40 protein-coding genes (2 of these 40 only partly in view) are annotated in these 57,671 nt (G+C 70.2%); 11 read left to right on the top strand and 29 right to left on the bottom strand.

Annotated elements, in window-relative coordinates; translation table 11 throughout:
* Nucleotides 1-940 carry the 3' portion of an NAD(P)/FAD-dependent oxidoreductase gene (locus ACK3BB_RS22405; RefSeq protein WP_428928867.1) on the top strand. Its footprint begins 209 nt before the window's first position, so the window shows 940 of its 1,149 coding nt (coding positions 210-1,149); its start codon lies off the left edge, out of view; the stop codon is at nucleotides 938-940.
* A gap of 3 nt (nucleotides 941-943) precedes the next feature.
* A complete protein-coding gene (locus ACK3BB_RS22400) occupies nucleotides 944-1,726 on the top strand; it encodes an AraC family transcriptional regulator (protein WP_428928866.1) in 783 nt (260 codons plus the stop codon).
* A gap of 70 nt (nucleotides 1,727-1,796) precedes the next feature.
* Here the strand turns inward: ACK3BB_RS22400 and ACK3BB_RS22395 are convergent, their stop codons facing one another.
* The 6 genes from ACK3BB_RS22395 to ACK3BB_RS22370 form a co-directional block, all read right to left on the bottom strand.
* Nucleotides 1,797-2,678 carry an alpha/beta fold hydrolase gene (locus ACK3BB_RS22395; RefSeq protein ID WP_428928865.1) on the bottom strand — a complete coding sequence of 294 codons (882 nt, stop codon included), beginning with the start codon at nucleotides 2,676-2,678 and terminating at the stop codon, nucleotides 1,797-1,799.
* A 59-nt stretch (nucleotides 2,679-2,737) separates the two neighbouring features.
* A complete protein-coding gene (locus tag ACK3BB_RS22390; protein WP_428928864.1) occupies nucleotides 2,738-4,087 on the bottom strand; it encodes an NAD(P)/FAD-dependent oxidoreductase in 1,350 nt (449 codons plus the stop codon).
* Between the two features lie 12 nt (nucleotides 4,088-4,099).
* On the bottom strand, nucleotides 4,100-6,013 hold the full coding sequence (locus ACK3BB_RS22385; RefSeq protein ID WP_428928863.1) for a pyridoxamine 5'-phosphate oxidase family protein: 1,914 nt from the start codon (nucleotides 6,011-6,013) through the stop codon (nucleotides 4,100-4,102).
* A 126-nt stretch (nucleotides 6,014-6,139) separates the two neighbouring features.
* Complete coding sequence (locus ACK3BB_RS22380; protein WP_428928862.1) at nucleotides 6,140-13,207, bottom strand: hypothetical protein; 7,068 nt, start codon at nucleotides 13,205-13,207, stop codon at nucleotides 6,140-6,142.
* A gap of 265 nt (nucleotides 13,208-13,472) precedes the next feature.
* Nucleotides 13,473-16,256 (bottom strand): glycoside hydrolase family 9 protein, encoded by a 2,784-nt coding sequence (locus ACK3BB_RS22375; RefSeq protein WP_428928861.1) that lies wholly within the window; start codon nucleotides 16,254-16,256, stop codon nucleotides 13,473-13,475.
* A gap of 190 nt (nucleotides 16,257-16,446) precedes the next feature.
* On the bottom strand, nucleotides 16,447-17,508 hold the full coding sequence (locus tag ACK3BB_RS22370; protein ID WP_428928860.1) for an AraC family transcriptional regulator ligand-binding domain-containing protein: 1,062 nt from the start codon (nucleotides 17,506-17,508) through the stop codon (nucleotides 16,447-16,449).
* 284 nt (nucleotides 17,509-17,792) lie between these two features.
* Here ACK3BB_RS22370 and ACK3BB_RS22365 point away from each other — a divergent pair, with 284 nt between their 5' ends.
* Nucleotides 17,793-18,779 carry a D-2-hydroxyacid dehydrogenase family protein gene (locus ACK3BB_RS22365; protein ID WP_428928859.1) on the top strand — a complete coding sequence of 329 codons (987 nt, stop codon included), beginning with the start codon at nucleotides 17,793-17,795 and terminating at the stop codon, nucleotides 18,777-18,779.
* Nucleotides 18,776-19,549 (top strand): sulfite exporter TauE/SafE family protein, encoded by a 774-nt coding sequence (locus tag ACK3BB_RS22360; RefSeq protein WP_428928858.1) that lies wholly within the window; start codon nucleotides 18,776-18,778, stop codon nucleotides 19,547-19,549. Before ACK3BB_RS22365 ends, ACK3BB_RS22360 begins: the two co-directional genes overlap by 4 nt.
* A 54-nt stretch (nucleotides 19,550-19,603) precedes the next feature.
* Here ACK3BB_RS22360 and xylA read toward each other — a convergent pair whose 3' ends face one another.
* The 4 genes from xylA to xylF form a co-directional block, all read right to left on the bottom strand.
* The gene (gene xylA, locus ACK3BB_RS22355) at nucleotides 19,604-20,905 is read right to left on the bottom strand and encodes a xylose isomerase (RefSeq protein ID WP_428928857.1); all 1,302 of its coding nucleotides are present in this window, start codon (nucleotides 20,903-20,905) and stop codon (nucleotides 19,604-19,606) included.
* Between the two features lie 49 nt (nucleotides 20,906-20,954).
* Nucleotides 20,955-21,716, bottom strand: coding sequence for an ATP-binding cassette domain-containing protein (locus ACK3BB_RS22350; protein ID WP_428928856.1), 762 nt, complete (start codon nucleotides 21,714-21,716; stop codon nucleotides 20,955-20,957).
* A complete protein-coding gene (locus tag ACK3BB_RS22345) occupies nucleotides 21,716-23,008 on the bottom strand; it encodes a sugar ABC transporter permease (protein WP_428928855.1) in 1,293 nt (430 codons plus the stop codon). Before ACK3BB_RS22345 ends, ACK3BB_RS22350 begins: the two co-directional genes overlap by 1 nt.
* A gap of 134 nt (nucleotides 23,009-23,142) precedes the next feature.
* Entirely contained in the window at nucleotides 23,143-24,162 is a 1,020-nt protein-coding gene (gene xylF, locus ACK3BB_RS22340; RefSeq protein WP_428928854.1) for a D-xylose ABC transporter substrate-binding protein, read from the bottom strand.
* Nucleotides 24,163-24,370: 208 nt separating this feature from the next.
* Between xylF and ACK3BB_RS22335 the strand changes: the two genes are divergently transcribed.
* Both ACK3BB_RS22335 and ACK3BB_RS22330 read left to right on the top strand, forming a co-directional pair.
* On the top strand, nucleotides 24,371-25,648 hold the full coding sequence (locus ACK3BB_RS22335) for an ROK family protein (RefSeq protein WP_428928853.1): 1,278 nt from the start codon (nucleotides 24,371-24,373) through the stop codon (nucleotides 25,646-25,648).
* Between the two features lie 86 nt (nucleotides 25,649-25,734).
* Nucleotides 25,735-27,204 carry a CRTAC1 family protein gene (locus tag ACK3BB_RS22330; RefSeq protein WP_428928852.1) on the top strand — a complete coding sequence of 490 codons (1,470 nt, stop codon included), beginning with the start codon at nucleotides 25,735-25,737 and terminating at the stop codon, nucleotides 27,202-27,204.
* A 17-nt stretch (nucleotides 27,205-27,221) separates the two neighbouring features.
* Here ACK3BB_RS22330 and ACK3BB_RS22325 read toward each other — a convergent pair whose 3' ends face one another.
* The 12 genes from ACK3BB_RS22325 to ACK3BB_RS22270 form a co-directional block, all read right to left on the bottom strand.
* Nucleotides 27,222-28,550, bottom strand: coding sequence for a cytochrome-c peroxidase (locus tag ACK3BB_RS22325; protein WP_428928851.1), 1,329 nt, complete (start codon nucleotides 28,548-28,550; stop codon nucleotides 27,222-27,224).
* A 422-nt stretch (nucleotides 28,551-28,972) separates the two neighbouring features.
* On the bottom strand, nucleotides 28,973-30,322 hold the full coding sequence (locus ACK3BB_RS22320; RefSeq protein ID WP_428928850.1) for an LLM class flavin-dependent oxidoreductase: 1,350 nt from the start codon (nucleotides 30,320-30,322) through the stop codon (nucleotides 28,973-28,975).
* 52 nt (nucleotides 30,323-30,374) lie between these two features.
* On the bottom strand, nucleotides 30,375-31,415 hold the full coding sequence (locus ACK3BB_RS22315; RefSeq protein ID WP_428928849.1) for an ABC transporter ATP-binding protein: 1,041 nt from the start codon (nucleotides 31,413-31,415) through the stop codon (nucleotides 30,375-30,377).
* Nucleotides 31,412-32,425 (bottom strand): ABC transporter ATP-binding protein, encoded by a 1,014-nt coding sequence (locus ACK3BB_RS22310; RefSeq protein WP_428928848.1) that lies wholly within the window; start codon nucleotides 32,423-32,425, stop codon nucleotides 31,412-31,414. Before ACK3BB_RS22310 ends, ACK3BB_RS22315 begins: the two co-directional genes overlap by 4 nt.
* A gap of 3 nt (nucleotides 32,426-32,428) precedes the next feature.
* Nucleotides 32,429-33,355, bottom strand: a complete 927-nt coding sequence (locus ACK3BB_RS22305) for an ABC transporter permease (protein ID WP_428928847.1) — start codon at nucleotides 33,353-33,355, stop codon at nucleotides 32,429-32,431.
* The gene (locus ACK3BB_RS22300; RefSeq protein WP_428928846.1) at nucleotides 33,339-34,316 is read right to left on the bottom strand and encodes an ABC transporter permease; all 978 of its coding nucleotides are present in this window, start codon (nucleotides 34,314-34,316) and stop codon (nucleotides 33,339-33,341) included. Before ACK3BB_RS22300 ends, ACK3BB_RS22305 begins: the two co-directional genes overlap by 17 nt.
* A 36-nt stretch (nucleotides 34,317-34,352) precedes the next feature.
* On the bottom strand, nucleotides 34,353-36,035 hold the full coding sequence (locus ACK3BB_RS22295) for an ABC transporter substrate-binding protein (protein WP_428928845.1): 1,683 nt from the start codon (nucleotides 36,033-36,035) through the stop codon (nucleotides 34,353-34,355).
* 296 nt (nucleotides 36,036-36,331) lie between these two features.
* A complete protein-coding gene (locus ACK3BB_RS22290; protein WP_428928844.1) occupies nucleotides 36,332-37,687 on the bottom strand; it encodes a M20/M25/M40 family metallo-hydrolase in 1,356 nt (451 codons plus the stop codon).
* Nucleotides 37,684-39,720 carry a hydantoinase/oxoprolinase family protein gene (locus ACK3BB_RS22285; protein WP_428928843.1) on the bottom strand — a complete coding sequence of 679 codons (2,037 nt, stop codon included), beginning with the start codon at nucleotides 39,718-39,720 and terminating at the stop codon, nucleotides 37,684-37,686. Before ACK3BB_RS22285 ends, ACK3BB_RS22290 begins: the two co-directional genes overlap by 4 nt.
* Nucleotides 39,720-41,525, bottom strand: a complete 1,806-nt coding sequence (locus tag ACK3BB_RS22280; protein ID WP_428928842.1) for a hydantoinase B/oxoprolinase family protein — start codon at nucleotides 41,523-41,525, stop codon at nucleotides 39,720-39,722. The genes ACK3BB_RS22285 and ACK3BB_RS22280 overlap by 1 nt, the downstream gene beginning before the upstream one ends.
* A gap of 28 nt (nucleotides 41,526-41,553) precedes the next feature.
* Nucleotides 41,554-42,531, bottom strand: coding sequence for an alcohol dehydrogenase catalytic domain-containing protein (locus ACK3BB_RS22275; protein ID WP_428928841.1), 978 nt, complete (start codon nucleotides 42,529-42,531; stop codon nucleotides 41,554-41,556).
* A gap of 3 nt (nucleotides 42,532-42,534) precedes the next feature.
* Nucleotides 42,535-44,250: a M28 family peptidase gene (locus tag ACK3BB_RS22270; RefSeq protein ID WP_428928840.1), complete on the bottom strand. Its 1,716-nt coding sequence runs from the start codon at nucleotides 44,248-44,250 to the stop codon at nucleotides 42,535-42,537.
* A 94-nt stretch (nucleotides 44,251-44,344) separates the two neighbouring features.
* Here ACK3BB_RS22270 and ACK3BB_RS22265 point away from each other — a divergent pair, with 94 nt between their 5' ends.
* The 5 genes from ACK3BB_RS22265 to ACK3BB_RS22245 all read left to right on the top strand — a co-directional run bounded on the left by ACK3BB_RS22265 (nucleotide 44,345) and on the right by ACK3BB_RS22245 (nucleotide 51,987).
* Nucleotides 44,345-45,115: an IclR family transcriptional regulator gene (locus tag ACK3BB_RS22265; RefSeq protein WP_428928839.1), complete on the top strand. Its 771-nt coding sequence runs from the start codon at nucleotides 44,345-44,347 to the stop codon at nucleotides 45,113-45,115.
* Nucleotides 45,116-45,492: 377 nt separating this feature from the next.
* Complete coding sequence (locus ACK3BB_RS22260; RefSeq protein WP_428928838.1) at nucleotides 45,493-46,944, top strand: M20 family metallopeptidase; 1,452 nt, start codon at nucleotides 45,493-45,495, stop codon at nucleotides 46,942-46,944.
* Nucleotides 46,941-48,104 carry a M20 family metallopeptidase gene (locus tag ACK3BB_RS22255; protein WP_428928837.1) on the top strand — a complete coding sequence of 388 codons (1,164 nt, stop codon included), beginning with the start codon at nucleotides 46,941-46,943 and terminating at the stop codon, nucleotides 48,102-48,104. The genes ACK3BB_RS22260 and ACK3BB_RS22255 overlap by 4 nt, the downstream gene beginning before the upstream one ends.
* On the top strand, nucleotides 48,101-50,188 hold the full coding sequence (locus ACK3BB_RS22250) for a hydantoinase/oxoprolinase family protein (protein ID WP_428928836.1): 2,088 nt from the start codon (nucleotides 48,101-48,103) through the stop codon (nucleotides 50,186-50,188). The genes ACK3BB_RS22255 and ACK3BB_RS22250 overlap by 4 nt, the downstream gene beginning before the upstream one ends.
* The gene (locus tag ACK3BB_RS22245) at nucleotides 50,188-51,987 is read left to right on the top strand and encodes a hydantoinase B/oxoprolinase family protein (protein ID WP_428928835.1); all 1,800 of its coding nucleotides are present in this window, start codon (nucleotides 50,188-50,190) and stop codon (nucleotides 51,985-51,987) included. The genes ACK3BB_RS22250 and ACK3BB_RS22245 overlap by 1 nt, the downstream gene beginning before the upstream one ends.
* A gap of 76 nt (nucleotides 51,988-52,063) precedes the next feature.
* Here ACK3BB_RS22245 and ACK3BB_RS22240 read toward each other — a convergent pair whose 3' ends face one another.
* From ACK3BB_RS22240 to ACK3BB_RS22210, 7 genes are all read right to left on the bottom strand, one after another.
* The gene (locus ACK3BB_RS22240) at nucleotides 52,064-52,477 is read right to left on the bottom strand and encodes a PPC domain-containing DNA-binding protein (protein WP_428928834.1); all 414 of its coding nucleotides are present in this window, start codon (nucleotides 52,475-52,477) and stop codon (nucleotides 52,064-52,066) included.
* A complete protein-coding gene (locus ACK3BB_RS22235) occupies nucleotides 52,458-53,018 on the bottom strand; it encodes a PPC domain-containing DNA-binding protein (protein WP_428928833.1) in 561 nt (186 codons plus the stop codon). The genes ACK3BB_RS22240 and ACK3BB_RS22235 overlap by 20 nt, the downstream gene beginning before the upstream one ends.
* Before the next feature lie 12 nt (nucleotides 53,019-53,030).
* Nucleotides 53,031-53,594, bottom strand: coding sequence for a gamma carbonic anhydrase family protein (locus ACK3BB_RS22230; protein ID WP_428929047.1), 564 nt, complete (start codon nucleotides 53,592-53,594; stop codon nucleotides 53,031-53,033).
* 14 nt (nucleotides 53,595-53,608) lie between these two features.
* Nucleotides 53,609-54,451, bottom strand: a complete 843-nt coding sequence (locus ACK3BB_RS22225) for an SDR family NAD(P)-dependent oxidoreductase (protein WP_428928832.1) — start codon at nucleotides 54,449-54,451, stop codon at nucleotides 53,609-53,611.
* A gap of 283 nt (nucleotides 54,452-54,734) precedes the next feature.
* Nucleotides 54,735-55,628 carry a hypothetical protein gene (locus ACK3BB_RS22220; protein WP_428928831.1) on the bottom strand — a complete coding sequence of 298 codons (894 nt, stop codon included), beginning with the start codon at nucleotides 55,626-55,628 and terminating at the stop codon, nucleotides 54,735-54,737.
* Nucleotides 55,625-57,238 carry an acyl-CoA synthetase gene (locus tag ACK3BB_RS22215; RefSeq protein ID WP_428929046.1) on the bottom strand — a complete coding sequence of 538 codons (1,614 nt, stop codon included), beginning with the start codon at nucleotides 57,236-57,238 and terminating at the stop codon, nucleotides 55,625-55,627. The genes ACK3BB_RS22220 and ACK3BB_RS22215 overlap by 4 nt, the downstream gene beginning before the upstream one ends.
* Nucleotides 57,239-57,243: 5 nt before the next feature.
* Nucleotides 57,244-57,671 carry the final stretch of an acetyl-CoA acetyltransferase gene (locus ACK3BB_RS22210; protein WP_428928830.1) on the bottom strand. Its footprint extends 745 nt past the window's final position, so only the last 428 of its 1,173 coding nucleotides appear in the window; the start codon falls outside the window, past its right edge; the stop codon is at nucleotides 57,244-57,246.

The raw sequence follows: 57,671 nt of genomic DNA, 5'->3' as shown, positions 1-57,671 counted from the left end.
GATCCTCGGCTATCCGACCGAATTCGTGCCCAACCAGATTTCGATCACCACCGCCCCGGACCGGCTGGCCCTGTTGCAGCGGGCGGTGGAAAACGCCGAACGCCAGGGCTTTACCGCCGAACGGCTGGACGCGCCGACGATCCGCGAGATGGTGCCCCTGACCGGCGACAACGTCCACGGGGGCTATCATTTCAACTATGGCGGCAAGGCCAATCCCCATCGCACGGTCCAGGCCTATGCCTGGGCCATCGCCGACCGGGGCGGCCGGGTGCGCCAGAACCTGGGCGCCACGGGCTTTCGTACTGAAGGCGACCGGATCGTCGGGGTCGAGACCGAGGCCGGCGTCCTGGGCTGCGATCACCTGCTGATCGCCGCGGGGCCGCAGACCGGGCGCTTGGCGGCCATGCTGGACGTGACCGTCCCGCTGCTGCATGCCCGGGCCGAGATCATCGTGACCGAACCGCTGCCGCTGATGCGCCATCTCGGGGTCGACGGCAACGGGCTGTATGGCCGTCAGACCCTGCGGGGCAACCTGGCCTATGGCGGCGGGCCGCATGAATGGATCGAGACCGAAGCGCAGCCCGGCGGCGGGCGGCCGACCTCGCCGGTCACGGCCTCGATTGCCCGGCGCCTGGTCGAGCTCTTCCCCGGGGCGTCTCATGCGCGGATCATCCGCAGCTGGGCCGGGGTGGTGGAAAACACGCCCGATGGCCGGCCGGTGCTGGACCGGCCCGGGCCCTGGACCAACCTGACCGTGGGCACGATGTCGGGCGTGGGGTTTGGCCTGTCGCCGGCCTCGGGCCGGGCGCTGAGCCAGCTGATCCTTCAGGGCGCCTGCGATTTCGCCGACCTGTCCTCGTTGCGCCTGTCGCGGTTCGACCGGCTCGAACCGGATTGGGCGGCGCTGCAGGGCTGGCTGCCCCAAGTGGCGGAGGCCTGAGCCATGGCGATGGTGCTGGCCACCCCCGATGACACGGTGTTCGACCGCATCGCCGCGACGGCGGTGCCCCTGATCGCCCAGACCCGGCGCTATGACAGCGGGGTGAGCGGGCCGATGCACGACCATGCCCGCGGTCAGCTGTTGCGCGTGCGCGGGGCTTCGGCCCGGGTGCGCACGCCGGGGGCCACGACCCTGCTGCCCCCGGGCCAGCTGATGTGGCTGCCCGGCGGTCTGCCCCACGGGATCGCGACCGAGGCCGAGCCCGAGTTCCAGTCGCTCTACTTGCATCCCGACCAGGCCGCCGACCTGCCGGCCGAAACCACGGTGTTCCGGCCGTCGCAGATGCTGGCCGTGCTGATGGAACGGCTGATCGAGCTGACCGAAGGCCGGGGCGATCCGGTGACCGAACCGCATCTGACCGCCCTGGTGCTGCACGAGCTGCGCAGCCTCAGCCCCGAGGCCCAGGCGCTGGCCCTGCCCCGCGACGGCCGCCTGTTGCGGCTGTGCATCGAGCTGCGCGAACGGCCCGGCGACCGCAGTTCCACGGCCGACCTGGCCCGGCGCATCGGCGCCAGCCGGCGCTGGCTGGAGCGGCATTTCCTGGCCGAAACCGGCCTGCCGCTGGCCGAATGGCGGCGCCAGGCCCGGGTGCAACGGGCGATCGAGATGCTGGGCGCGGGCGACAGCGTCCAGCGGGTGGCCTGGGAAGTGGGCTATGACAGCCCCAGCGCCTTTGCCAGCATGTTCCGCAAGGTGACCGGCCGCAGCCCGCGCGAATTCACCTGACCGGCGCCGCGCCGGGACAATCCGGCGCGGGACCGGGCGGGAGTGCCCCCCGCCCCGGGTCGTGGCCATGTCACTGGCGGTCCAGGAAGTCCTTGACCGCGGTGTTGAAGGCCTCGGGCGCATGCAGGGGCATGTAGTGCGACGCCTCGGGCATGACGGCCAGCTCGGCCCCGGGGATCGCATCGACGATGGCCTGGCTGTGGGCCACCGAGATCGCGTCATACTGGCCCACGGCGATCAGGGCCGGCGCGGTGATGGCCGGCAGATCGCCCAGCATGTGCGGCTCGCGGTGCCACATGTCATAGACCGCATCGCGGAAGCTTTCCCAGCGGTCGGGCGTGGGCGACACGGCGCGATAGGCGTCTTCGGCCCGGCTGCTCTTGATCGTGTAGGGCGGCCTGGCCAGGTTGTCGGCATCATAGGCATTGGTATCGGCATTGGACCCGAAGGTCACGAAGCGCCGGACGTGATCGGGATATTTGAACCCCATGATCATGGCGATGTCGCCGCCATCGCTCCAGCCGACGATGTCGGCGGCGGGAATGGCCAGGGCGTCCATCACGGCAACGACATCATCGGCCATGCGCTCGTAATGCAGCGGATCGCCGTTCCAGCTGGACCGGCCGTGGCCGCGGGATTCGATCAGCAGGACGCGGTTGTGGCCGGCAAAGGCCGGAACCTGGTTGCCCCAGGACAGCGCCGTGCCGGTGCCCCCATGCAGGAAGATGATCCAGTCGCCGGTGGTGCCGTGGATCTCGTAATAGACCTGTTCGTCATCGGCCGTGGCCACCATGCCCGAGGCCGCCGGGGCGGGCAGCGGCGCCGGGGCGGGCACGGTTTCCCAGCTGGCCTGGGCCATGGCCGGGCCGGCGGGGGCAAGGGACAACGACGCGCATATGGCCAGGGCCAGGCACATGGCCCAGCCGGTCGGGGCGGTGGTGATCTTCTGCATCTGGGGTCTCCGCTGTTGGTGTCGGCCTGTTTCGGCCGGTCTGCTTTTGGATGGGCTGGTCAGATCGCCGGGCCCAGCCGCAGCGCGCTGCCGTCGGAAAAGCGCGACAGGCGAAAGCGGGCCATGTCGTGGCCGGGGGCATTGCCCTGCATCAGGTCGGCCATGATCCGGCCGAAACCCGGGCCGATGCCAAAGCCGTGGCCGCTCATCCCCGTGGCCAGGAACAGCCCGGGCAGCGCGGCGACGGCATCGGCGATGGGCACGAAATCGGGCATGGCGTCGATCATGCCGGCCCAGCTCCTTTGCAGGGGCACCTCGGCCAGTTCGGGAAACAGTTCGGCCATTCCCGCCTGCATCGCGCGCAGCGCGGCCGGCTCGGGCGCCGGGTTGAGGATGCGCATGCGTTCGAAGGGCGTGACATCCCCCGGGCCAAAGCGGCGCGGGGTGGTCCAGCCGTCCGGGAAGCCCTGCGGCGCGGCGGGCCGATACCCGGTGCCCAGGGGCGCCCGGGCCAGGGCGCGCAGGTAGCGTGGTGCGTGGCGAAAGGCATCAGGCCCGACAAGCAGCTGGTGGCGTCCGCCGGCGGCCAGGGTAAAGCCGCCATCGGCCCGGCGGCGAAAGGCGATATGTTCGTCGGTCGCCGCCCCGGCATAGACCTCAGGCAGCGGCGCCGTGGCGGCCACGGTCGCCCGCACCGACAGCTGGGGGATGGTCACGCCGTGATTGCGCAGAAAGAGCGAGGACCAGGCCCCGGCGGCCACCAGCACCCGGTCGCAGGCGATCGGCCCGGCTTCGGTGATCACCCCGCTCACCCGCCCGCCCTGCAGGTCCAGCGCCCGGGCGGCGGTGCCGTCGCGGATCGTCACGCCTTCGCTGGCGGCCAGCCGGGCCAGGGCGGGCACGGCCAGCCAGGGTTCGGCCCGCAGGTCCGTGGGCGCCAGGATACCGCCCCGGAACCGCCGCGCCATGCCCGGGATATGGGCGGCCACCTGATCGGGGTCGAGCAGGTCGCAGGCCACGTCATGGTCCCGCATCTGGGCCTGGAAGTCGGCGAATTCCGCCAGTTCGCTGTCCTGCCGCGCCAGATAGCTGACCCCGGTTTCGCGCAGGCCGATGTCACTCTCGCACTGGCCGGCCAGGTCCAGCCAGTGGCGCCGGGCCTCGATCATGATCGGCAGCTCGGCCAGGTCGCGGCCCAGCTGGCGGACCCAGCCCCAGTTGCGCGAGGATTGCTCGCCGGCGATGCGGCCCTTTTCCAGCAGGGTGACAGGCACCCCGGCGCGGTTGAGGAACAGCGCGGCGGTCACGCCCAGCACGCCGCCGCCGATGATCACCGCCCCGCTCGATGCCGGCAGGGGGCCGGTGAACCTTCCGGGCTGATCCATGGTGAAGGGAAAGGAAACGGTCATGGCCGGGTTGCCTCAGCAGTCGATGTCGAGATCGCCAAGCGGCACGGCCTGGCACAGCAGCACCTGCCGGCCGACGGGCGGCGGGGCGTCGGGGGTGATCTGGGCGGCCTGGCCGTCCAGCAGGGTCTGGGCGCAGCTCTGGCAATCGCCGATCCGGCAGGAATGCGGCGCCTGCACGCCGGCCGCCAGGGCCAGGTCGAGCAGGGTGCCGGCCGCGGGGGTCCAGTCGGCCGTGACCCCCGAACGGGTGAACCGCACGCGGCAGTGGTCCGGCAGGCCGGTGGTGTCAAAGGCGCTGGGGCCGTCGCCGGGCTGAAAGACCTCGCTGCGGATGGCCTCGGGCGGCACGCCAAGGGCCTGCAGGTCGGCGGTCAGGCCGGCCATGAACTCCCCCGGCCCGCAGATATAGACATCGGCCGTTTCCACGGGCAGCAGCCCGGCGATCCAGCCGGCATCGATCCGGCCGGCATGGTCGGGTGTCTCGCCGGGTCGGGGCCGGGAATAGGCATGGCGCAGGTGGACATGGGCCGCCCCGGCATGCCGGGCCACGTCCCTGCGAAAAAGGTGGTGGTCGCCGTCGCGCACGCCCAGCAGGAACCAGGTCTCGCGCCCCTGCCCGGCGAAATGGTGCAGCATGGGCAGCAGCGGCGTGGCCCCGACCCCGGCCGCGATCAGCACGACGGGCCGGCCGGGGGCGCTGGCGGGGACGAACCGCCCGGCCGGGGCGCCGACCCCCAGCAGGCCGCCGGGCATGAGCCTGTCATGCATCGCGTCGGACAGCCCGCCGCGGCCCAGCCGCCGGACGGTGATCCGCAGGCTGCCGGCCTCCTGCCCCGAGATCGAATAGGATCGCTGGTCGGGTGCGCCGGGCAGCGCGACGGTGACGTATTGCCCGGGCAGGGCCGGGCTCAGCGGGGCATCGTCATCGGGGGCCAGCAGGAACGACACCACTCCCGGCGCTTCGGTGACCCGCCCGGTGCAGCGGAACCGGCGCTTGCCGGTCCAGGCCCGGGGGCGGTGCGCAGGGCCGAGATCCTGCCAGGCCCGGGCCCGGGAAAAGGCCGCGGCGCAGTGAAAGTAGATCTCGCGCGGGGCCAGGGTGTCGGGCGTGGCGGCGCGGCCGGCCAGGCGCAGCAATTCGTTGCGGCCCGGGGCCACGGCGGCCAGCGCGCATTCGCCGGCCAGGGAGGCTCCGGGCAGGCGGATGTGCTGGTGGTTGCCCCGGGTGACCGGCTCGGGCGCGCCCCGGGCCAGCAGTTCGATCCGGGGGCCATCGGTGTCGGGCCGGGCCAGGACGGTCAGCCCGGTCTCGGCCAGGAAACTGCGCGCGCCCGGCCCGGCAATGGCGCTGACCTTGCGCCGCACGCCCTCGCTGGGCGTGCCATAGACCGCCCGCAGCCCGGCCCGCTTCAGCGCGGCCTCTTCGCCGGGGTTCTTGGGCACCGGGGTCAGGCCGGCGCGGGCCTCGGCCGCCTTGTCGGCCGCAACCATGCCGCGCAGATCCAGGGGCGCCAGCGCCGGCGCCGCGCCCCAGAACCCGGCCCGGCCCAGCTCGGCCCCGTCGTGAAACGCGGCCGTGAGGGGGGCCAGCACCAGCACGGCCAGCGGCGGGGCTTCGTCGGCGGGAAAGGCGCGCAGCAGATCGGGCGCGCGCGAGACATGGGCCCGGGCCTGCAGGTGCAGCCAGCGCGGCGCGCCCCTGACCAGCAGGGCCAGGGCCACGCGGTCATCGGCCTGCAGGTTGCCGATCGTGTCCAGCCGCCGGTTGCCGGCCACGTCGGGCAGCAGCAGCCGGCCGTCGTCCATGACGCGCAGCACCGCCGGCTGGCCGCCCCGGGGCGAGACATCCAGGTGCCCGTCACCATTGCACGAGGCGATGAACAAAAGCGTGGACCGGGCGCAGAAATCGCGGGCCTCGTCATGCATGGGCCGTTTCCTTTCCCGGGCGATGATAGGCCCGGGTCCGGCAGGCGGCACGGCGCGATGCAGATGCGAACGCGGCAAGTTCCGTCGCAAAGGCGGCAGGGCCGGGGGGCACCGGCGGCCCCGGGGTCAGAACCGGGCGGTGACCCCCAGGCCCAGGGCATGGCTGGTGAAATCGCTGCCAAAGGCCCCGCCGTATTCGATGCGCGCCTCGAAGCCCGCGCCGCGTGCCAGCGCCAGGCCCAGCGACACCCGGCCCAGCCGGTCGGCCACCGGCACCGACGACCGGAAGGTCCCGGCCCCCGGGGCGGCCCCGTCGAGCCGCGCGACCGTGGTCCATTCATCGGCATTCGACAGGCTGAGCGCGGCATTGGCATAGACCGACAGTGCCAGCCCGCCGTTCAGCGCCATCCGCCGCCCGATCTCGACCGAGGGCGTGGCCACCAGGATGGTCTGCGACTGGTCGTCGACGGCCAGGTTGTAGGCTCCGGCGCCGGTCTCGGTGTAGCCTGCGGCCCGGGTGTGGACCAGATCGAGGTCCAGCGCCGGGCGCAGGTAGCCGGCGGCATTCCCGAAGACCCGGCTGCCGTGCAGGCGGGCGCCGTAGCTCGCGATACCGGTCCGGCCGCTGGCCATGGCGGGCGGGGCGCTGCCGGCCACGGCCCGGGCCAGGTCATACCGGCCGTAGCTGGCGCTGAGCGCCGCCGACAGGTCGATCCCGCCGACCGACCGGCCCAGGGCAAGCGCCAGGTAGCCGCCGTCTCCCTCGGCCGAGGACTGGCCCTGGTCCGCGTCGAAACGGCCGTGTTCGTAGCCAAGCGCCAGGCCGATGGTCCAGGGCCCGTCCAGCCGGGCCCGGGCGCCGCCGCTGACGACAAGCTGGTCACCGTCATAGCCCCCGGTGCCGCCCTGGTCGAAGCGCAGCCCGCCGATGTCGGCCCAGCTGCAGAGGCCATGGGCGTCGAACCCGGCGTCGGCGCCGCCCTCCGGCCCGGCCCGGCGGCAGCGCAGGGCGCTGTCCATGCGCGACCGGGCGAACATGGCCTGTGTCGCCGCCGCGGCCAGGGCGCTGCCCGGGGTGAACGAGCTGAGCCCGGCGGCATAGGCTGCCGCGCCGTCGGGCTGGCGGGTCAGGGCGTCGAGCCCGGCCAGGACCGTCTCGTAGCCCTCCGCCCCGGTGTCGAAGATCCGGTCGAGATGTGCGCCGACCTCGCGCTGGTTGGCGTCCAGCGTGTCATAGGCCGTGCCGAACCGCGTGTCGCGGACATGCACGACGGCCCCGTTGCCGGTCAGGTCCAGGGCGTAATCGACGGCCGCGCTGTCCTCGACCTGCAGGTTGCCGGTGACCTGGCCGCCAAAGCGCAGGACCTGGCGCGCGGTGCCCGGGGCCAGCCCGGTCGCCGCGATGCGCAGCTTGCCGTCCAGCGTGACATCGCCGTCGAACAGCAGGCTGTCCGAAGCCCCGGCGCCGAAATCGGCGGCCAGTTCGAGGACGCCGTCGGCATGCTGGCGGAACCGGCCGGACAGGCGGTGCTCGGTGCCCGGGGTGCCGCCGAGCGTGGTGATCAGCCCGGCATTGACCACATCGGCCACCGATGCCGCGCCCAGGACCCAGCGACCCTGGCGGAGATTGGTCACCCGGCCGGCCACCAGCTGGCCCTTCCGGGCGTCGACCGCCGCGGCGTCGAACGTGCTGTCGGAGGATTGCAGGACCACGTCGCCCTGGATCGTGCCATGGTTCTGCACCGCCAGCGTATAGCCGTCGTCCTGGCTATTGCTGCCCAGGTAGCGCACGGCCTGGCCTGCGTCGTCCCCGTCCATGCCTCCGGCCAGCACCGAGGCGCCGGCATTGACGGTCAGGACGTTGTCATGGCCTTCCGAGACATAGATCGCCGCACCTGTGCCGGTGCCGCCTGTGACCTGGCCCGAGACATCGACGGTGATCGTGCCGTTGCCCTCTGGCCCGGTGGACTGGGCGAAGATGCCGTTCGATCCGGTGCCCGTGGTCGTGATGGTGCCCTGCTGGGTGATGCTGACCGCGCCGCCATGGCCCGAGGCGCCGCCCAGGCTGCCGGCATAGAAACGGCCGCCCTGGCCCCAGATGCCGCCCCGTCCGCCGACCGATTGGGCGATCAGGCCAAAGGCCGCGTCGCCGCTGGTGGTGATGTCGCCATCGACGGTCACGTCGACCGTCTTGCCGGAGCCCCCTGACGGATCGCCCTGCCCCGCTGTCTGCAGGGTGTCGAAGCTGTCCGCGCCGGTGTCGCCGGCGATGCCCCCGCCGCCGCCGATCGACTGGGCGACCAGGGCATGGCCGCCGACGCCCGTGGTGTTGATGCGGCTGCCGCTTTCCAGCGCGACCGATACCGCCCCGCCATCGCCCTGCGCGCCCTGGTCGGCCGCGCTCAGCGTGACCGAGGTGACGGTTTCGGAATTGGCCGTGCCGCCGATGCCTCCGCCGCCGCCGATGGATTGGGCCAGCAGGCCGATGGCCCGCGCACCCTGGGTCTGGATGTCGGTCAGCAGGTCCATGTCGACCGTGCCGCCATTGCCGGCGCTGCCTCCGTCGCCGCCCAGCACGACGTCGATGTTGACGTCCAGCGGGCCCTGGTTGGCCACCGTGCCCCCGGTGCCGCCCAGCCCGCCGCCGCCGCCGATCGACTGGGCCACGATGGCATGGGCGTCGCGGCCGATGGTGCGCAGGGTCAGCTCGTCGTCGCCCTCGGTCGTGACCGTCACCGCCCCGCCGTTGCCCGAGGCTCCGCCGCTGCCACCGATCCCCGCGCCGAGCGAGATGCCGGCATCCAGCGAAATGGAATAGAGACTGCCTCCGCCCGGGTTGGCTACGGTCGACTGGCCGGCCCCGGCCACCGTGCCCGCGCCGCCCAGCCCGCCGCCGCCGCCCACCGATTGCAGCACGACGCCATGGGCATATTCGCCGGCGGTGGTGACCTGGGCCGTGTCGAAGCGGGCCGTGACCGCCCCGCCGTTGCCGGCCGTGCCGCCGCCACCGCCGATGGCCATGTCGACCGAGGCGATCATGTTGCCGTCGCTCTGGGCCGAAGCGCCGCCGGTGCCGCCACCGCCGCCGATGGACTGGGCGATGATGCCATCGGCGAAATCGCCCAGGGTCGACACCAGGCCCTGCTGGTCCAGGCTGACCGCCGCGCCGTTGCCGCCCGAACCGCCGGTGCTGCCGATCGACAGCTGTGCGGCGATGGTCGGGTTGATCGTGATCTCGGGCCGGGGCAATGCGCCGGCCGAACTGGTGCCCGATTGCGAGCCGGCCGTGCCGGCCACCCCGCCGCCGCCGCCGATGGATTGCAGGATCAGCCCGTCGCCGTCATCGCCGCTGGTCGCGATCTGCCCGGCCGAGCTGACGGTCACCGCGCCGCCGGTGCTGCCCTGGCCGGGATGGCCGCCGACATTCAGGGTCACCCGGGCGCTGGCCTTGAGCTTGAGCAGGTTCTTGACCGGCTTGCCTTCCTTCTTCTTGATCGCGATGGCCTCGGCCTGGGTGAAACCCGAGGCGCTCAGCCCGATCGAGCCGCCCTGGCCGGTGCCGCCGCCGCCACCGATGGATTGTGCGACCACCCCGTGCGACCCGGCGCCGGTGGTGCTCAGCAGGCTGTCGGCGTCGATGGTCACGCTGGTCGCGCCGCCGGCCCCGCCGCCGCCGCCCTTGCCGCCCAGGCCGATGTCGGCCGACACGTTCATGCCCCGGCCGATCTTGTCGTTGTTGGCGTTGCCCACCCCGCCGTCGCCCCCGCCGCCGCCGATCGACTGGGCGACGATGGCATTGGACGCGTCGCCATGGGTGGCAATGGCAGATCCGCCCTCGACGGTCACGTCGACCGCGCCGGCCGCGCTGCCCTGGCCGGCCGCGCCGCCCAGGCTCATCGACAGGTCGACAGAGATGGTCTTGGGCACGCCGACGCCGCCCGACAGGGCCGTTGCGCTGCCGCCGTCGCCGCCGCCCCCGGCGATCGACTGGGCCAGGATCCCGTGCGAGCCGTCGCCCCCGGTCAGGATGGCGCTGGCATCCGACAGCCGGGCCTGGACCTGGCCCGACGTGCCGCCCAGCCCGCCGCTGGCGCCGACGGCCAGGGTGCCGGTTACGGCCACGGATTCGCCTTCGCCGGTGGGCACGGCCGCGGTGATCGCCCCGGCCATGGCCGATCCGCCGGTGCCCCCGCCACCGCCGATGGATTGCGCGGTCAGCCCGTGGGCCGAGCCCACCGCCGTGCCAAGCGCCGTGTCGGCCGCCCCGGTGCAGCCGGTATCGCCGGCAAACCCGGTGGACAGGCAACTGCCGGACAGGCTGGCCGTGACATCGCCGGCCGATCCGCCGTTGCCGCCCGACCCGCCCAGGGCCACGTCCATGGTAAAGCCCACCGAGGCATCCATCCCCGAGGCCGATCCCCCGGTGCCTCCGCCCCCGCCGACCGACTGGGCCAGGATCGCCCCGGCATTGGAGCCCGAGGTCACCAGCGTGCTGGCGTCCAGCTGGACCTGGGCCGTGCCCCCGGCCCCGCCGTCGCCGCTGCTGCCGCCGACCTGGAAGGCCAGCGGAGTGGCCACGTCCAGGCTGACGGCATTGCCGCCGTTGCCGCCGCCCCCGCCGATCGACTGGGCGATGATGCCCCGGGCGTTCTCGCCCGCGGTCTGCAGCAGCAGGTTGTCGAAATAGACCTCGGCCGGCCGGGCATCGGCCCCGGTCGATCCGCCGCCGCCGACCTGGAAGGCCAGCAGGCTGGCCGCCGCCGCGCCTTCGAAGCTGCCACCGTTGCCGCCGCCACCCCCGACCGACTGGGCAATCACCCCATGGGCAAAGGCTCCGGCCGTGGCAATCGCGCTGCCCGCGCCCTGGGGCGCGCTCGACCCGCTGTCGGTCGGCGTCGGCGTGCAGCCGGCATAGCTGTTGGTCACGCAGGCCGCCTGGCCCCAGCCGCCGCCCCCGCCGCTGCCGCCCACGCCAAGGCCGATGCCCAGCGACAGGTCGAGCACGTCGCCGCCATTGCCCCCGCCGCCGCCGACAGACTGGGCGACCAGCCCGTAGGCGTGATCTCCGGTGGTGGTCACCGTGCCGCCCACGGCAAAGAGATCGACCACCCCGGCATTGCCTCCGGCGCTGCCCGACCCGCCGACCGTGCCAATGCCCGTGGCCCCGCCGCCGACACCGCCGCCGCCGCCGACGGATTGCAGCAGGATGCCCACCGCCCCGGCGCCGCTTGTGGTGATATCGCCGGAATTGGTCACGTAGCTGGTGGTGTCGTTGTCGGCCCCGGTGCCCGACCCGCCGCCGACCGACAGGATGCCTCCGGTCGCCCCGCCCGCGCCGCCCCCGCCCGAGATCGACTGGCCGATGATGCCCATGGCGTAGTCGCCGGCCGTGGTGATTGCCCCGGTATTGTTGATCTCGACCACGCCGGCCGCCCCGCCGTTGCCCCCGGCCCCGCCCAGTTCCAGCGTCAGCCCTTCGGCCACGCCCCCGGTGCCACCCGATCCGCCGATCGACTGGGCCAGCAGGCCATAGGCATGGGCCCCGGCGGTGGTGATCTGCGTCGCCGTGGTCAGGGTGATCTGGGCCCCGTCGCCGCCATTGCCCCCGTCACCGCCCGATCCGGCCAGCACGCCGGTGAAATTCTCGCCGGTGCCGCCGAACCCGCCGATGGAATGAAAGGTGATGCCGGCGGCGAAATCGCCCGAGGTGGTGATCCGGCTGCCCCGGGCCGTCGACACGCCGACATTGCCGCCATCGCCCCCGGTCCCGCCGGTGCCCGCATTGCTTCCGCCCAGCCCGCCGATCGACTGGCCGAGGATGCCATAGGCGTAATGCCCGGTGGTCACGATGGCCGCGTCCGAGGTCATGCCGACCTGGATGCCCCCGCCATAGCCGCCCCGGCCGCCGGTCGACCGGTCGTCGCCGTTGCCATCGCCGCCGCTGCCGCCTTCGCTGCGCAGGATCACGCCCGAGACGTGGTCGCCATGGGCCGTGACCGTGCCGCCGTTCAGGGCCAGGCTGGTCGTCGAGGCCGAACCGCTGGTGTCGGCGCTGCCCATGCCGCCGGCGCCGCCGGTGCTCTGGTTGGCCGACGTGCCGCCGTTGCCGCCCGCCGACCGCATGAAGATCGCCGCGGATTCGCCGATCGGCGCGTTGCCCGACTGGCCCAGGGTGATGTCGGCGGTGTTGGTCACGCTCAGCGCCCGGCCGTCCTCGCCCCGGCCACCGTCGTCGGAATTGTCCTCCGAGGCTGTGCCGCTGCCGCCGGAGCTGCGCAGGAACATGCCGTGCAGCCCGTATTCGCCGGTGCCCACCACGTCGAACCAGGCCGTCAGCGCGCCGCTGTTGGTCACGCTGATCGGCCCGCCGGTGCCCCCGGAGCCGTTTTCCGAGCCGCCGGAGTTGCCTTCGGTCACGATGCGGATGGCCCGGCCGTCGGTGCCCACGCGCAGCGGGTTGTCCTGGCTGCCCAGGGTGATCGCCCCGGAATTGTCCAGCGTGACGGCCTTGCCATCGCCCGAATTGCCACCGCGCTGGTCGCCCGAGCCTGATTGCATGTCCCCCCCGGCCCCGGCCTCGGCCTGGACGTTGATGCCGTAGACCGGCACCGACAGGGATTGCACGGCGCTGGCGTCGATGGTGATGGCCGCGGAATTGGTGATCGTGACCTGGCCGCTGTCGCCTCCGCGCCCGCCGTCGCCCTTGCTGTCGGGCTGGGCCCCGTCGCCGCCATTGGTGCGGATCTGGATGCCGGTGACGTTGTCGGGGGTCCAGCCGGGTGCGCCCGAGCCGGTCATGGTGATGGCGCCCTGGTTGGTCAGCGTCACGTCGGCCCCGGCCTGGCCGCCGGGTGTGTCGCTGCTGCCGGCCGCGCCGGGGAAATCCGCGGAAATCCCCGAGCTGATCGACTGGTAATCCGTCGAGGCGTTCAGCGTCGCGTCGTTGGAGATCTCGACGGTTTCCAGCCCCGTGCCGGACAGGTCGATGACGTTGAGCTCGTCGGCATCGGTATAGCTGCAGGTCAGGGTGGTCGTGTCACCGGTGCAGGGATCGGCCCCCGCCGACCCGGCCGCGCCCATGCCCCCGCCGATGGCCAGCGCCGAGACCGAGGCGCGCAACAACCGGCCCCGGCGGCGGGGCATCGGGCGCAGGTTCAGGGGCGAGGCGGGGCTCAGGGGCGGGATGATTGTCACGGGGCGGGCCTTGTTGGATGGATTGTACACCCGGCGGACCGGGTTGCCCCGAAAACGCCGGACGAAAGGTCTTGGCCCTGCGATCCCCGGACCATTGCTAACGCCCGTCGGGCGCGCAGGCAATAAATGGATGCATAGAGCCGGGATGAAACGGGCCCGGGCTCGGTGCCGGGCCCGGGGCGGCTGCTTGGGCCCGGTCGGATGTCATTCGGGCGTCATTCCGGGGCCACCAGAGTCCGGGGCCGCCAGGCGCCATTCGGCGTGCTCAGCCCAGGTCGAAGGCGATCAGCCCGGCCAGCGCGCCGGAGAAACCGGCATTGTAATCGGTGGCCACCTCGTTCTGCACGTAATCGTCGCGCGTGTCGGAATAGGCCCCGTTGGCATCCGGCCCGCCGACCAGCGCGCCGGTCAGGGTGTAGAGGTTGTCGGCCGGGTCATGCACATCGGTCGTCCCCGAGGCCGCCCGGTGATGGGGGTTCAGCGGGTAATCCTCGCCAAAGCCCACGAGATAGCTCTGGCCGTCGGGATTGTCGCCCAGCATGTAGTCGATCTGGTCCGAGGCAAAGTCGCGCAGCCGGGCGGCCAGGGCCGTTTCGCCCCGGGCGTCGGCCAGGCTGGCCCGTTCGACGGCCAGGAAGGCCATGTTGGACGCATAGCGGTTCGATCCCCATTGATCGAGCCAGGCCAGCCCGGCGTTGGTCTCGGTGCCCGGGGTGCGGGTCAGCCCGGTCATCATGTGTTCGAGATGGGCGTCGATATCGGCCAGGTAGCGGGCATCGCCGGTGGCCTCGGCCAGCATCATGGCCACGCCGTTCGACTTGTCGTCCCATCCCAGCGTCCAGCCCGTCGACCCTCCGGGGTAATGGGCCTCGGCCCGGGCCAGGTAGGCCGCATCGCCCGTGGCCTCGTAGAGCCAGGCCGCGCCCCAGGCCAGTTCGTCCTGGAAGCCGCTGTAACTGTTGTAGAAACTGCGCACTTCCGGGATCGCGTCGGCATAGCTGCCCTGGTAGGTCTCGGCGAAATCGTAGAGCTGGATGGCCGTGTCCAGCAGCCGGTCGGCCTGGGCCGTCTGGCCGGCCTGGCGGAAGACGATCGCGGCCGAGGCCAGCGCCGCGGCGGTTTCGGCGGTGACCTCGGTGCCCGGGGCATCGGCCGTGACGGAATAGGTCGGCCGGTCCATGGTCATGTCCTCGGGCGCGCCCCACCAGGCGTGATCGGCATGGCCGTCGCCGACCTGGGCATGGAACACGTCGTCGGACAGGTCGGCCGTGCCCTTGTCGTCATAGGCCCGCAGGAAATAGTCGGTCACCCAGTCGAGATGGGTCAGCAGGTCGTCCAGCGCCCCGGCGGCGGCATAGCCTTCGGTGTAATCCGCCGCGCCCCAGGCCAGCATGGTGGCGGAAAAGGCCATAGGCAGGCCGAACTTGACGTGGTCGCCGGCATCGTACCAGCCGCCGGTCAGGTCTGCGCCCACATCGGCGCCATCCTGCAGGGCGCTGTCCCCGCGCCAGTCCAGCGGGAAGTCATCGGGCAGGTCGCCGGAATATTGCGCATAGTAGAACTGCATCGACAGCGACAGGGCCGTGCCGTAATCGCCGGCATCAAAGGGCGTGGCCGAGCTGTCGGTGTCGCCCGTCTGGTCATCCGTCTGGTCGCCCGGATCGTTCGGGTCATCCGGGTCACCGCCCGTGTTGCCCCCCGTGTTGCCACCTGTGTTGCTTCCCGTATCGCCTCCTGTGTCGTCGCCACCTGCCTGGCCGCCCGTGTCGCCATCGCCCCCATCCGGCGTGTCGCCGTTGCCGCCATCGCCCGGTCCCTCGCCCTCGACGACGGCATGGGTCACCCCGTCGATCACGACCGCAAAGCTCAGCGCCGACAGGTCCGGCGGGCTGCCCGCCCCGTTGAAGCCCAGGGACACGTCCTGGCCGGCGCCGATGTCCCTGGTCCAGCTGAGGCCGGTGATGCGGATGTCACCATTGGCCAGGGTCTCGGCCTGCCCGCCCCAGATGTTCGACACGGCAAAATCGGGGGCCGAGATCAGGATGACAAAATCCTGCACCACGCGGTCGGTGTCGTTCGATATGTCGACATGGGCGGTAAAGCCCGTGCCCCAGGTGTTTTCCAGCCGCCAGGTGAAGCCGGGCAAGGGTCCGGTATCCGCGCCGCCCGGGGCATCGGGAGAGTTGCCGTCCTGTTGCCCGTCCTGTTCCTCGTCCGTCCCCCCGTCCTGTCCGCCGTTCTGTTCTTCGTCCTGGGGGCCGTCGTCCGGATCGTCCGTCGGCGTGCCGGTCCCGCTGCCGGTCTGGTCCTCGCCGGGCTGGTCCGGGGGCTCGGCCCCGATCACGTGGGTCTGGCCGTCGATGACCACCGAATAGCGCAGGGCGTCGGCCGCTGGTGGCCGGCCCGCGCCGTTGAAGCCCAGCGATACGGATTGGCCGGGGGCCAGGTTGGTCGTCCAGCTGACGCCGGTGATCAGGATGTCGCCATTGTCCAGGGTTTCGGCCGTGCCGCCCCAGATGTTGGTCACGGCAAATCCGGGGGCGGCGATCAGGATGGCAAAATCCTCGATGACGTTGCCGGTCGTGTTGGTGATGTCGATGTAGGCGGTAAAGCCGGTGCCCCAATCGTTGCCCAGGCGCCAGGCAAAGCTTGGCAGGTCGGGTGCCGCCGTTGCGGCGGCCGTGTCGGGCATCGTGGCCCGGGCTGCGTTGGTTGTCGTGGTCGCCGGCCCAAGGGTGGTCGTTGCGGCGTCGGGGATCGTGGCCGTCGACGCATTGGTCATCGCGGCCGTTGCTGCGCCTGGAGTTATGGCCGTTGCCGCGCCGGGTGTTATGGCCGCTGCTGCCCCGGCTGGCGTGGCTCTTGCCCCGCTGAAGGGAATGGCCATCGCCCCGCCGGGCATCTCGGCGGCAGCAGCCGGGCCGTCCCAGCGGGCGCGCAGGGCGGGGGCAAAGACCAGCCGGTCGCTGTCGATCAGGGGGCCGATCCCGGGGCGGTCGGTCTCTGGCAGGTGGTCGGAGACAAGGCGGAAGAAGGGCATGTCGGGCATCGGGCTGTCCTCGGTCAGGCGCGCGCATGGTCCGGGCCCAGGGGCTGGGCACAGGGTATGGGCACCGGGATTGTGCACTGGGTCTGGGGCGTGCCGGACGTGGCCACTGGGCTGCTGGGCCGCCCGGCATGCGCGACCAGCCTACGTCAGCGGGTCGCGGGGTGCAGCGCGCAAGCCTTTGGAATGCCGGTCAAAGGTCTTGGCGATCCGGCCATGCCCGGTGATCGCCGCGGGCCGCGCCGGGCGTCGTGCCGGTCCAGGCCTTGTAGGCCGTGGTAAAGCTGGTCTGGTCGGCATAGCCCAGAAGATGGGCCACCTGGGCCAGTCCCAGCGTCGGATCGCGCAGGTAATCGCGGGCCAGGTCCCGGCGCAGGGCGGTCAGGATCGCGCGATAGCTGTCGCCCTGTTCGGCCAGCCGGCGGGTCAGGGTGCGCGGGCTCATGCCCAGCGACCGGGCGACATCCTGCTGCGCCGGCGCGCCGTGCACCAGCCGGGCGGCGATCTCGGCCTCGACCTTGCGGCCCAGCTCGCCGGCCTGGCGGTCGGGCCGGCTGGCCATCAGGTGGTGGGCATAGGCCGTCAGGTGGGCCAGAAGGGCGCTGTCGGGATCGGCCAGGGGCAGCGCGGCCACGTCGGGCGCATAGAGGATGCCCGGCGCGTCGCGGCCGGGGCGAACCTCGGCCCCGAACCGCCCGGCCATGCGGGCGAGGTAGGGCGCGGGCCGGTCATGGGACAGGCGCAGCTCGATCGGCGTGACCGGCCGGCCCACGGCGGCCAGCACGGTGGCCTGGATCAGGCCCAGGAAATGCTCGGTGTAGAGCGCGTGGCGGCGCAGCCGCTCCGACCCGGCCTCGAAACGCAGCAGGAACCCGGCGCCGTCCGTCCCTGCGCCCTCGGCCCCGGCGACCAGCATGGCCCGGCGCCGGTCCAGCCGCAGGTAGCGGTGGGCATTGGCCAGCCCGTCGCCCAGGGTGCGGGCATTCATCAGCAGGTAGGACAGCAGCGAGGTCCGGCGCGGGTCGAATTGCAGGCCGATCTCGCAGGCGGCCATCTCGTCGCCCAGCCCGGTCACGGCGGCTTCGAGCAGGGCCAGCTCGTCGGTCACGCGGATGCGCTCGGGCGGGGCCATCGCGAAATCGGCGGGCAGGCCGGTGGCGGCCAGCAGGGCATCGGCCGACAGCCCGCGCGCCTCGGCCCGGCGCAGGATGTTGAGCGCCGAATGCGGCGGAACCTCCCATTGCATCAGTGACATGGCCGTCAGGTCCCCTTGCCTGGCCCAGTGGCTGCGGTGGCTGCGCGGGCCAGTCTAGGGCCAATGGCCGCCAACCGAAAGACCGGCGCGGCCCGCATTTCGGGCAGCCCCCCAGGCGGATGCGTAAACTGTTGACAGTTGCGCCCGCCGGCCGGCTGGCATAGTCGCGGGCCATGGCGCAGGCCGTGCCGGCCGATAGGCTGGGACGGCGCAACGGGAGGCAAGACCATGACGATCCGACAGGCCGGCGCGGGCCGGGCATATCCGGGCCGGGGGACGGCGCGATGAAGATCCACATCCTCGACGATTGGCATGACACCCTGCGGGGCCTGCCCTGTTTCGCCCGGCTGGCCGGGCATGATGTGACGGTCTGGACCGACCATGTGGACGACCCGGCCGTCCTGGCCGACCGGCTGGCCCCGGCCGAGGGGCTGGTGCTGTTCCGCGAGCGCACGGCCATCACCGCCGACCTGCTGGGCCGCCTGCCCGGGCTGCGCCTGATCAGCCAGCGCGGAGCCTATCCCCATGTCGATGTCGCGGCCTGCACGGCCGGCGGCGTGATGCTGTGTTCCAACCAGAAGGGCGACGGCGGCTATTCGGTGGCCGCGGCCGAGCTGACCTTTGCCCTGATGCTGGCCTGTGCCCGGCAATTGCCGGCCCAGGTGGCCTCGCTGAAGGCCGGCGGCTGGCAGCTGGCCCCGGGCCAGACCCTGGCCGGGCGGGTGCTGGGGCTTTACGGCTATGGCCGGATCGCCCGGGCCGTGGCGCGCTATGCCGAGGCCTTCGGCATGGAGGTGATCTGGTGGGCGTCGGAAGCGGGCCGGGCCAGGGCGGCGGCCGACGGTGTCCGGCTGGCCGACAGCCGGGCCGAGTTCTTTGCCCGGGCCGACATGGTCAGCCTGCACCAGCGCCTGACACCGACCACGCGGGCGACGATCACGGCCGAGGACCTGGCGCTGATGAAGCCCACGGCCAGCCTGATCAACACCGCCCGGGCGGGCCTGATCGCCCCGGGCGCCCTGCTGGACGCGCTGCGCGCCGGGCGGCCGGGCCGCGCGGGGATCGACGTGTTCGACACCGAGCCGCTGACCGATGTGGATGACCCGCTGCTGGCCCTGCCCAACCTGGTGGCCACGCCCCATATCGGCTTTGTCACCGAAGACGAGCTGGACAAGCAATTCGCCGATATCTTCGACCAGGTGAATGCCTTTGCCCGGGGCGCGCCGATCCACGTGATCAACCCCGAGGTCGCGCCGACGGGCCGGTCTTGAGCGCCCTGGCCGGGCTGGTGCCCGAGACGCTTGCCAGCCTGTTGCCGGACGGCCTGTCGGCCCTGGCCATGGCCGGGCTGATGGTGGCCAGCTTTGCCGGGTCGTTCATCACCGCGTCCATGGGCATCGGCGGCGGGGTGATGCTGTTGGGCGTGATGGCCGTGCTGCTGCCCCCGGCCGCGCTGATCCCGGTGCACGGGGTGGTGCAGCTGGGGTCGAACACCGGCCGGGCGCTGCTGTTGCTGCGCAGCGTGGACCGCGCCGCCCTGCCCGGCTTTGTCGTCGGCGCGCTGATCGGCTGTGCCATCGGCGGGGCCGTGGTCGTCGACCTGCCCCCGCGCTTCGTGCAGCTGGGGGTTGGCCTTTTCGTGTTGTGGTCGATTGTCCTGAAACCGCCGAAATGGCTGGCCCGGTCGGGCTGGCTGGCCGGCGGGGTGTCGTCGTTTCTGACCATGTTCTTCGGGGCCACCGGCCCCTTTGTCGCGACCTATGTCAAAAGCCTGGCCCTGCCGCGCCATGCCCACGTGGCCACGCAGGCGGCCATGATGACCATCCAGCACGGGCTGAAGGTGGCGATGTTCGGGTTGCTGGGTTTTGCCTTTGGGCCATGGGCCTGGGTCATCCTGGCCCTGGTCGCCGCCGGGTTCGCCGGGACATATGCCGGGCGCCGGGTGCTGGACCGGATGAGCGACCGGGGCTTTCGCCGGGCGCTGGACGTGGCCCTGTGCCTGCTGGCCGCCCGGCTGATCTGGGCCGGGCTGACGGGCTAGGCCCGCCCCCCGCCGGCCGGAACCGGCGGAGAGCAATGCGCAAGGTGCCCGTCGTCAGACGAAGCGGTTCCAGAGGTTTTCAAGCCGTTCCTGGCGGCCCGAGACGGGCTCGGGGTTGATGCCCTCGGCCTTGACCCGCGCCTCGATGCTGGCCAGGTCGGACGACAGCATGGCCTTGTTCTCGGGTTTGTCCCAGCCGGCGTAGCGCGCGCTGCGCGCCTCTTCCAGCCCGCCGTGTTCCAGCAGGGCCGCCGCGGCCTTGAGCCCGCGGGCGCAGACATCCATCGCCCCGGCATGGCCCAGGATCAGGTCCTCGGCATCCAGCGACTGGCGCCGCAGCTTGGCGTCGAAATTGGTGCCCCCGGAGGTGAACCCGCCGGCCTTGAGCACTTCGTAATAGGCCCGGGCGACCTCGGGCACGTTGTCGGGGAACTGGTCGGTGTCCCAGCCGGACTGGTAGTCGTTCCGGTTCATGTCGATCGACCCCAGGATGCCCAGCGAGGCGGCCAGCGACAATTCATGCTCGAAGCTGTGGCCGGCCAGGATGGCATGGCCCTGTTCGATGTTCATCTTGACCTCGTTCTCGAGGCCGAAGCGCTTGAGGAAGCCATAGACCGTGGCGACGTCGTAATCGTACTGGTGCTTGGACGGTTCCTGCGGCTTGGGTTCGACCAGGATCGCGCCCTTGAAGCCGATCTTGTGCTTGTAGTCGACGACCATCGACAGGAAGGCCCCGGCCTGTTCGGCCTCGCGGGTCAGGTCGGTGTTCAGCAGGGTCTCATAGCCTTCGCGGCCGCCCCACAGCACGTAGTTCTCGCCGCCCAGCTTGTGGGTGGCATCCATGCAGGTCTTCACCGTGGCCGCCGACCAGGCAAAGACATCCGGGTCGGGGTTGGTCGCCGCGCCGGACATGAAGCGCCGGTTGGTGAACAGGTTGGCCGTGCCCCACAGCAGGCGGGTCTTCGAGCTTTCCATCTTGGCCGCGAAGTAATCGACGATCTCTTCGAGGTTGCGCGTGTTCTCGGCGAAATCGGCGCCTTCGGGGCGCACGTCGGCATCGTGGAAGCAGAAGAACGGTGCGCCCAGGATGTCGAACATCTCGAAGGCCACGTCGGCCTTCAGCTTGGCCAGGTCCATCGTCGAGCCGAACCAGGGCCGGTCAAAGGTCTGGCCGCCGAACGGGTCGCCGCCTTCCCAGGCGAAGCTGTGCCAATAGGCGATGGCAAAGCGCAGGTGGTCTTCCATGCGCTTGCCCATGACCACCTCGTCGGGGTTGTAGTGGCGATAGGCAAAGGGGTTGTCGGTCTCGGGCCCTTCATAGGCCAGCTTGGGGATGCCTGCGAAAAAGTCGGTCATGTCGGCCACTCGGTCATAAGGTTCAGGGTGTGGGGAATGCGCCGGCCGGTCAGGAGCCGGCGCCGGGCTGTTTGCCCAGGATGATCATGCCCAGGATGTCCTCGTCGGTGACCTCGTCGACATTCACCGTGCCGACCAGCTTGCCGTTCTTCATGACCGAGGCCCGGTCACAGAGGTTCATCACGCTGTGCACGTCATGTTCGATGAGGAAGATGCCCAGGCCCTGGGCCTTGAGCTGCTGGATCAGCTCGGCCACCATCTGGGTTTCCTGCGGGCCCAGGGCGGCGGTGGGTTCGTCCATGATCAGGATGCGGGCGTTGAAATAGACCGCCCGGGCGATGGCCACCGATTGCCGCTGGCCGCCCGACAGGGCCTTCACCGGGTCCTGGAACTTGCGGAAGTTGGGATTGAGCCGGCCCATGATCTTGCGGGTCTCGGCTTCCATCCGGGCGTCGTCGACAAAGCCCGTGGCCGTCGTCAGCTCGCGCCCCAGGAAGAGGTTCGAAGCCGCGTCGAGATTGTCGGCCAGGGCCAGGGTCTGGTAGATCGTCTCGATGTTGAAGGCCCGGGCATCGCGCGGATTGTGGATCTCGGCCTTTTCGCCGTCGATCCGGATCTCGCCGGTGTCCATCTTGTAGGCCCCCGACAGGCACTTGATCAGGGTCGACTTGCCCGCGCCGTTGTGGCCCAGCAGGCCGACGACCTCGCCGGGATAGAGATCGACGCTGACATGGTCGACGGCCTTGATGCCGCCGAAGGCCACCGAGACGTCGCGCATCTCGACCAGGGGGGTTCCGCTTCTGTCCACCATCAGCTGTCTCCCGTGCGCTTGCGATAGATGATGTCGACCAGCACGGCCACGACCAGCACGGTGCCCACGACGATGTTCTGGAACGGCGCGTCGACGCCGACCATGGCCATGCCCGATTGCAGCGACTGCATGATCAGCGCGCCCAGGATGGCGCCGTAGATCGTGCCCATGCCCCCGGCCAGGGCGGTGCCCCCGATGACCGCCGCGGCGATGACGCGCAGTTCGTCCAGGGTGCCGATGTCGTTGGAATGGAACGACAGCCGGGCCGAGGCCACGACGCCGGCCAGGGCACAGAGCACGCCCATGATGACAAAGACCTTGACGGTCAGCAGCCGCGTGTTGATGCCCGACAGCTCGGCCGCATCGGGGTTGCCCCCGGTGGCAAAGATGTAGCGGCCCAGCCGCGTGCGCCGGGCGACCAGGGTCATGACCACGGCCACGGCGATCAGCAGCAGCACCGAGAACGGCACGCCATAGCCCTGGGTATAGCCTTCGGGCATGGTCTCGCCCCGGGCTTCGAAACTGCGTTGCAGCACGCGGGTCGGGACTTCGTAGGCGTTCAGCGTGGCGACGAAACCCAGGATCAGGGCGGTCGAGATGGCCATCAGCACGAATTCGGCCCAGACCGGCTTGACCGGGAATTCATGGGCGATGCGCGCGCGCCGGGCCTGCCAGATGGCCAGGCAGGCAACGAGAACGGCCAGGATGCCCAGCACCCAGCTGCCGGTCACGCCGAGGGTGCCGCCGATGCCGCCCAGGGTCTGGAACGTGTCGTCCAGCGGGCCGATCGTCTGGCCGCTGGTCAGGTACCAGGCCACGTTGCGCCAGACCAGCAGGCCGCCCAGGGTGACGATGAAGGCCGGGATGGTCAGGTAGCCGACCAGCCAGCCGTGCAGACCGCCGATGACCGCGCCGGTCAGCAGGCCGACGACAATGGCCAGCGGCGCGATCAGCGGGTTGCCGTAATCCAGGCCCAGCCCGGGCAGGAACTGGGTCTGGGTGATTGCCATCATGGCCGAACAGGTGGCCAGCAGCGAGCCGACGCTGAGGTCGATGTGGCGGGTGACGATGACAAAGACCATGCCCGTGGCCATGATGGCCACCGACACCGTCTGGATCGTCAGGTTGAAGATGTTGCGCGGTGTCAGGAACCGCCCGTCGGTCAGGATGTTGAAGACCAGGCAGACCACGACGAAGGCGCCGACCATACCCAGCAGTCGGGTGTCGAATTCGAGCGTCCTGAAGATGTTCTTGCGGCCTGTCGACGGATCGGAGGCTCGGGCCTCTGCCATGGGGACCTCAGCTTTGTTCTGTGCAGGGAAATCGGGTTCGCGGTGCGCGGCCCCGCCCGGCGCCCGGTCGGGGCACAGGGGCGGACCCGCGCGGGATCATCGGCCGGCCCGGGGTCGGGCCGGCCGCAGGGTGATCAGTTGCAGGGCGCGGGGCCGTCGGACACGCCCTGGCACAGGGCGTCCTTGGTGATCCAGCCGGCATCGACCACGGCGGTCAGGTTGTCGGCGGTCACCGGGACCGGCTCCAGGAACTGGGCGGTCAGCGTGGTGCCCGAGGGCGAGGTCCACTCGGCCGCGCCTTCGACGCCGGCCATCTCGGTGCCACCGGCCAGGATCACGGCGATCTCGCCGGCGCGCTTGCCCAGGTCGCGGGCATCCTTCCAGACCGACACGGTCTGGGTGCCGCGGGCGATGCGGTTCAGCGCGGCGTGGTCGCCGTCCTGGCCCGAGACCGGGATGCCGTCCATGCCCTGGGCGGTCAGCGCCGCCACGGCGCCGCCGGCGGTGCCGTCGTTGGAGGCCACGACCGCGTCGACGGCATTGTCGGCGGCGGTCAGGATCTGTTCCATGTTGCGCTGTGCGTTGGCCGGCAGCCAGCCATCGGTATAGGCCTCGCCGACGATGGTGATGTCACCGGCGTCGATCGCCGCCTGCAGCACTTCCTGCTGGCCGCCCCGCAGGAAATCCGCGTTGGGGTCGGTGGGCGAGCCCTTGATCATCACGTAATTGCCGGTGGGCTGGGCTTCGAGCACGGCACGGGCCTGCATCCGGCCGACCTCGACGTTGTCGAAGGTCAGGTAGAAGGCGCGGTCGTCCTCGATCAGGCGGTCATAGGCGATGACCGGCACGCCTTCATCGGCCGCGGCCTGCACGGCCGGGATGATGGCCTGGGTGTCCTGGGCCAGGATGATCAGCGCGTCGACGCCCTGGGCCATCAGCGATTCGACATCCGACAGCTGCTTGGACGACGACGATTGCGCGTCGGCCGAGATATAGGTCGCGCCGGCCGCTTCCAGGGCCGATTTGATCGCGGCCTCGTCGGTCTTCCAGCGCTCTTCCTGGAAATTCGACCACGACACGCCAACGGTCTGCGCATATGCGGATGCGGCAAGGCCGAGCGACATCGCCGTCGCGGCCAGCAAAGTCTTGTACATGTAAACCTCCCTAGGTCGCCCTTGCGGGCAAGGACCGGCTGACTCGCCGGTGCGGGCTCAACTTGTCCCGAATAAATTTAGTTGTCAAATTAAGATGCGCCGATCACACTGGCATTCAGCGAAAAACACGGTGACTTTCGCTGCAATGCAGCGAAATGGGAGGGGTTGCGGTGCGTGAAGCCGGCTTTTTTGTTCAATGAGTAAACTAATGCCGGAAGCCGCCGACGGTGGTGCTCCGGCGGGGGCCCCGCTGGGTTGCGGGCCGCTGATCCAGCCGGTCACCTCGGCGCAGCGGCCGCTGCGCCAGCAGGTTTTCGAACATGTGCGCGCGCTTGGCGAGGTGCCCCGGGTGCAGCTGGCCCGGGATCTGCGGGTCAGCCCGGCCTCGGTCACGACGATCACCTCCGAGCTGATCGAGACCGGCCTGCTGGAAGAGGTCACCGCCCGGCGCGAGGGCGACGGGGCGCGCGGCCGGCCGGCGGTGGCACTGCGGGTGCGGCCGGGCGGGCAATATGTCATGGGCATGAAACTCTCCGACCGCGAGAGCACGGCCGTTGTCGTCGATCTCTCCGGGCGGGTGATGGCCAGCAGCGCGATCTCGCGCACTCCCGGGGCGATGTCGGTCGAGGTCACGCTGGACGCGGCCGAAACCCTGATGCGCGAGGTCTGCGACAAGGGCGGGCTGGACCCGGGCGAGCTGGCCGCGATCGGGGTGGGCACGCCGGGTTTTGTCGACGGCGGGGCGGGTATCGTGCATTGGTCGCCGATCCTCGACCGGCGCGGCGTGGCCCTGGCGCCGCTGCTGTCGGAGCGGCTGGGCCGGCCGGTGCTGATCGACAACGACACCAACCTGGTGACCCTGGCCGAGCTGTGGTTCGGGGCCGGCCGGTCGCTGTCGGATTTTGCCGTGGTGACCATCGAACACGGGGTCGGCATGGGCTTCGTGATCAACCACCGGCTCTATCGCGGGGCGCGGTCGATGGGCATGGAGCTGGGCCACACCAAGGTGCAGCTCGACGGGGCGCTGTGCCGCTGCGGCCAGCGGGGGTGTCTCGAAGCCTACCTGGCCGATTACGCCCTGGTGCGCGAGGCGCGCACGGCGCTGAACCTGCCCGACCCGGAAACCCGGTCGGTCAACGTGCTGCTGGAAAGCCTGTTCGAACAGGCCAAGGCGGGCAACCGGGCGGCACAGTCGATCTTTCGCCGGGCCGGGCGTTACCTGGCGCTGGCCATGGCCAACGTGGCCAACCTTTTCGATCCGCAGCTGATCATCCTGTCGGGAGAGCGCATGCGCTATGATTACCTCTATGCCGGCGAGACCCTGGCCGAGATGAAGACGATGATGCTGGAAACCGGGCGGGCGGCGCCGGCGCTGGAAATCCATGCCTGGGGTGACATGATCTGGGCCCATGGTGCGGCGGCGCTGGCCTTGCAGGACCTGACGGAACAGATGCTGGGATCGGGACAGGAGGTCGCCGCGCAATGATCACGCCCTGCCTGCCGTCCATCGGCCTGCGCGCCGGATTGACAGCCCGCGCGCCCGTTTGCCTGGCTGCCTGTGTCGCCATCTGCATGGCGACCGGTCCCGCGCTGGCCGGGCCGGCCTTTGTCGACGATGCCGCCGGCCTGCCCCTGGCCCATGAATACACCGGCGGCTGGGAGCATTTCGTCGGCGGCGGCGTGGCGGTGTTTGATTGCAACGGTGACGCGCGGCCCGACCTTCTGGCCGCCGGGGGCACGTCGCCCGCCGCGCTGCTGGTCAACGATTCAACGCCCGGCGGGCCGTTGCGCTTTGTCTCCGGCTCGATCGCCCCGCTCGAAGGCGTGACCGGGGCCTATCCGCTGGACGTGGACAATGACGGGCTGATGGACCTGGCCGTGCTGCGTGTCGGGCCCAATGTCATGTTGCGGGGCCTGGGCGACTGCCGGTTCGAGGATGCCACCGCGGCCTGGTCCCTGCCCGTCCGCGACGCCTGGACCACGGCCTTTGCCGCCACCTGGCAGCCCGGGGCCGACTGGCCCACCGTGTTCTTCGGCAATTACGTCGACCGCGCCGATCCCGACGGGCCCTTCGAGGCCTGCGACACCAGCGAGCTGATCCGCCCCCGGGGCCGGGCTTTTGGCGCGACCGAAACCATCGCGCCGGGCTGGTGCACCCTGTCGGCGCTGATCTCCGACTGGCAACGCAGCGGCACGCCCGAGCTGCGCCTGTCGAACGACCGGCATTATTACGTCAGCGGCGGCTATGAGCAGATGTTCCGCCTGACGCCCCTGGCCGAACGGCAGGATTGGGACCGGGTGTCGCTGTGGGGCATGGGCATCGCCTCGCGCGATCTGACCGGCGACGGCCTGCCCGAAGTCATGATGACCTCGATGGGCGACCAGCTGTTGCAGTTCAACCGGGGCGACGGCTTTGACAACGCGCCCTATGAGCAGGGGACCACGGCGCACCGGCCCCATACCGGCGATGACGGGCGGCCGTCGACCGGCTGGCACGCCGAGTTCGGCGATGTCGACAATGACGGGCGAGCCGATCTGTTCATTGCCAAGGGCAATGTCGACCAGATGCCGTCGATGGCGATGCATGATCCCAATTCGCTGCTGATGCAGGGGTCGGACGGGCGCTTTGCCGAGGCCGGGGCCGCGGCGGGCATCGCGACGATGGACCGGGCGCGGGGCGCCGCGCTGGCCGATCTCAACGGCGACGGCCTGCTGGACCTGGTGGTGGTCAACCGCCGGGCGCCGATGGAGCTGTGGCGCAACGTGACCCCGGACGCCGGGCATTGGGCCGGCGTGGCCCTGGCCCAGCCCGGGGCCAATCGCCATGCCATCGGTGCCTGGGTCGAGCTGCGCAGCGGCGGGCAGGTGCAGGCCCAGGAGGTCACCATCGGCGGCGGCCATGCCGGGGGCAGCGCCCTGCCCCTGCATTTCGGCCTGGGCCCGGACACGGCGGCCGAGCTGCGCGTCACCTGGCCCGATGGCACGCAGGGCGATTGGCAACCGGCCGCGCCCGATGCGCTGACCCGGGTGCGCCGCGACTGAACGAGGCCGGGCGGGGCCTATTGATCGACCGGCAGGCCCGACGGCACCCGGGCCGGCACACCCATCCGCCCGTCGATGGCCGCCCTGTCGGTCAGCGTGTCGAGAAAGGCCACCAGCGCGGCGATGCGCCCGTCGTCCAGCACGGTGCCCGGCCCGGCGGCAGCGGCAATGGCCGCAACCTGGGCCGGATCGTCCAGCACCACCCAATCGGGCTTGGTCTCGTCCAGATCGGGCAGCACCACGGCCCGGGCATAGCGCTGCAACCCCTCCGCCCGGGCGGCATGGTCGGCAACAAAGGCGCCAAGGTCGTCGTGGCTGCCGGCATGGCCCCAGGGCCCGGTTTGCGCCACGTTGCGCAGCGATGGCGTGCGAAAGGCAAACCGGTCGGCCTCGCGCCCGGTCACGCGCATGCGCCCGTCGTCGCGGGAATGGCGCTCGAAGCGTTCGGCCTTGCCCGGCCCCAGCTGGGGCGCGGCCATGGCATGAAAGGCGTGATCGGTCAGGAAGGGCCCGGAATGGCAGGCGGCGCAGCCGGCCTCGCCATAGAACAGCGCCGCACCCTCGGCCGCCGCGCCGGTCAGCGGCGCCTCGCCGCGCAGGGCGGCGTCAAAGGGGCTGCTGTCCGACCGCCATTCCAGCGCGATGAAGGCCGCGATGGCATTGGAAATATCGGTGAAACGCACCGGCGCGCCGTCGGCCACGTGGGGATAGACCGCGCGGAACTGCTCGGCATAGGCCGGGATGTCCTCGACCCGGCGCGAGATCCGGTCCCAGGCCCCGCCATCGCCGGTGATCCGCCCGGAGCGCACGGCCTTGGCCACGTCGTTCTCGGAATAATGGCCGGCCATTTCGTCGGGAGACAGGACGGGGAACATGGTCTGGGCCGACAGGATGCCGGAAAAGCCGGTGACCATCTCTTCGTCCATCGGCGTGCGGATGCCGCTGGGCCGGGTCGGGTCGGCCTGGATGCGGCCGTCGTGGAACAGGGTCGTGAATTCGTGGGCGCCCAGGTTGAACAGGGCCGTGGCATTGCGCGGGATGCGCTGTTCGGGCCGGTTGCGCCCGGTGGCATGGCGGTCGGGGCCAAGGCCCTCGCCGCCCTCGCCCAGCCCCAGGCTCAGCCCGTCGGACGTGGCAAAGCGCGGGTGGTGGCAGGTGGAACAGGCGATGTTGCGGTTGCCCGACAGGATCGGGTCGTAGAACAGCAGCTGGCCAAGCGCGGCCTCATCCGGGTCGACGGCGATGAAATCGGCATCGGTGACCGGGCGGGGCAGCGGCGCGTCGGCCCGTGCCGGGCCGATGAGCCCCAGCGCGACGGCCGTGGTCAGCGCCGCGCCGATGGCCATGGTTCCGCGTGTGGCCCGCGCCCGGGGCGTTGATGCCCGCCGACGTGCCCCGGCTGATCGCTGCCTGCGCATGGTTGCTCTCCTCCCCCTGTTGCAGGCGAGGTTATGCCATGCCGCCCGGCCCTGCGACAAGCGATGGGCGAGATGCCAAGGCGGCCGCCGATGGTCGGGCCCGGGCCGTATGCGCCATTCGGGACCGTGCCCGGTGACGGGGCGCGATGGGACAAGGGGAATGCGATCCCTGTGCCCGGTGAGAGGCCGCGCGGTGACTGGCGCCTGAATGCCCGCCCTGCCCGCCGATGGGACAGGGAACGATACCAAGCCGGCAGACGGTGACCGTGCCCGGGGCAAGGCAACACCGGCCGCCTGATCCAGTGTAAGGCCGGCGCGGGCGGTGCCGCCCCGGCCAAAGGCCCGGCGACCTAGGACGCGCGGGTGGCGCGGGCCGCGGCCGTGTAGCGGTTCTCGGGCACCGGGATGCCCAGGCTGTCGCGCAGGGTCGTGCCTTCGTATTCCGTGCGAAAGATCCCCCGGCGCTGCAATTCGGGCACCAGGTGATCGACGATGCGTTCCAGTGGCACCGGGTAGAACGGCGACATCAGCATGAACCCGTCGCAGGCCCCGGCCTCCAGCCATTCCTGCATCAGGTCGGCCACCGTGGCCGGATCGCCGACCACCGTGTGATGGCCCTGGGCCACGGCCACGAACTGGGCGGTCTGGCGGATGGTCAGGTTCTCGGCCCGGGCCTTGGCCACGATCTGGGCCTGGCGGGCCTTGGCCGTGTTGGCCACGGGCAGTTCGGGCAGCGGCATGTCGGGGTCGAGCTTGGTCAGGTCGATGCCGCCCGAGTAATGGTTGAGCGAGCGGATCGACACCTCGTCCGAGGTCATCGAGATCAGCTTGTCGTAGGTCTCGCGCGCCTCGTCCATCGTCGCGCCGAGGATGGGCATCAGCCCGGGCAGGATCTTGACGTCGTCGGGATCGCGCCCGAAGGACGCCACCTTGTCCTTGACCTGGGTGTAGAACGCCTGCGCATCGGGAATGTTGCTCTGCGCGGTAAAGATCACGTCCGCCGCCCGGGCGGCAAAGCGGATGCCGACCTCCGATGATCCGGCCTGGGCGATCACCGGCCGGCCCTGCGGCGTGCGCGGCAGGTTCAGCGGGCCCTTGACCTTGAAATACTTGCCCTCGTGGTTCAGCTCATGGGCCAGCGTGGGGTCGTAGAACACGCCGGTTTCCTTGTTCCGCAGAAAGGCGCCGTCTTCGAAACTGTCCCAGAGGCCAAAGCAGATATCGACGAATTCCTCGGCCTTCTCGTAGCGCGCCCCATGCTCCATGTGCTCTTCCTGGCCGAAGTTCATTGCCTCCAGCTCGACCTGCGAGGTCACCACGTTCCAGCCCGCGCGCCCGCCCGAGATGCAATCGACCGAGCCGAAGCGCCGGGCGATGGTATAGGGTTCGGAATAGGTCGTCGTGGCCGTCGAGATCAGGCCGATGTTCTTGGTCACGGCGGCCAGCGAGGCGATCAGCGTGGCCGGTTCCGGCCAGACGATGCGGCACTTGGTCGGCGTGGCGTTTTCGCCGATCCCGCCGACCACACCCACGGTGTCCTGGAAGAAGATGCAGTCCAGCTTGCCGCGCTCGGCGGTCTGGGCCATGTGCACGTAATTGGGAAAGGACATGTCGGTTTCGGGGAAGGCTTCGGGCAGGCGCCAGCCGGCGGGATGGCCGGAGGAGAAGAAGGCCCCGAGTTTGAGTTGTTTCCTGGTCATGGATCGAGCCTTTCACGTTACTTGAACAGGGCGGCCGCGCCGCCCGAATGGGTCAGTCGACGAAGTGGCAGGCCACCTTGTGGGCCGCGCGCACCTCGCGCAGGACGGGGCGTTCGGCCGCGCAGCGGTCCTGGGCCAGCGGGCAGCGGTCGCGGAAGCGGCAGCCCGACGGCGGGTTGCGGGCGTCGGGAATGCCGCCCTTGATCGGCAGCGGGTCATGCGACTGGTCGACATTGGGCACCGGCACGGCGGCCACCAGCGCGCGGGTATAGGGATGCAGCGGGTTGGCGATCACGTCCGTGGTCGGCCCGTCCTCGACAACGGTGCCGAGGTACATGGTGATCGTGCGCTCGCAGACATACCGCACCAGCGCCAGGTCGTGGCTGATGAAGACCGCGGCCAGGCCCATGTCGCGCTGGATCTGGCGGAAGACATTGAGGATGCCGGCCCGCACCGACACGTCCAGCATCGACACCGGCTCGTCGGCCACGATGAATTCGGGCCGCAGCACCAGCGCCCGGGCCAGCACGATCCGTTGCAGCTGGCCGCCCGACAATTGGTGCGGATAGCTGTCCAGGATGTGGTCGGCCGAGGGCAGATGGACCATGCGGATGGCCTCGGCCACGCGCTCGTCATGTTCCTCGACCGGGATCTTGGCGTTGTGCAGCGGTTCATACAGGCTGCGCCGGATGGTGAAATGGGCGTTCAGCGCGTCGAACGGGTTCTGAAAGACCAGCTGGGCGCGGCGGCGAAAGGCCAGCTCCTGTTTGCGGTCCATGTCCTCGATCGGCGCCCCGTCAAAGACCACCTGCCCGCCCGACGGCGGGATCAGCTTGACCAGGATGCGGCCCAGCGTCGATTTCCCGCAGCCGGATTCGCCCACGATGCCCACGGCCTCGCCCTTGTGCAGGGTCAGCGAGACATCGGACACGGCGTCGACCGTGGGATAGCGGCCCTTCAGGATGTCACCCATCGAGCGGTTCAGCTCGAAGCGGCGCGACACGCCCTGCACGTCGATCAGCGGCGTGGCGGTGGCGGGCCCGGGCGTCGGGTCGGCCGGGCTGGCGGGCGGGATCATGTCGGTTGCAGTCACTGTGCGGCCACTCCGGTCCAGGTTGCGGTATGGCGGGCCTTTTCGCGCAGGGCTTCCGCCTCGGGCGCGCGGTGGCACAACGCCTGGTGATCGGCGCCCACGGCGATCTGCGGCTGGGCCTTTTCGCAGCCCGCGGTGGCAAAGGGGCAGCGGGCGCGGAACCGGCAGCCCTCGGGCGGGTTCAGCAGGTCCGGGGGCGTGCCTTCGATGGGCGAGAGTTCATGATCGTCGCCGGAAAGTTCCGGGAAGGCATTGTAGAGCCCGATCGTGTAGGGATGGCTGGGCCGGTTCAGGACCTCTTGCACCGGGCCCTGTTCGACGATCTGGCCGGCATACATCACCACGACGTAATCGCAGACATAGGCCACGACCGAGATGTCATGGGTGACCAGCAGCACCGACAGGTTCAACTCGGCCTGCAGGCGGTTGAGCGTGTCCAGCACCTGGCGCTGGATCACCACGTCCAGCGCGGTGACCGGCTCGTCGGCGATGACCAGGTCGGGATCCAGGGCCAGGGCCAGGGCAATCGACGCCCGCTGGCGCATGCCGCCCGAGAACTGGTGGGGGTAATCCTTCAGCCGCTTGGCTTCCAGGCCGACCATGTCGAACAGCTCGACCGACCGTTTGCGGGCATCGCGCCAGGTGTAGCCGCCGCGCTTGATCAGCACTTCCTCGATCTGCTTGCCGACCTTCCACACCGGGTCCAGCGCGTTCATGGCCGATTGCGGCACATAGGACACCTGGCGCCATTGCAGCTCGCGCAGGCGGGACTTGGGCAGGGTGACGATGTCTTCGCCCTTGAACCGGATCGCCCCGCCGCCGAACCGCGCGACCGAGGGCATGACCCCGGTGATCGCGCGCACGGCGGTGGTCTTGCCGCAGCCGGATTCGCCGACCACGCCGATGACCTTGCCGCGCGGCACTTCGAAGCTGATCCCGTCCACCGCACGCACCACGCCGCGCGGGGTGACGTATTCGATGGACAGGTTGTCGACGGACAGCAGGTTCATGGCTCAGGCCTTCAGCTTCGGAAAGAGGATTTCCTCGTAGCCACGGCTGATGAAGAAGCCGGCGACAACGATGGCGATGATGCACAGGCCGGGCGGGACGAACCAATAGAACTGGCCGCGGCCCAGGGCCTGGCTGGCATAGGCGTCCTGCAGCATATAGCCCCAGGACACGGTGTCGGAGGGGCCGAAGCCCAGGAAGCTGATCGAGGCTTCGGTCAGGATGGCCCAGCCCACGGCGACCGAGGCATAGAGGAACGACAGGGCAAGGACGTTGGGCGCGACGTGGACGAAGAGGATGCGCCAGGGCCCGGCGCCGGTGACCCGGGCGGCCTCGACAAAGGCGCGTTCGCGCAGGGACATGACCTGGGCGCGGATGACCCGGGCCGAGTTGGGCCAGAGCAGCAGGGCGATGCCGATGACGACGTTCCATTGCGACGGTTCGAGGAAGGCGGCCAGCACGATGACGAAGGGCAGGAAGGGCACGCCCAGGGCCACGTCGGCCAGGCGCATCAGCAGGGTGTCGACCCAGCCGCGGAAATAGCCGGCGATCAGGCCGATGACCGTGCCGATGGCCACCACGCAGAAGGCCGCCGTGAGGCCCACGATCAGGGCCGAGCGGGTGCCCATGATCAGCTGGGAATAGATGTCGCGGCCCGAATAGGTCGTGCCCAGCCAGAACTCGGAACTGGGAGGCAGGTTGCGGGCCAGGTCGTAATCGGGCGTGAACAGGATTTCGAGCGGGTCGTTGTGAATCAGCTGGTCGGCAAAGATGGCGATCAGGGCAAAGCCCAGGTAGATCGCCAGGCCGGCCGCGGCATAGGGATCGCGCCGGGCCACCGACAGGGTCTTGACGATGCCCCGGCCGAGGCTTCTGAGCGGATTGGTGCGCGGGCGGCTGATGGCGAGGGTTGTATCAGGAGCTTGCGGCAAAACGGACCCTCGGATCGAGCAGGTGATAGGTGATGTCGGCGATGAAGTTCATGATGATCAGCACGAAGGTGATGATCAGGAAGGCGCCCTGGGCCAGCGGGTAGTCGCTGGCGGCCACGGCATTGACCAGCAGCCGGCCGATGCCCGGCCAGGAAAACACGGTTTCGACGACCACGTTGCCGCCCACCGCGCTGCCGATGCCCAGGGCAAAGGCCGTGGCCACGGGCAGCAGCGCGTTGCGCGCGGCGTGGTTGAGCAGGATCGTCGAATTGGACAGGCCCTTCATCCGGCCCATGGTGATGAATTCTTCCTGCAGCACTTCGAGCATGTTCGAGCGCATCAGCAGCAGGGGCAGGCCCTGCAGGTAGATCGCCAGGGTCAGGGCCGGCAGGGTCAGGTGGCGCAGGTAATCCCATGAAAAGACCCGTGCCCATTCGTTCTGGAACACCGCGCCCGAGGTATTGGCCCCGCCCGCCGGGAACCAGCCCAGACCAAAGGCGAAGACGGCGAGCATGACCATGCCCAGCCAGAATTCCGGGGCCGCGCGGGTGGTCAGGGCGATGGGGATGCCGATGCCCTCGATCCAGCGGCCGCGGTGCCAGGCCAGGTAGGCCCCGGCCAGCGCGCCGAAGATATAGGCGATGATCAGCGAGGTCATCGTCAGGATGATCGTGTTGGGCAGCACTTCCATGACCACTTCGGTCACCGGGCGCTTGAAGAAGAACGACCGGCCCAGGTCGCCCTGCAGGGCGTTGGTCAGGAACAGCCAGTATTGTTCGCCCAGCGACTTGTCCAAACCGAACTGGCGGATCAGCGCGTCCTGCTGTTCGGCCGTGGTGGTGTTGTCGATGAACGCGGCCAGAGGGGTGCCCGGCATCAGCCTGAACATGAAGAACAGGATGGTCCCCACGGCCCAGAGCACGAGGAACATGTGCGCGAGACGGCTGAGGATGTATTTCATGCCGGGCACTCCATTGGTTTAAGTCAGGTCGTCAGGTCAGTCGGCGAAGGGTTCGGTCACGCCGTCCGGGTAGTAGAGCTTGCCGTCGATGATCGAATAGCCGGCGTCGGTCAGGATCTGCTTGGCCAGGTCCATGCCGGTTTCCATGTCGTCGGTGCCCGTGGCGTGCCAGTAGGGCAGCGCGGTCGACACGTGGCTGTTGGCCGTCTTGGCAAAGCCGTTCCAGGCCGCCTTGCGGATCAGCTCGCGGTTGATCGCCGTCGACAGGGCCTTGCGGAAGGCCGGGTCGTCGAAGGGCGCGCGGCGGGCGTTGAAGGCCGCGTACTGGAAGCCGATGTCCACCGATTCCACCACGGCGATGTCACCGTCCTGGTCGGCCGCGTCGATCAGCAGCTGCGGGTCGCCGGTATAGTCGGACATGAAGTTCAGCTCGCCCGAGCGCAGCATGCCCAGGGCCGCTTCGACGTTCAGCACGATGCGCATGATCACCCGGTCCAGCTTGGGCGCCGACCAGTGATCGGCATTGGCGCTCAGCACGACTTCCTGCTGGGTCACCCAGCGGTCGAACTTGAACGGACCCGAGCCGATGCGCGTCTCTTCGACCACCGATTCCGCCGTTTCGCCTTCGGCCAGCCCGTCGACCAGCGGTCCCCAGACATGTTCGGGCACCAGGTTCAGCTTGGCCAGGGTCGAGGTCTCGAAGGCCGCGTTGGGCTTGTCCAGCGTCATGACGATGGTCTTGTCGTCCGGCGTCTCGATGCTGGTGATGCCCGACACGAAGGGCTGGTACATCGGCGCGACCATGTCCTTTTGCGGCGCGGTGAACGAGAACACCACGTCCTCGACTGTCACAGGCTCGCCGTCATGCCAGGTCATGCCGTCGCGCAGGGTCAGGGTGACCACCGTGCCCTCGTCGTTCCACTCGACGCTTTCGGCGGCCCAGGGCTTGGGCAGGCCGTCGGGCCCGATGCGCATCATGCGGTCCCAGATCAGCTCGGTCATCCAGCTGTCGGCCGCACCCGAGATGTAGAACGGGTTCAGCGCGTTCAGCTCGTTCGAGCTGTTCATGATCAGGTCCTTCTGGTCACCCAGCGGGGTGATGTCCGTGAAGGTGTGGAAGTTCTTGATGCCCAGGCCCGGCTGTTCGGTCACGGTCGTCTCGTCAAAGACGGTCTTGTCGAAGGCGAAGACCTTGGTCGGGTAGACCAGGAAGGCATAGGGCTGGTTCTCGTTGACGATCTCCTGGGCCCGGGTGATCAGCTTGAGCCGCTCGTCGGGATCGACGACCAGGCGCTGCTGTTCGGCGACCTCGTCGTATTCCTCGTTCGACCAGCCGACAAAGTTGTAGCCGGTGGGCGCGGTGGAGGAATGGAACAGGTTGTAGACGAATTCGTCGGGGTCCGAACGTTCCGGCCGGCCGACCATCTGCCACATCGTCGTGTCCCAGGTGTCGCGGTTGTACCAGACCGAATCCGACAGCTGGGTGTTGGGCAGGGCCTTGACCGTCACGTCGAGGCCGAGATCGCCCCAGATCTGGGCGATCAGCTCGGCCGCCTGGTATTGCTGGGGGTTGGCCGCCTGGGTCCGGCTGAGCAATTCGATCGAGCGGACCGGGTCGCCTTCGGCCATGGCCTGTCCGGCCAGGCCGCTGAGGCCCAGGGCCAGCCCGACCCCCGCCGTCCTGCGCAGCATGCCGCGCCGTGTTACTGCATCCGTCATGTCGTTCTCCTTGTTGGGGTCGGCGGCCATTCGTGCAGCCGCAGGTTTATTGGGGGCCTGGTGAGAGGGTACCGTTTTTCACTCATTGAAACCGTGTTTTATTTATTCTTGATCGAGTGATGGCCTTCGGTAAACGTTTTTTATCCTGTCAAACGGGTTTGTTTCGGGTTGATGACAGTGAATGCGCCATTCTTGGGCAGGCCGGCGCGGCCAAGCGGGCGGGACAGGCGGGCCGCGGCGGCCTCGGGCTGACCCTGCGGCACCAAACCGCGCCGCAAGGTAGAATCGCCCGGAAATCAGGCCCTTCCCAGCCGGTCGAGCAGGGCCGCCCCGGTGCGGATACCCTTCAGGAACAGGTCGATTTCCATGTTCTCGTTGGGCGCGTGGTTGGCCTCGTCGGCATTGGCGTAGGGCATGACATAAGCGGGCACGCCGAGGATCTTGGTAAAGACGTAATCCGGCAAACTTCCGCCGACACAGGGGTAGACCAGCGGCGGTTCCCCCCGCGCGGTTTCGATCGCGTCCTGCAACAGCGGCCCCCAGCGGTTTTCCATCGGCGTCTTCGAAGGCAGCATGCCGCCCATGGCGATGACCTCGACCTCTGGCGCATGCTTGGCCACATGGGCGCGCACGCAGTCCATCACCTGGTCAGGCGTCATCGCTTCGACCAGCCGGATGTCGCATTTGGCCACTGCCTCGCAGGGCAGGACCGACTTGCTGCCCTGACCGCCGTACCCGCCGTGCAGCCCGTTGATCGTCAGTGTCGGGTGGAACATCAGCCGGTCCCAGAACGGCCGGTCGGCCGGCGCGTCCAGCCGGTCGATGCCGATGTTCTCCATGTAGGCCGGCAGATCCAGCGGCAGGGCGGCGGCGGCGGCCAGGTCGGCGTCCGTCGGCGGGATGATCGGGTCGTGCAGACCCTCGATGGTGATCTCGCCATCGGCGTTCTTCATCGTGCCCAGCAGGTGCACCAGCGTCCAGATCGCGTTGGGCATGACGCCCCCGTAATTGCCCGAATGGGCATCGCGCCCGGCCGTCCGCACCCGCAGTTCGAACGAGGTCATCCCCCGCACGCCATAGGTCAGCGTCGCCCGGCCGCTTTCGTGCAGCGGGCCGTCGGCGGTGACCACCAGGTCGGTCCTGAGCGCGTCACGGTGGCTGTCGACGAATTGCGCGATCTGGGGCGAGCCGATCTCCTCTTCGCCTTCGAGCAGGAAGATCACGTTGCAGGGCAGCGTGCCATGCACGGCCAGGTGTGCCTCGATCGCCATTAGCTGGGCGAAATGCTGGCCCTTGTTGTCGCCCACGCCCCGGGCCCAGATCCGGCCGTCGCGGATCGTGGGTTCGAAGGGCGGCGACAGCCATTCTTCCAGCGGTTCGGGCGGCTGCACGTCGTAATGGCCGTAAAGCAGGACGGTGGGCTTGTCGGGGCCGACCTCGTAGCGGCCCAGCACAAACGGATGGCCGGCGGTCGGGATCGACTGCACCTGCATGCCCATCTCGCCCAGCATCTTGACCAGCAGTTCCGAAACCTCGCGGATGCCGATGTCCTGGGCGCTGATCGAGGGGTTCTTCACATAGTCGATCAGCCGCGTGACGTATTCGTCGTGGCGGGCGGCGATATGGTCGAAAACGGGGGTCAGGGCATTCATTCGGCGATCTCCCGCGTCAGGATCATGGCGCCCGAGGGATGGGCCGTGGCGGTCCAGCCGGGGGCAAGGAAGGTGGTCGTGTCAAGCTGGGTCAGGATGGCCGGGCCGTCAATCGCCGCGCCGGCGCCAAAGGCCGCCCGGTCGCAGACCGGCACCGCCGTGGCCTCGCCGTCGATCATGACCGTGACATGTTCGCTGGGCGCGGGGGCCGGGCCAGCGGCCATGTCGGGCGGCTGGGGCGCATCGGCCAGGCCGGTGGCCTCGACCCGCAGGGTGACCAGCTCGACGGGTGCATCCAGGACAAAACCATAGAGCGTTCGGTGGGCCGTGCGAAAGTTCTCTTCGAGCGCGGCGCGGGTATCGGCGAAGGGCACGGCCAGCTCGCCGCCCTGGCCGGCAAATCGCATCAGGGCCACGGGGCTGCGCAGGCGCCGGTCCTCGGGCACGCCTTCGGCGGCGAACCAGTCTTCGGCCATGGCCGACAGCTCGGCCACCAGCGGCAGGGCCTCGGCCGGGTTCATCGGGCCGGGTCGGGTCAGGGCACGCGAGAACTCGGCCTTGAGATCGGCGGCCAGAAGGCCATCGGCGCAGAGCACGCCCGGCGCCGGGGCCAGCAGCACCCGGCGGATGCCCAGCAGGTCGGCCAGGGCGCAGCCGTGCAGCGGGCCGGCCCCGCCAAAGGGCACCAGGGTGAAATCGCGCGGGTCGTGGCCGCGTTCGACGGACACCACGCGCACGGCGCCGACCATGTGGCTGTCGGCAATGGCCAGGATGCCCCGGGCCGCGGTTTCCAGGTCCAGCCCGAAGGGCTCGGCCACGCTGGCCACGGCCTTGCGCGCGGCCTCGACATCCAGCGCCATCCTGCCGCCCAGCAGGCGCGAGGGCAGCTGGCCCAGCACGACATGGGCGTCGGTCACCGTGGGTTCCGTGCCGCCATGGCCATAGGCCGCGGGGCCGGGCCGGGCGCCGGCGCTTTCGGGCCCGACGGCCAGCGCGCCATCCTTGACCCGGGCCAGCGATCCGCCGCCCGCGCCGATGGTGATCATGTCGACCATGGGCAGGGCCAGTGGCCAGTCGCCCACGCTGCCGGCCTGGGTCAGTCCAATCTCGCCTTCCTTGATCAGGCAGATGTCGGCCGAGGTGCCGCCGATATCCACGGTGATGATGTCGTCGATCCCGCAGGCCCGGGCCACGGCCCTTGCGCCCACGACACCGGCCGCCGGGCCGGACAGGGCCGTCAGCGCCGGAGCCACCCGGATCTTGGGCGCGCCGGCCACGCCGCCGTTGGATTGCATCAGCATCAGGGGCACTTCGGTGCCCTCGGCCTTCAGCCGGTCTTCGAGCCGGGCGACATAGGCCGTGACCCCGGGCATGACGGTGGCGTTCAGCACGGTGGCCAGGGTGCGTTCGTATTCGCGCGACACCGGCAGCACGTCGGTCGAGGTGGTGATGGCCAGGTCGGGCAGTTCCTCGGCCAGGATCTCGGCCACCCGGCGTTCATGGGCCGGGTTGGCAAAGGCATGCAGCAGCGACACCGCCACGGCCTTTACGTCCATCTGCGCGATCTTCGCCGCCGCCGCGCGCACGCTGGCCTCGTCCAGCGGTGTGATGACCACGCCGCCCACGCCCATGCGCTCGTCGATCTCGACGATGCGCTCGGCCGGCACCGGGGCTTCGGGCTTGACCCAGGTATAGAGGTTGGCCTTGCGCGGGATGTCCTGCCGACCGATGGCCAGCACGTGGCGGAAGCCCCGGGTCGTGACCAGCGCCGTGCGCGCGCCCTTGCCTTCCAGGATCATGTTGGTGGCCACCGTGGTGCCATGCAGCACCTGGGCCAGCTCGGGCGCGGACCGCCCGGCATCGGCCAGGGTCTGCAGGATGCCCGTCAGGAACCCCTCCGACGGGTCCGCGGGCGTCGAGGGCGTCTTGCCCCGCCAGGTCTGGCCGGTGGCATGATCGACCAGGGCGATGTCGGTGAAGGTGCCGCCGATATCCACGGCGATGGCAAGTTCGGAAGTGATGTCCTTGGGCATTAGAGCAGCTCGTCGCGATAGGTGATGCGGTGAAAGGCCTTGGCCTCGTAACGGTCGGCGCGCAGGGCGGCGGTGGCCGCCGTGTCCAGCGTGTCGTCGGTGACGGCCACGCCATAGAGCGCGCGCGCGGCGTCGGCGGTGACAAAACCGCCGAGCACGTCCTTCAGCACGTCGTCGGCCGGCCGGTCATGCGGATGGCCATAGCCCCCGCCCCCGCCGGTCTCGATCCGCAGGATGTCGCCCTTGCGCATGATGGTGCCGTCCGACAGCGGGTCGATCTCGCGCTCGCGGTCGGTGCCCGGGTTCAGCAGCACGCTGCCGGTGCCCCCGCACATGCCGCCCGCATAGCCCCAGGGCGGGTTCTTGACCCCGTCGATGCGCACGGCCATGACAACCTCGTCGGCCAGGATCTCGTATTCGCGGACGATCCCCGTGCCCCCGCGATAGCGCCCGGCCCCGCCGGAATCGGGCACCACGCCATATTGCAGCAGCCGATAGGGATACCCCGCTTCGAGGAATTCGACGGGATAGTTCTCCTGGGCCACGAAATAGACCGCATCGATCCCGTCGGCGAAATCGCGGGCGCCGTAGCCCACGCCGATGCCATCGGCCAGCAGGAAGGTCTTCTTGCCCGCCGTCTCGTCGGTATAGCTGCCCCGCATGATCGTGATCACATAGGCCGAATGCGCCGCCGGAGCGCCGCCGCCGGCCGCGTTGACCAGCCCGTTCAGCACGGCCAGCATGCGCATCATGGTCAGCCCGCGCATGCCCAGGGGGGCGGGGAACTCGGGCTGGACGATGGACCCGGGCCGCAGGCGGACCTCGTCGAAACTCAGCGGGCCGCCGGCATTGCAGACCTGGGCCGGGTCGCCGCCCAGGTAATAGAGCCCCAGCGCCATGCCCGGCACGGCGGGGTTCATGATCAGGTTGACCGGCCCGGGCGCCTGGTCGTCGCTTTCGGTGGCATCAAAGATGAACCGGTCCTCGCCATCGGCGCCCTTTTCGCGGGTGATGGCAAAGCGCAGGGCGAAGGGCCCGTTGCCATGGCCGTCGCTGTCGATCGTGTCGGCGAACTTGTAGGTGCCATAGTCGAAGGTTTCCGCCAGGCGCCGGCGCACCAGCCCGCGGGTCCGTTCCAGCAGCTGGTCGAGCGCATCGGCAAAGGTATCGGTGCCATGGTGGCCGACGATCTCGGCCATCCGCTCGACGCCCAGGCTGACGCTGGCCATCAGCGCCGACATGTCGCCGATGGATTGTTCGGGATAGCGCGAGTTGCGGTGAAAGATCGCCAGGGCGGTCTCATTGGTCACACCTGCGTCGATCAGCTTGGTCGGCGGCACGATGATGCCTTCCTGGTAGATCGAGGTGGCATCGGGGCTGATCGAGCCGGGCATCAGCCCGCCGATATCGGCGAAATGGGCCCAGGACATGACAAAGGCCGACAGCACGCCGTCGCAGAAGACCGGGGCCAGCAGGACCTGGTCGTTGGAATGGGTCACGGCGCCCTTGGAGCCGTAGCAATCGTTGTACCAGTAGAGATCGCCGGGCTTCATCGTCTCGCGCGGGAAATGTTCGAAGACCGGGCCGGTCAGGTCACCGAAGATCGGCACCATCGAGCCCACGGCCATGGTGCCGTTGCCATCGAAAAGCGCGGTATAGAAGTCCTTCTTCTCGCGGATGAAGGCCGAGATGGCCGTGCGTTCGATCAGCGCTTCCATTTCGCGCTGGGTGGCCATGATGGCGCCCCGGATGATTTCCAGCGTGACGGGGTCGCAGAGCGTGGCGGATGGTTTGTCCAGTGGCATCGGGTCCTCGGGGGTTCGGGTCGGCCGCTCAGTCGAGCGTGACGACGACATTGGCAGGGGCGCCGGCCTCCACGGCCAAGTGGGCGGCGGCGGCTTGGGCAAGCGGGAAGGTGGCGGCGATGTCGGGGCGCAGGGCGCCCCGGGCGAAATGGGCCGACAGGGCGGCGGTGGCGGCGCTGCGTTCGGCGTCGGTCAGGGCCAGGCCCTGGACAAAACTCAGCCGGGCGGCCTTGCGGGCGAAGGCGTAATAATCGAGCATCGGCGTGCGGTCGGACGAACAGGAATAGGCGGCCAGCGTGCCATGGGGCGCGATGGCCGCGGCGTTGGTGGCCTGGTTGGCGGCAAAGTCGACCTCGACGATGCGCGCGGCGCCACGGCCCTGCGACAGGTCCATCACGGCTTCGGTCACCATGGCCGACTCGACCGGCAGGACCAGCCGCGCGCCCCGGGCGCCGGCCACGGCCCGGCTGCGGCCGCTGCGTCCGGTGGCGATGACGATGGCCCCCGACAGGCTGGCGAGTTCGACGGCCACCCGGCCCACCGCCCCGCCGCCGCCCTGGACCAGCACGACCTGGCCCTCGACCGGCCCGTCGCCCAGCACGGCCAGCCAGGCCGTGTAGGCCGGCACGCCCAGGCAGGCGCCCTCGGCAAAGCTGAAGCCCTCGGCCAGGGCCGGGGCGTGGCTGTCGGGCAGGATCACCGCCTCGGCCGCCGTGCCCGCGCCGTGGGGCGCGTTCAGGACAAAGACCCGGGCGCCGATCCGGGCCGGGTCGACGCCCGGGCCCACGGCCTCGATCACGCCGGCCCCGTCGCTGTGCGGCACGATGCTCGCGCCGTCCGGCATGCCGCCGGTCCAACCCGAGCGGAACTTGGTGTCGTGGGGATTGACCCCCGAGGCATGGATGCGCACGCGGACCTCGCCCGGGCCGGGGTCGGGCCGGGGGCGGTCCTCGATGGTCAGCACGTCCGGCGCGGGGCCCGTGCGATGATAGACGAGCGCCCGCATCCCTCAGCCCGCCAGCGCGCCGTCGACCAGCCGCCCGGCCTCGCGCAGCGCAGCGATCACCCGGTTGCGCCCGCGCAGCAGCTGGGCCAGGGCAAAGCCCCGGGCGTCGTCGTCCAGCCCGTCCAGCGTCGCCGCCGCGGCCAGCGCCGGCAGTGGTGGCACGTTCAGCGCCGGGTCATGGGTGAACCGCGGGCCGCGCACATAGTTCAGGGGCACCAGGATCCGCCCGAGCCCGCGCAGCACGGCATCGGCCCGGTCGGGCGCCAGGGTGCCATCCTCGATCCGGGCGTGCAGGGCATAGATGCGGTCGGCCAGGGCGGCGATCTCGTCGCTCACCGGCGACAGGTCGACATGGCCGGCGGCGGCACTGGCATAGCCCCGCGCGGTCTCGGCATATTCGGCCATCGCCGCCCGCCAGTCGAGGGGCAGCACGGGGTCGGTGGCCAGCCGCATCACGGCCGTCAGGTAGAGGCGGATATCGGTGGCCAGCACGTCGCGATCGGCAATCTCGATCGTGTCGTCCTCGGTGTGCCAGGCAATGTTGCCCCCGCAGCCGCCGACCACGTAATAGCCTTTGTCGAGCCGCACCGCGTCGGGCAGGTTGGACGAGGCGTTGAACAGGCCGGTCACGCCGATGTTGTTGAAGGTGTAATCGGAATTGCGCTGGGGCCGCGTGCGGCTGGCGACCTGGCCGGTCACCTCGGCGACAACCTCCTTGACCAGGGTTTCGGCCTCGGCCGTGCAGGCGACCTTTTCATAGCTCGTGGCCCAGCGGCAGCCGGGGCTGTCGCAATTCAGATGGGCCACGCAATGGGCATCGAGCTCCAGCCCGAAGGTATCGGCGAACCAGGCCGATCCGCCGTAGCGCCCGGTCGAATGGCCGGGCCACCAGGCCAGCCGCACCCCGCGTTTCAGCCGGTCGCGGGCCTGCCACAGGGCCAGGGCCACGCCCAGCATGCAGGCATTGCCCGTGCCATTGTCGCCCACGCCCTCGCGCCAGCTGTCGTAATGGCCGTGCAGCAGGACGAAATCGCCGCTGCCGTCCTGGCCGGGGATGTCGACGACGGGCAGTTTCTGCATGTGCCATCCGGTGCGCAGGCGCGTGCGGATCGTCGCCTGAGCGCCATCGGCAGCCAGGGCGATCAGCCGGTCGCCATCGGCCCGGTTGACCGCCGCCGAGGGGATGCGCGGCAGGCGGGCCAGGTCTTCGGGTTCGGGCGTGCCCCAGATCGTCGACACGGTGCCCCAGTGGATGCGCTCGCCGGGGTTCACGGCGATCACGCCCAGGGCCCCGGCCGCTTCCAGCCCGGCGGTGAAATTGGGCAGGGCAAAGCCTTCGATGATGGCGATCTTGCCCCGGGCCTTGTCCAACACGCTGCCGGCCGACGGGCTGCGGTTGAGCGGCGTGCCCCCGCTGGCCTCGGGCATGTAGATCAGCTCGGCCGTGATGCCATCGGGGCAGGACGCACAAAAGGCCGGCGGCTTGGCATCGAATGTCGCGCCACCGACGCTCACGCTGGCCGAAACGGGATGCGACAGGTATATCCGTGGCTCATGAACCTCTACGGGAAGTCCAGCTTCGGACAGGGCCGCGGCAATCATGTCGGCCCCGATGTTCGCGCCTTCGGGCGTCTCGCGTTCCTGCGCGGCAAAGGCCTCGACCAGGGCCCAGGCCGCGTCGGTCGATGCATCCTTGCGCAGGGCGTCCAGGTCGAGCATCTTGGCCTCCGTTTTTCATTGAGTGAAACTGTGTTTCGTTTATGCTAGGGGGCAGAAACCGAAACGGGAAGAGAAAACGTGAGGAGACGGCGGATTGGACTACACGATTTCATCGGTTGACCGTGCTTTGCGCATGCTTGAGGCATTGGCCGAGCTGCCGGGCAGCGGCGTGACCGAGCTGGCCGAGCGGACGGGCTGCACCAAGAGCCAGACCTTCCGCATTCTCTTTACGCTCGAAGCGCGGGGCTTCGTGACCAAGGATGCCGACCGCAGCTATCGGCTGGGGTTCCAGACCATGTTGCTGGGCGACCAGGCCCGGCGCCAGTCGCCGCTGATCGCCGCCGCCGAGCCCTATGTGAACGAGCTGTACGACCGGCTGAACGAAAACGTGCTGCTGATCGTGCGCCATGACTTGCAGAGCGCCTGCATCCTGTTGCGGTCGTCGCCGGACCGCGACAAGATCTTTGCCGATTTCGGGCGGACCGGGCCGTTGCACGCCGGTGGCGGGCCCAAGATCCTGCTGGCCCATGCCCCGGCTTCGGTGCAGGAACAGGTCATGGCCTCCGAGCTGCAGGGCTTTACGCCGAACACGATCCAGGACCCCGACGAGCTGCGGCGCATGCTGGAAAAGATCCGGTTGGACGGCTGGACCCTGTCGGATGGCGAGATCGACGAACACAAGCGGTCGATCGCCACGCCGGTGCGCGACGCCTCGGGCACGGTGGTCGCCGCGCTCAGCGTCACGGGATCGTCGGACCGGTTGCAGGATGACCTGCTGATCCAGACCCGCGAAGCCCTGCTGACCACCGCAGGCCGCCTGTCCGTCGCCCTGGGCTATCGCGGCGCGCCGGTCGTCGTCAGCTGAAGACCGGGCGGCGCGGGGTGCTGCTGTCGCTCCCCTGGCCCGCCCGTGCCCGACCAACCACGGCCATCCCGGCCCGGCCGGTTTCGACGCGCCACGCCTCCGCCTGTCTCGCCCCGGCGTGGGCCTGCCCATCCCAGGCGGCCACGGCCCCGCCCATCCCGGCGGCCACGGCTCTGCCGGTCTTGACCCGTCAGGGCACCGTCGGCCCCGGCCCAAACCCGCCCTCCCCGGCCAACCCGCGCCGGCCCCCCGGGAGGTGCCTGCGTTTTCCGCAGCCGGTGGTGGATTGTGCCGGCCGAGGCATCCCGGTCTTGCCGGGTTCCCGGCATTGCGTTTATCCTGATTCGAAACAGCGTTTCACTGGATGAAAAATTGTGATGCCCTCCCACCCCCCGGCTCCGGATGCGGCCGAACCCGGTTCCCCTGACCGCCCCGACCCCGACTCCGGTCGCGCCGATGTCGTGGCCTCGGCCCGGGCCATGGCCGATGACGGCCGGTTCCTCGACATCCTGCGCGGCCGCGTGGCGGTGCCCACCGAAAGCCAGGATCCCGCCCGCGCGCCCGACCTGCGCCGCTACCTGGCCGACCAGATCGCTCCGGCCCTGGCCGAGATGGGTGTCGACAGCCGCATCCTCGACAACCCGGTGCCCGGCGGCGGGCCCTTCCTGATCGGCACGCGCATCGAAGACCCGGCCCTGCCGACCGTGCTGACCTATGGCCACGGCGATGTCGTCCGGGGCATCCCGGAGCAATGGCGCGCCGGGCTGGACCCCTGGCAGGTCACCGTCGAGGGTGATCGCTGGTACGGGCGCGGCACGGCCGACAACAAGGGCCAGCATGCCATCGTCCTGGCCGCCCTGCGCCAGGTTCTGGCCGCGCGGGGCCGGCTGGGCTTCAACCTGAAGGTGCTGATCGAGACCAGCGAGGAAATCGGGTCGGTCGGGCTGGACCTGCTGCTCGAACGCGAGGCCACGGCCCTGGCGGCCGATGTCCTGATCGCCTCGGACGGGCCGCGGTTGGTCGTCGAACGGCCCGACGTCAAGCTGGGCAACCGCGGGTCGGTGACCTTTGACCTGTCGCTGACCCTGCGCGAAGGCAGCCGGCATTCCGGCCATTGGGGCGGCGTGCTGGAAGACCCGGCGCTGCTGCTGGCCCAGGCCCTGTCCTGCATCACCACGCCGCGCGGGCGCATCCTGGTCGACGACTGGCTGCCCGACGCAATCCCGCCCCGGATCCGTGCGGCGATCCGCGACATCCGGGTCGATCCGTCTGATCCGACGCTGATCATGCCCGCCGATTGGGGCCAGGCCGATCTGACCACGCCCGAAAAGATGTATGGCTGGACCTCCTTCATCGTCCTGGCCATGCTGTCGGGCCGGCCCGAGAACCCGGTCAACGGGGTCCAGCCCTCGGCCCGGGCTCGCTGCCAGATCCGCCACACGGTCGATGTCGATCCCGATGCCTTCATGCCCGCCCTGCGCCGGCATCTCGATGCCCACGGCTTTGACATGATCCGCATCGACGAGCTGCGCGACAACCGGTTTCCGCCCTGGCGCACCGATCCCGACGACCCCTGGGTCGAGACCGTGCTGGGCTCGATCACCCGGACCATGGGCGAACGGCCGATCCTGATGCCCAATTCCTCGGGCGGCCTGCCGAGCGAGATCTTTGCCCGCCACCTGGGCCTGCCGGTGATCTGGATACCGCATTCCTACGGGGGCTGCCGCCAGCACGGACCCGACGAACACCTTCTGCAACCGCTCGTGCGCGAGGGGCTGGGCATCATGGCCGGGCTCTTCTGGGACATTTCCGAAAGCGAGACCACATGACCGCCCCTGCCCTGCCCACTCCGGCCGCCGATGCCCCGGCCGCCGATATGCTCGCCGGCATCCGCCGCTGGGTCGAGATCGAAAGCCAGACCGGCGACATCGAGGGGCTGGCTGCGCTGGCCGACCGGGTGACGGCCGATTACGCTGCCTGCGGCGCGCGGGTCGACCGCATCGCCGGGCGCGATGGCCAGGGCGACCACCTGGTCGTGCGCGCGCCCTGGGCCGGGGCGTCGAACGAGGCCGGCATCCTGATCCTCAGCCATCTCGACACGGTGCATCCGCGCGGCACGCTGGCCCGCTTTCCGTTCTCCGTCGATGGCGACGTGGCCCAGGGCCCGGGGATCTACGACATGAAGGGCGGGGCCTATATCGCCATGCAGGCCGTCACCGACCTGGCCGCGCGGAAGGGCGACGACCTGGCCCGGCCCAACCTGCCCGTCACCCATCTTTTCGTGTCCGACGAGGAAATCGGCTCGCCCACGTCGCAGGCCCTGATCGAAGAGCTGGCCCGGGCGGCCAAATACGTGCTGGTCACGGAACCGGCCCGCGAAGGCGGCCGGATCGTCATCGCCCGCAAGGGCGTGATGCGCTATTACATCCAGGCCCATGGCGAGGCCGCCCATGCCGGCGCCCGCCACCAGGACGGCGCCTCGGCCATTGCCGAAATCGCCCGGCTGACGCTGAAATTCCACGGGCTGACCGATTACGACCGGGGCATCACCTGCAATGTGGGCGAGATCGGCGGCGGCACCAGGGTCAACGTGGTGGCCGATCATGCCTGGATCTGGGTCGACGTGCGCGTGCCCGATGCCCGGGCCACGGCCGAGGTCGAAGCCTTTGTCGCCGGGCTGACCGCCGAGGAACCGGGCGTGACGATCGAGATCACCGGCGGGCTGAACCGCGCGGCCTACGAGACCTCGCCGGCGGTGGCGGCGCTGTTCGACCATGCCCGCGAGCTGGCCGACGAGATCGGTTTCGACCTGCAGGGGCTGAAGACCGGCGGCGGCAGCGACGGCAATTTCACCGCGCCCATCGCCCCGACCCTCGACGGGCTGGGCGTGGACGGCAAGGGCGGGCATACACTGTATGAACAGCTCTACGTCAGCTCATTGGAACCCCGGCGCGACCTGATGCGCCGGCTGCTGGAGACCCTGCGATGAGCGCGACGACCGGCGGGCTGCGCCTGGGCTGCGATGTGGGCGGCAGCTTTACCGATTTCCTGCTTTACGATCCCGGCACCGGCACGATCGAGACCCACAAGGTGCCGACCACGCCCGAAGCGCCCGAACAGGGCGTGCTGCAGGGCCTGGCCGAGCTGGCCCGGGCCCATCCCGGGCTGACCGGCCGGCTGTCGACCCTGATCCATGGCACCACGCTGGTGATCAACGCGATCATCGAGCGCAAGGGCGCGGTGACGGCGCTCATCACCAACGAGGGGTTCCGCGACGTGCTCGAGACCCGGCGCGAGATCCGCTACGACATCTACGACATCCGCCAGGCCTTTCCCGTGCCCTTCGTGCCGCGCCGCCTGCGCCGCGAGGTGCCCGGGCGGATCGGCCCGGACGGGGCCGAGATCCAGCCGCTGGACCTGGACCGGCTGCGCGCCGAGCTGGCCGCGCTGGCCGATGCGGGGGTCGAGGCCGCCGCGGTCTGCCTGCTGCATTCCTATGCCAACCCGGCCCATGAACGCCGGGCCGGCGAGATCGCGGCCGAGATGGGCGTGGCGCTGGACCTGTCGCTGTCGTCGGATGTGCTGCCCGAGGTGCAGGAATACGAACGTTTCGCGACCACCGCCCTGAACGCCTATGTCCGGCCCAAGGTCGATGGATACCTGCGCGCGCTGGAACGCGGGCTGGGCGAGGCCGGCTATGCCCGGCCGCTGTTCCTGATGCAATCGGGCGGCGGCGTGATCGGCGCCGGGGCCGCCCGCCGGGCGCCGGTGCGGCTGGCCGAAAGCGGGCCGGTCGGCGGCGTGCTGGCCGCGGGCAAGCTGGGCCAGGCCGCCGGGGCCGATGACATCCTGGCCTTCGACATGGGCGGCACCACGGCCAAGTCCTGCCTGATCACCCAGGGCAACCTGCCGATGACCCGGGCCTACGAGGTCGACCGGGTGCACCGGTTCCGCCGGGGCAGCGGCACGCCGCTGGCCGTGCCCACGGTCGACCTGATCGAGATCGGCGCCGGGGGCGGATCGGTGGCCCGGGTCGATGATCTCGGCCTCTTGCGCATCGGGCCGGAAAGCGCGGCCTCGGATCCCGGCCCGGCCTGTTTCGGCCGGGGCGGCACGCGGGCGACGGTGACCGATGCCAACCTGCTGCTGGGCTACCTGGACCCGGCCGAGTTCCGCGCCGGGGGCATCCACCTGGACCGGGCGGCGGCCGAAGCGGCCATCCGCCGCGACGTGGCCGACCCGCTGGGCCTGGAGCCGCTGGCCGCCGCCGCGGCGATCATTGCCATGGTCGACGAATCCATGTCCCAGGCCGCCCGGATGTATGCCGCCGAACAGGGCCGCGACCCGGCCCGGTCGGTCATGGTGGCCTTTGGCGGCGGCGGTCCGCTGCACGCGGCCTCGGTCGCGCGCAAGCTGGGCATCCGGCGCATCCTGGTGCCCGATGCCGCCGGGGTCTTTTCGGCGCTGGGGTTCCTGATGGCCACGCCCAGCTACGAGGTCGCCCGGTCGATGCCCGGCCGGATCGATGCCGTCGATCCCGCCGCCCTGGCCCGGGCCTTTGACCGGCTGGGCCGCGAGGCCGCCGGGGTGGTGTCGGCCGCCGCCCCGGGCGCGACGCTCAGCCACCGGCGCTTTGCCGAGATGCGCTATGTCGGCCAGGGCCACCAGCTGCGCGTGGCGCTTGACGACGACCTGTCGCCCGAGACCATGGGACAGGCCTTTGCCCGGGCCTACATGGCGGCCTATGGCTATACCTGCGATGACCTCGTGCCCGAGATTGTCACCCTGCGCGTGCTGGTCGAGGCCGGCCAGGACAGCCCCGGCTTTGCCCCCGGCCCGGCCCGGGATCCCGCGCCGGTCCCGGCCCGCCCGGCCTGGAGCGCGGCGGATGGGGCGATGGTCGACCATGCCGTCCGGCCCTTTGATGCCCTGACCGGAGAGATCCGCGGCCCGGCCCTGGTCGGCCAGCCCGGCACGACGATCCTGCTGCCCCGCGGAGCCACCGCCCGCAAGGCCCCGGGCGGCTGGCTCGACATCGCCCTGCCCGACCCGGCAACCGGCGAGGACGCCTGATGGAGAGACCCGACATGCCGCCCCGATCCGAGGCCGACGCGATGCCCCAAGCAACCCCTGCCAAGACCTCTGCCAAGCCCGCCGAAACGGCCGGCGACACAGCCACCGCGCCCGATGACGCTGTTGGAACGACGATTGCCGGGATCGATGCCATCCGGCACCAGGTTCTGTGGTCGCGGCTGACCTCGATCGCCGACGAGATCGCCACGACGCTGGTGCGCACGGCCTTCTCGCTGGTGGTGCGCGACAACCACGATTACGCCTGCGCGCTCTACGACGCCCGGGGCGAGATGCTGGCCCAGTCGACCCAATGCACCCCGGGCCAGGCCGGCTCGACCCCCTCGGTCCTGCGCGACCTGCTGGCCACCTACCCGGCCGACAGCCTGCGCGAAGGCGACGTGCTGATCTCGAACGATCCCTGGATCGGTGCCGGCCATGCGCCCGATGTCTTCATCGCCACGCCGGTCTTCCGCCGGGGCGTGCTGGCCGGGTTCACCTGTACCTGCGCCCACCATGCCGACATGGGCGGCCGGCTGGGTGCGACCGATGCCCGCGAGGTCTATGAGGAAGGGCTGATCATCCCGGTGTCCAAGCTCTATGACGCCGGGGTCGAGAACGAGGCGCTTGTCCGGCTGATCCGGCGCAACGTGCGCATGGCCGACAAGGTCATGGGCGACATCCGGGCCCAGATGGCCGCCAACCGCGTCGGGGCGGCCGGGCTGGTGCGCATGATGGACGAGTTCGGCCTGGACAGCCTGGTGCCCGTGGCCGACAAGGTCACCGCCCATTCCGAGGCCGCCTTTCGCGCGGCCATCGCCCGCCTGCCCCGGGGCGAGACCCGCAACGAGGCCCTGCACGAGCTGACCGACGACGCGGGCAACCGCATCCGCATCAGCCTGGCCCTGACGGTCGAGGCCGACCGCGTGATCCTGGATTTCGCCGGCACCACGCCGCAGGTGCTCAAGCCGATCAATGCCGTGCTCAACATCACCCGGGCCTATTGCGTCTTTCCCTTCATCGCCACGCTTTGCCCGGACCTGCCGATGAATGCCGGGGCGTTCCGGCCGGTCGAGCTGCGCGTGCCCGAGGGCACGGTGCTCAACCCGACCTTCCCGGCCCCGGGCATGTACCGCAGCCTGCTGTCCTATTTCGTCGTCGAGGCGATCATGGGCGCGCTGCACAAGATCGCGCCGGACCGGGCCATGGCCCCGTCGGGCACCTATCCGCTGTGGATCCAGAAATTCGCCGGCACCGATGGCGATGGGCGGCCCTTTGTCACCCATTACAATGCCCAGGGCGGCCAGGGCGCGTTCCGCGACGGCGATGGCAACACGGCCGTGGTCTTTCCGGGCAATATCGCCAGCACCTCGACCGAGCTGTTCGAACATGACGGCCCGTTCCTGGTCGAACGGCGGATGCTGGTGGCCGACAGCGGCGGGGCCGGCCGGTTCCGAGGCGGGCTGGGCCAGGAAACCGTGCTGCGCAGCCTGTCCGACCACCCGGTCCACGCGGCCCTGTCGGGCGGCCGGCTGGTCGAGCCGGCGGCGGGGATGGACGGCGGCAGCCCCGGGGCGCGCGGGCGGATCTCGGTCAATGACGGGCCGGGTTTCGACAAGGCCGGGCGGGTCGACCTGCGCCGTGGCGACCGGGTGCGGCTGGTGCAGCCCGGCGGCGGGGGTCACGGCCCGGCCGACCAGCGCGACCCCGAGGCCCTGCGCCGTGACATCGCCGAAGGCTATGTCACTCCCGAAGGGGCGTTGCGCGATTACGGCCTGTCGCTGCCAGAGGGCGAGGCATAGGCCCGCACGAAGGATAGGCCCGCAGGCGGAATGCGCAGGGCCGGCGCGGGTGCGCTTGGGCCCTGCGGCACGCGGATCAGGCCGGTTCGGGCAGCCATTCCTCGAGCGTGACCTCGAAGGTCATGCAGATCGGGTTGCCCCCGGCCACGAAGGGCCCGCCATGGATCACGCCCTGCGGGTCGGCCACCACGCCCGACAGCGAGGCCTGGACCTCGCCACCTTCGGTCGAGCGGACCTCGCCGGCCAGGCTGACGATTTCCACCGCCGGCCCGGCGACGTGGATTTCCGAGCCGTCATTGGCATAGAGGCAGGCATCCACCAGGCTGCCCAGGGCGCCCCGGACAAAGGCGTTTTCGAAACCCTCCGCCAGGCAGAGCTTTTCGATCCCGCGGATCAGGTCCTCGTTGGGGGCGATGCGGGCATAGGCCACGCGGCCCATCCGGCCGTTTTCGACATGGGTGCCGGGGGTGTCAGGCATCAGCAGGGTCATTCTTGTTCTCCCGGAAGGGTTGAAGAAGCGGAATGTTGGTTTCGGGGTCAAAGCTCTGGCGCAGGGTGAAGCCTTCGAAGGCCGTGACCAGCACCGAGATCGGGCGCGCCGCGACGATCGACCGGTCGGGCAGGATGTGGCCGCCCCGGAAGGTGCCGTCGGCACAGCGGATCGTGGCATGACAATGGACCAGCGGCGCGCCGTCGGCGGCGATGCCCAGCGTCGCATTGCCGAAGATCATGAAGGTCTCGCCCGCGTCGATCGGTGCCGAATAGGCGATGACGGCCTTGCCGCTGGGATCGGGCGGGGCCACGCAATAGGACAGCCGGGCGAACTGGCCGCCCAGGATGGTCATCGAGGCGCTGCGCACGCCGACGGCCTTGAGCGGCCCGACGATGGCCTCGTGCAGGCTTTGCCCGGGGGCCAGGCTCAGCCGCAGGTGGCGGCCCTGCATGTCGCGTTCGCTGTGGATGCGCACCGGGTTGAACCGGCCCGGATGGCGCAGCATCCGCGCCCTCTGGCGCGGCAGGTGTTTATGCATGAGAGGATCTCCTCATACCTGGGTGTCCCTGATCAGGCCGTCGCCGGGCACCGGCCGGGCGGCCATGCCGGCCCGGTAGCGCCGCCAGCGCCGGCGGTAGAGCGCGGCCCCGTCCAGCAGGCCCGCGCGCATGGTCTCGTCCACCTCGCGGACGATCTTGCCGGGCGCGCCCAGCACCATGGAATTGTCCGGGATCTGCTTGCCCTCGGTCACCATGGCATTGGCCCCGATCAGGCAATTGCGCCCGATCACCGCGCCGTTCATCACCGTGGCGCCCATGCCGATCAGCGTGCCGTCCCCGATGGTGCAGCCGTGGATCATGGCCCGGTGGCCGATGGTGCAGTCCCGGCCGATGCGGATGGGAAAGCCCGGATCGACATGCAGCACCGACAGGTCCTGCACGTTCGACCCGGCGCCGATCTCGATCGGCTCGTCATCGGCGCGCAGCACGGCGCCGAACCAGATGCTGGCCTCGGCCGCCAGCCGCACGTCGCCGATCAGCTGGGCCGTCGGCGCGACCCAGGCCTCGCCGTCGGCCGGGCCGCGGGGGGCGGTGCCATCGAGGGACACGATCATGCCCATACCCATACTCATGACGCGCTGGCCAGGTCATGGGATCGCGGGGCCACGCCATCCATCACCCCGCCCACGGTAAAGCCGCCATCGACGGCCAGGACCTGGCCGTTGACATAGCCCGACCGGGCCGGATCGAGCAGAAAGATGGCCGCCTGGGCGATCTCGTCGGGGGTGCCGTAGCGGCGCTGGGGCACGGTGCGCATCCAGCCGGCGCGCATCTCGGCGGTGTGCATGTCGCGCACCATCGGCGTTTCGACCGGCCCGGGGGCCACGGCATTGACCCGCAGGCCCAGCTCTCCCAGCTCGACGGCCATCACCCGGGTCAGGGTGATCACCGCGCCCTTGGTCGCGCCATAGGCCGCGCGGCCGACATTGCCCATGATGCCCGAGACCGAGGCGATGTTGACCACCGCCCCTTCGCCCTGGGGCAGCATCCGCAGGGCCGCGGCCCGGGACACGGCAAAGGTGCCGATCAGGTTGACCTCGATCACCCGGCGGAAATCCTCGGCGGTGGTGTCCAGCGCCCGGGCGTCATGGCCGATGCCCGCCGAATTGACCACGCCGCAGAGCGGGCCGAAGCGGGCGGCAATCGTGTCGAGAAAGGCCTCGACGGCCGCCTCGTCGGTGACCGAGGCGGCACAGGCCAGCGCCCGGTCGGGATCGGGCAGGCCGGCCCGCGCGTCTTCCAGCGCCTGGGGGTTGAGATCCAGCAGGGCGACGGCATGGCCCTCGCGCTGCCAGGCCTCGGCGATGGCCAGCCCGATGCCCGACGCGCCGCCGGTGATCAGGATGGGCCTGTCCGCCCCCGGGCCGGCCGCAGGGCCGGGAGCGGGGCGGGAGGTCGTGCCGGGGGTCATCAGAGCGTTCTCCTTGGGTCTGTGTCCGGGCGCTGTGCCCGGGGTCTGTGTCCTTGGTCCGTATCCGCGGCCAGTGGCCGGCCGGGGCGAGGCGGGGCGGCCGGGGTGGCCCGGGCAACGGGTCCGGCCGGATCGGCCGATGGGCGGCGGCACCATGGTGCGCCGGTCCGCCCCCGGCATCATCGGGGGCGGGGCAATGCCGGGCATGCGGGCGTGGCCGCGGGGTGCGGCGGAATGGACCCCGCGTCTTGCGGCCCCCCGCCTTAAGTTCCCACGCGACGGCCTAGGCCGGGTCGGCCAGCAGCACGATTTCCGAGGTGATCGACACCCGGCCCTGCCCGGGGGCCAGCACGCCCTCGAAGCAATTGGCCCCGCTGTCGACCACGGCAATGTCGATCTCGGCCGTCTCCGGGCTGGCCCGGCCGCTGCGCACGAGAAACTCGCTGACATGGTCCTGCATGGCGCTGACACCGACAAAGCCCGCGCCGTTCAGGCTGCCCAGCCCGATCACCCGCGCCCCGCCCAGCCCGTGGCGCGCGCAGAGCGCCATGCAGGTCGTCGGGATGTCTTCGTTGGGCCGCAGGGTGACCACGATGGCCGCCGGCGGATCGCCCGCGCCGTCGGGCTGGCCCGTCGTCGCCGCGGCGAAGAGATCGAAATTGGTCTCGGCGTCGGGCCGGCGATCGAACAGGGCCTGTTCGAAACCGATGGCCCGCAGCACCTGGCCGGCCCGGGGATAGGTCTTTGGTCCCAGCAGGTGGCCCATCGCCCGGCGCCCGTCGGCCAGCTGCCAGATGCCGTGGCAATGCATCATGCCCGCCGCCCCGTCGCGCCCGACCGAGGCATAGCCCTGCAGGATGCGCGCCGTGCCGCGCGGCGCGCGCGGGGCCGAATACCAGGCCAGCCGGTCGGGAAATTCCGATTGCGCGGGAATGACATAATCGATGGCCAGGCAGTCCAGCCCGTCGATCTCGATGGCCCCGCCGGCCAGGCCCTGGCGGGCAAAACCCGCGTGGACCTGGTCTTCGAGCGGCTGGTCGTCGACCAGCGCGATGTCGAACCGCCGCACAGCCGTGGGCACGGCCAGCACGCGCGGTTCGATCTGCGGGCCGGGATGGCGCAGGGGCGGGTTGACTCCCGTCGCCCACTCCGGGCCGGCCAGGGATGCCTCGATCATGCCGGCGCCCCGTCCAGCAGCCCGCGTTCGACCAGGGTCTCGCGGATCAGCTTCTTGGTGATCTTGCCGTAGCTCGTCTTGGGCATCTCGTCGAAGAAGAAGATCTTGCGCGGCACCTTGTAGCCGCTGACCTTGTCCTTGAGGAACGCCGTGATCTCTTCTTCGGTCACGCTGGCCCCGGGCCGGGCAACGCAGACGGCCACGCCGACCTCGCCCCATTTCGGATCGGGCACGCCCAGCACGGCCACTTCGGTCAGCGCGTCGAGGGTCAGCATCTTTTCCTCGATCTCGCGCGGATAGACGTTGGACCCGCCCGAGATGTACATGTCGGACGACCGGCCGGTGATAAACAGGTAGCCCTCGTCATCCAGGTGGCCCAGGTCGCCGGTGCGGAACCAGCCATTGCGGAAGCTCTTCGCATTGGCCTCGGGGTTGTCGTAATAGCCCGCAAAGACCGCCGGGCCGCAGACACAGATCTCGCCGGTCTCGAAGGGCGCGACCTCGCGGCCGTCATCGTCCTGGATCGACACCTGCATGCCCGTGCGTTCAAAGCCGCAGGAGCCGATGCGCATCTGCTCGTCGTCGATGAAATGCTCGGACGGGGGCAGCACGGTGATGTTGCCCGTCACCTCGCCCAGGCCGAAATACTGGACCAGCACGTTGCCCAGCTTGCGCAGCGCATGCGACTGGTCCGCCCGGTACATCGGCGCGCCGGCATAGATCACGTGTTGCAGCGAGGACCGGTCATAGCGGTCGACGGCCTCGTGTTCGACCAGCATCTTCACGATGGTCGGCACGGTGAACATGTTGGTCACCTTGTGCGCCTCGACCAGGCGCCAGGCCTCGGCCACGTCGAACCGCCCGGCGGGCATCAGCATCGTCGCCCCGCCGGCGGCGGTCTTGACCAGCTGGTGGATGCCCGCGCCATGCGACAGCGGGGCCACGACCAGCGACACGTCCTGCGGGCCGGACCCGGGCATCAGGTCGTTGAGGTGGTTGAGCACGACAAAGGACATCTGGCCATGGGTCAGCACGGCAGCCTTGGGCCGGCCCGTCGTGCCCGAGGTAAAGAAGAACCAGCAGGGATCGTCGCGGTCGACCGGGGCGTTGGCCACGTCCTGGCCCATGTAGGCCTCGACCAGCGTGTCGAAATCGTCCTCGCCCTGGCCGCCGATGGTGATGTGCCGGGCGATGCCGTCGCAGGCCGCCACGTGATCGGGGAACTCGGCCCCCGCGATCATCAGCGTCGCGCCGCTGGACCGGGCCAGCCAGGCCACCTCGTCGGGGCTCTGGCGGAAATTCGTCGGCACCCAGACCGCGCCCAGGCGGAAACAGGCGAACATGCTTTCGAACATCTGGTTGCAGTTCTGCGACTGCACCAGCACCCGGGTTCCCTTGGCCACGCCATGGCGGTCGGCCAGGGCCGCGGCCAGCGCCGAGACCCGGGCATCGAATTCCGCCCAGTTCCAGGTCCGCTCGCCCCAGATCACCGCCGGGCGGTCGGCCAGGCGGCGGGCGTTGCGGGTCACGAAATGGGCCAGGTTGGACACCCGCGTGGTCTGCGGGGCCAGCCCGCCGACAGGGTCGGGCGATTGCGAAACGAAGCTCATGTCGTTCATTTCACCCGCTCCAGGATCGAACAGTAATTGGCCACCGCCGCGCCGCCCATGTTGAACACCCCGGCCAGGTCGGCCTTGGCGGCCTGGATGCCCTCGGGCGCCTCGCCGGCCAGCTGCATCGCGGCCATGACATGCATCGACACGCCGGTCGCGCCAATCGGGTGGCCCTTGGATTTCAGCCCGCCCGACAGGTTGACCGGCAGCCGCCCGCCGGGAGCCGACACGCCCTCGCGGATGACATCGGCGCCCTTGCCCGGCTCGGCCAGGCCCATGGCCTCGTATTCCAGCAGCTCGGCGATGGTGAAGCAATCGTGGGTCTCGACCAGGTCGAGATCGTCCAGCGTCAGGCCGGCCGCGCCCAGCGACCCGGCCCAGGCCCGGCGCGGGCCGTCAAAGGCCGTGGGATCGCGGCGCGACAGGGCCA

Origin of the sequence: Marinibacterium sp. SX1 (assembly GCF_050389775.1) — a bacterium.
Classification (GTDB): domain Bacteria; phylum Pseudomonadota; class Alphaproteobacteria; order Rhodobacterales; family Rhodobacteraceae; genus Marinibacterium.
The sequence above is the reverse complement of the archived record's forward strand: the minus strand, read 5'-3'. Positions and strand labels throughout refer to the sequence as shown.

Coding starts and splice junctions, on each gene's coding strand:
- ACK3BB_RS22400 (WP_428928866.1), top strand. CDS start 944: ATGGCGATGGTGCTGGCCACCCCCGATGACACGGTGTTCGACCGCATC.
- ACK3BB_RS22395 (WP_428928865.1), bottom strand. CDS start 2,678: ATGCAGAAGATCACCACCGCCCCGACCGGCTGGGCCATGTGCCTGGCC.
- ACK3BB_RS22390 (WP_428928864.1), bottom strand. CDS start 4,087: ATGACCGTTTCCTTTCCCTTCACCATGGATCAGCCCGGAAGGTTCACC.
- ACK3BB_RS22385 (WP_428928863.1), bottom strand. CDS start 6,013: ATGCATGACGAGGCCCGCGATTTCTGCGCCCGGTCCACGCTTTTGTTC.
- ACK3BB_RS22375 (WP_428928861.1), bottom strand. CDS start 16,256: ATGCCCGACATGCCCTTCTTCCGCCTTGTCTCCGACCACCTGCCAGAG.
- ACK3BB_RS22370 (WP_428928860.1), bottom strand. CDS start 17,508: ATGTCACTGATGCAATGGGAGGTTCCGCCGCATTCGGCGCTCAACATC.
- ACK3BB_RS22365 (WP_428928859.1), top strand. CDS start 17,793: ATGAAGATCCACATCCTCGACGATTGGCATGACACCCTGCGGGGCCTG.
- xylA (WP_428928857.1), bottom strand. CDS start 20,905: ATGACCGACTTTTTCGCAGGCATCCCCAAGCTGGCCTATGAAGGGCCC.
- ACK3BB_RS22350 (WP_428928856.1), bottom strand. CDS start 21,716: ATGGTGGACAGAAGCGGAACCCCCCTGGTCGAGATGCGCGACGTCTCG.
- ACK3BB_RS22345 (WP_428928855.1), bottom strand. CDS start 23,008: ATGGCAGAGGCCCGAGCCTCCGATCCGTCGACAGGCCGCAAGAACATC.
- xylF (WP_428928854.1), bottom strand. CDS start 24,162: ATGTACAAGACTTTGCTGGCCGCGACGGCGATGTCGCTCGGCCTTGCC.
- ACK3BB_RS22335 (WP_428928853.1), top strand. CDS start 24,371: ATGCCGGAAGCCGCCGACGGTGGTGCTCCGGCGGGGGCCCCGCTGGGT.
- ACK3BB_RS22330 (WP_428928852.1), top strand. CDS start 25,735: ATGGCGACCGGTCCCGCGCTGGCCGGGCCGGCCTTTGTCGACGATGCC.
- ACK3BB_RS22325 (WP_428928851.1), bottom strand. CDS start 28,550: ATGGCCATCGGCGCGGCGCTGACCACGGCCGTCGCGCTGGGGCTCATC.
- ACK3BB_RS22320 (WP_428928850.1), bottom strand. CDS start 30,322: ATGACCAGGAAACAACTCAAACTCGGGGCCTTCTTCTCCTCCGGCCAT.
- ACK3BB_RS22310 (WP_428928848.1), bottom strand. CDS start 32,425: ATGAACCTGCTGTCCGTCGACAACCTGTCCATCGAATACGTCACCCCG.
- ACK3BB_RS22300 (WP_428928846.1), bottom strand. CDS start 34,316: ATGAAATACATCCTCAGCCGTCTCGCGCACATGTTCCTCGTGCTCTGG.
- ACK3BB_RS22295 (WP_428928845.1), bottom strand. CDS start 36,035: ATGACGGATGCAGTAACACGGCGCGGCATGCTGCGCAGGACGGCGGGG.
- ACK3BB_RS22290 (WP_428928844.1), bottom strand. CDS start 37,687: ATGAATGCCCTGACCCCCGTTTTCGACCATATCGCCGCCCGCCACGAC.
- ACK3BB_RS22285 (WP_428928843.1), bottom strand. CDS start 39,720: ATGCCCAAGGACATCACTTCCGAACTTGCCATCGCCGTGGATATCGGC.
- ACK3BB_RS22280 (WP_428928842.1), bottom strand. CDS start 41,525: ATGCCACTGGACAAACCATCCGCCACGCTCTGCGACCCCGTCACGCTG.
- ACK3BB_RS22275 (WP_428928841.1), bottom strand. CDS start 42,531: ATGCGGGCGCTCGTCTATCATCGCACGGGCCCCGCGCCGGACGTGCTG.
- ACK3BB_RS22270 (WP_428928840.1), bottom strand. CDS start 44,250: ATGCTCGACCTGGACGCCCTGCGCAAGGATGCATCGACCGACGCGGCC.
- ACK3BB_RS22260 (WP_428928838.1), top strand. CDS start 45,493: ATGCCCTCCCACCCCCCGGCTCCGGATGCGGCCGAACCCGGTTCCCCT.
- ACK3BB_RS22255 (WP_428928837.1), top strand. CDS start 46,941: ATGACCGCCCCTGCCCTGCCCACTCCGGCCGCCGATGCCCCGGCCGCC.
- ACK3BB_RS22250 (WP_428928836.1), top strand. CDS start 48,101: ATGAGCGCGACGACCGGCGGGCTGCGCCTGGGCTGCGATGTGGGCGGC.
- ACK3BB_RS22245 (WP_428928835.1), top strand. CDS start 50,188: ATGGAGAGACCCGACATGCCGCCCCGATCCGAGGCCGACGCGATGCCC.
- ACK3BB_RS22240 (WP_428928834.1), bottom strand. CDS start 52,477: ATGACCCTGCTGATGCCTGACACCCCCGGCACCCATGTCGAAAACGGC.
- ACK3BB_RS22235 (WP_428928833.1), bottom strand. CDS start 53,018: ATGCATAAACACCTGCCGCGCCAGAGGGCGCGGATGCTGCGCCATCCG.
- ACK3BB_RS22230 (WP_428929047.1), bottom strand. CDS start 53,594: ATGATCGTGTCCCTCGATGGCACCGCCCCCCGCGGCCCGGCCGACGGC.
- ACK3BB_RS22225 (WP_428928832.1), bottom strand. CDS start 54,451: ATGACCCCCGGCACGACCTCCCGCCCCGCTCCCGGCCCTGCGGCCGGC.
- ACK3BB_RS22220 (WP_428928831.1), bottom strand. CDS start 55,628: ATGATCGAGGCATCCCTGGCCGGCCCGGAGTGGGCGACGGGAGTCAAC.
- ACK3BB_RS22215 (WP_428929046.1), bottom strand. CDS start 57,238: ATGAGCTTCGTTTCGCAATCGCCCGACCCTGTCGGCGGGCTGGCCCCG.